The following is a 57,237-nucleotide window of genomic DNA, read 5'->3' as shown; positions in this document are numbered from 1 at the left end:
GTCCCGGATGTCACCCCCTTAGACCGTCAGCCCGCAAGCCCGCCGGATCGCGATCTGAATCGGGGAAGGTGGCAGCGCCGGATCGAACTCGCGCTTCGGCAGCAGCGGAGGCTGTGCCATGAAGCGCGGCTGTTTCCCGCGGTGGGGTTGCGCGGCATGAACCAGGAACGGGTGGCACAGATAGACGGTGCCTGGCGTGCCGGTCGCAAGTTCAACCTCGCAATCCCTGGTCGACGCCCAGTCGCCGGCAGCAAGTTGCCGGAGCGTTGCGCCCGCCTCGCCATGGGGCAGTAGCTCCCGCGCGATGGCCGCATGCGAGCCTTTCCGGATTCGCGCGGGCGCATCATCGTTTCCGACGTCCGAGAACAGGAAGAGCATCAGCAGCGCACGGCCGCTGCTCTTCACATTGGCACGCCATTGCATGAAGTCGGCATGGGCGGTGCCAAAGCTCATGTCCACATGCCAGCCGTCGTCGCCTGGCGATTGCGATGACGGGAAGCGGATCGGAAAGGTTCCGAGGCCCCTGGGCGCAAGCCAGCGCCCTTCGCCGGCGAGCTGATCATAGGCCTTGTGCAGACGCGGCGTATTCGCAGCTTCAATGAAGGGGGGCGTCGCTTTGGCGCCGACGCGGACAACGGGCTGGGTCCAATGTTCGGGCTCGTCCGGCGACAGGCCGATATCCGCCCACAGCTCGTCCCTGCATTGCTTGGCAAGGTCGGCGCTGAAGGCATTCTCGAGTTTGACGAAACCGTCGTCGATGAAGGTCTGGACCTGACTTGGCGTCAGGCCAGCCTGTTCGGTCTTGGGCATTGCACATCTCTCCGTTCGGCTACCGCAGCGCGCGAAGCCGTTTGATCTGAGTGGCGCGGGAGCGCCGGAACGACGTTCGGTCGTTCAGATCAGCGGGAAGAATGTGGAGATGAACTTCATGCGGGAACCTATAGCGCCGCGGGGCGCGGAATCAAGTCATGGACGAACGGATGAGCGAGGCTTTCACCGCAGGCCCTGCTCGTCGATCAGGATGCGGTGGATCTCGATACGCTCCGGCAGCTCGATCAGGAACTCCGCGTCGCGCGCGAGATGATGGACCTTGGTCGGCTCGCCCTTGGTGAAAGCCGTCATGGCTGCGATGTCCGCCCAATAGGAAATGGTGGTGAACCACGTCTCCTCATCGCGGTCCTCGCGCAATTGCTGCACGCCGAGCGCGGTCTTGCGCAGCGGCGGGATGCCCTCGGCCTGCAGATAGGCCTGGTAGGCGTCGGCGACGTCGCGGCGGGTACAGCCGCGCCAGATGCGGGCGATGGTCGGCTTGGTCGGCATGGCGGGACTCTCCTCGCTGCCGAACGCAGTGCGGCGCTTCTCGTTCCAGCGTCGCCATGTCACGGCCGCCGGCAGCCGCGGCTGGAACCTGGCGCCTGGTCGGCACTGGCGAATCATCGGCCGGTTCTTGACCGGCGCGGCGGCAGCGCTTCCACATCATTGATCTGAAACAATGATGGTCTTCGCCACTAATGCTAGGGCTGCTCGCAGGTCACGTGCGAGGCTCCCCAGGCCCAAGACAATCTCCGCGCGTGATGAAATCCGAGGGTTCAATGGGACGACTGCTGAATATCGTGACGCCGCTGCATACCGCGACCAGGCGCGACTACATGGGCCGCATGAACGACGACAAGATCGGCTGCTCGCTGAAAGCGCGGGAATACGAGGCCGATTACTGGGACGGCGACCGCCGTTTCGGTTATGGCGGCTACCGCTTCATCGAGGGGCGCTGGGCCCCCGTCGCCAAGGCGCTGATCGAGACCTATGGCCTGAAGGACGGGTCGAGCGTGCTCGACGTCGGCTGCGGCAAGGGTTTTCTGCTGTACGAGATGCAGAAGATCCTGCCGGGCCTGAAGGTCACCGGCTTCGACATTTCCAAGCACGGCCTTGCCAATGCGCACGAGCAGGTGAAGCCGTACCTGTTCAACTATCGCGCCCAGGACGTCTATCCCTATGGCGACGACAGCTTCGACCTCGTCATCTCGCTCGGCACCCTGCACAATCTCAGGCTCTACGAGCTCGAGGCCGCGCTCAAGGAGATCGAGCGGGTCGGCAAGAACAAATACGTCATGGTCGAGGGCTACCGGAACGTCGCCGAGCTGCACAACCTCGAATGCTGGGCGCTGACGGCGGAATCCATCCTGCACACCTCGGAATGGATCTGGCTCTACGGCAAGCTCGGCTACACCGGCGATTACGAGTTCATCTATTTCGAGTGACCGGGCGCGCGATTCATGGACATCAAGACCGCAAAGGCCGCGATCCTCGTCGAATCCGGCAGGCCGCTGATCGTCGACGAGTTCAATCTGCCCGACAGGCTCGAGCACGGTCAGGTGCTCGCCCATGTGCACACGTCGAGCATTTGCGGCGCACAGATCAACGAGATCGACGCCGTCAAAGGCGTCGACAAGTTCCTGCCGCACCTGTTGGGGCACGAGGCGCTGGCGACCATCGTCGAAACCGGACCCGGCGTCGTCTCCTGCAAGCAGGGCGACACCGTCGTCATGCATTGGCGGCCGGGCAAGGGCATCCAGTCCAACACGCCGGTCTATTCCTGGCGCGGCAAGCGCCTCAATGCGGGCTGGGTCACCACCTTCAACGAATATGCCGTGGTGTCGGAGAATCGCGTCACGCCCGTTCCTGATACGATCGACCGCACCAGTGCGCCGCTGCTCGGCTGCGCGGTGACGACCGCGCTCGGCGTTGTCAACAACGACGCGCAGATCGCGATCGGCGAAGCGGTCGTCGTGTTCGGGGTCGGCGGGGTCGGATTGAACATTGTGCAGTTCGCCGCGATGGTCGGTGCCTGGCCGGTCGTTGCGATCGACCGTCTCGACAACAAGCTGGCCATGGCGAAGGATTTCGGCGCCACCCACATCATCAATTCCGAGACGGTGAAGGATGTGGCCGCCGACGTCCGGTCCATCACGGGAGCCGACGGCCCCGACAAGGTCGTCGAGACCACCGGCGTCAAGAACCTGATCGAGCTCGCCTACGAGATCACCGCCAAGAAGGGCCGCTGCATCCTCGTCGGCGTGCCCCGCGAGAAGGCCGAGATCTATACCCTGCCGTTGCACTTCGAGAAGGTGCTGAAGGGTTCGGAAGGCGGGCAATGCCAGCCCGCGCGCGATATCCCCCGCCTGGTTCGCCTCAGCGATGCCGGCAAGGTGAGCTACCGCGGCATCGTCACCCACGAGTTCGCGCTCGACGACATCAACGCCGCGCTGGACTTGATGCGCAGCGGCACATCGGGACGGATCCTTCTGAACATCAGCTGAGCGCTGCGCTCTCCGCGCACGCGCGAACATCGAGGTGCAATCTCACTAATCGATCTCCGCCTTGGTCTTCAGTCCGGGCAACACGGTGCGGACGTGCTCGGCCAGCGTCGTCGCCAGCAGCGAGGGCCTCGCCTCCGAGAATTCGAGCGCGATGCCGATGGTCGGAAGCAGGGGCAGTCCGGCCGAGACGACGTGAAGATCGAACGGAACGGCGGTTCGCGTCAGGACGCTGATCGCATGACCGGACCGCGCGATCGCGATCAGGCCGGCGAGGCTGTTGCTCGCGTAGGCGACCCTGTAGCGCCGATTGACCGCGTCCATCGCGGCACAGGCGGCGCGGTAGTCCAGGCTCATCGGCGCCGCCAGCGCCAGCGGCAGCACATCCTGCGTCAGTATTTTCGGTTCGGCCTCGTTCGCGACCCAGACGAAGCGCTCCTCGCGGATCACCTCGCGCGCTCCGGCATCGGACAGCGAGACCAGCGCCATGTCGATCTGGCGCCGCGCCAGCATCGGGCGCAGCTCGGAGGTCGGTGCGCAAACCATGCGCAGCTCGACATTGGGATGCAGCGCGCAGAACCCCTTCAGCAGCGCCGGCAGGAAAGCGATCGAATAGTCCTCCGGGCAGCCCAGGCTCAGCGTCCCCTTGAGACTCTCGCCGCTCATGTCGGCGAGAATCTCGTCGTGCTGCGCCAGCAGCGTCTCGGCGTGGGCGAGCAGTTTCTCGCCGGCCGCGGTCAGCCTCATACCGGATCCGCTGCGGTGAAACAGCGGCTGCGTGATCGTCTGTTCCAGCCGTTGCATCTGCATGCTGAGCGCGGACTGTGTCCGGCCAATCTGCAAGGCCGCCAGGCTGATCGAGCCGGTGCGGGCCACGACGACGAAATTCCTCAGAAGGGCAAGATCCAGCATCGACATCAGGAAGATTGATATCCAGATTGAATTATATCAATTAGCCTGAAGTCAAATTCTTGACTAGAGGTCAGACGTCCACAAGCGCAGGTGGCTGTCATGACCTTGAATGCCGATCCCGATTTCTGGGCGTCCGCCAACACGCATCTGACCCGCTATGGGCCGAGTTTCGAACCCGTCATCATCGAGCGTGCGGCCGGCAGTTTCGTCTACGACGCCGACGGACGCGCCATCCTCGACTTCACCTCGGGTCAGATGAGCGCCGTGCTGGGGCACACGCATCCCGACATCGTCGCCACGGTCGCACGGCAAATGGGTGCGGTCGCTCATCTCTTCAGCGGCATGCTCTCGCGTCCGGTGGTGACGTTGGCCGAGCGTCTCGCTGCGCTTGCGCCCGGTCTCGACCGCGTGCAGCTGCTGACGACAGGCGCGGAAGCCAATGAAGCGGCGATCCGGATGGCCAAGCTCGTCACCGGCAGGCACGAAATCGTCGCCTTCGCGCAAAGCTGGCACGGCATGACCGGCGCGGCGGCGTCGGCGACCTACAGCGCGGGCCGGCGCGGTTATGGGCCGGCCGCGGTCGGATCATTCGTCATTCCCGCGCCGAACGCCTATCGGCCGCGCTTCAGGAACGTCGACGGCAGCAACGACTGGCAGTCCGAGCTGGACGATGCGTTCGCACTGATCGACAGCCAGTCGACCGGTAGTCTGGCGGCCTTCATCGCCGAGCCGATCCTCTCCAGCGGCGGCATTCTGGAATTGCCGCTCGGCTATCTCGCGGCCTTGAAGCAAAAATGCGAGCAGCGCGGCATGCTGCTGATCCTCGACGAAGCTCAGACCGGAATCGGCCGCACCGGGCACATGTTTGCCTTCGAGCGCGACGGTGTGGTGCCTGATATTCTCACGCTGTCGAAGACGCTCGGCGCCGGTCTGCCGCTCGCCGCGGTCATGACGACAAAGGCCATCGAGCAGACCGCGTTCGAGCGCGGCTTCTTGTTCTACACCACGCATGTCTCCGATCCCTTGCCCGCCGCGATCGGCGTCACGGTGCTCGACGTGGTCGCGCGCGACGGGTTAGTGGCGCAGGCAACCGCCAGGGGCAACAGGCTCCGGGATGGATTGCTGTCGCTGCAGCAAAAGTTCGAATGCGTCGGCGACGTCAGGGGCCGCGGGCTTCTGCTCGGTCTCGAAATCGTCGTCGACCGGCAGTCCAAGACGCCGGGGTTTGAACTCGGTGCGCGGATCATGGAGGAGACCATGCGTCGCGGTCTCAGCATGAACATCGTCAAGTTGCCCAGCATGGGCGGCGTATTCCGCATCGCGCCGCCGCTGACAGTGTCCGAGGCCGAAATCGATCGCGGTCTCGAGATCATGTCGGAGGCGATCCAGGCTGCGACGACGCACTGATCGGCGGAAGGCCTTCTCCGGATGCAACCCGCCAGGACATATGGGCGTCCGACGCTGTTCTCGCGGCACGGCATGGTCGCCGCCGCGCATCCGCTCGCGGCACAGGCCGGTGCACGAATCCTGATGCAGGGCGGCAATGCGTTCGATGCGGCCGTCGCCACGGCGGCCGCCCTCAACGTGGTCGAGCCGTTCATGTCGGGGCTTGCCGGGTTCGGACTGGCCACGGTCTGGGTCGCAAGCGAGCAGCGCATTCGCGTGCTCGACTTCGCTCCGCCGATGCCCGCAAGCTTCCCGGTCGGCAGATACACCAGCAGATTCGAGCTCGAGCGCGGTCCGCAGGCGGCCTCGACGCCCGGCAATCTCGCGGGCTGGTGCGAGCTGCTCTCGCGCTATGGACGCAAATCGCTTCCAGACGTCTTTGCGCCGGCGATCACGCTGGCGCAGGGCGGCTTTGCGCTCTCGGACTTCGGTGTTGATGAGATCAACGAGCAGGTGCCGCTGCTCGAACCCTGGCCGGAGCTGCACGCCGCACTGGTCAGGAACTATCTCCCGGATGGAATGCCGGTGAAGCTCGGCAGCATCGTCGCGCAGCCCGATCTTGCGCAGACTTTTGCCGAGATCGCCGAATCGGGGCCCGAGCATCTGTATGGCGGCAAGCTCGGCCGGCGGATCGTGGACTATCTCGCCACGCTCGGCGGCAGCCTGACGCTGGACGATGTCATCGCCGTCAAGCCGCATTGGTTCGATCCCCTGACCGTGTCCTATCGGGGGCTCGAGCTTCACGTCCCGGCGCAGCAATGCGGCGGCTTCCAGTTCGCCCTGACCCTCAAGATCCTTGAAGGCTTTGACCTCGGGCGTCTGCCGAAGGACGGCGCCGATCATCTCGATACGGTCTATCGCGCGATTCGTCTCGCCGCCGGCGAGCGCATCGCCCATGGCAATCTGGGACCGGATCACGCCGCTGGAGCAATGTCCGACGCGACGATCGCGCGGCTTCGCCAGCGTGTGAGCGACGGCCGGCCGATCACGGGCCCGACAGAGCAATGGATGCCGCAGGATCGTGCCGATCCCGGCCACACCACCTCGTTCTCGATCGCCGACGCCGAAGGCAATCTGGTCTGCATGACCCAAAGTCTCGGCAGCCCGTTCGGCAGCGGCGTCGTGGTGCCGGGGACCGGCGTTTGCCTCAACAATCATCTGCATTGGGCCGACGTGCAGCCGGGAAGCCCGAACCTCGCCAAGCCGGGCGACGCGTTGCCGGTGACGATGGCACCGTCGATCGCGACGCGCGGCAGCCGTCCGGTGCTGGCGCTGGGGACGCCCGGCAGCTACGGCATCCCGCAAACCCAGGCCCAGGCTTATGTGCAGCACATCGAGTTCGGCCTTCCGCTGCAGCAGGCGATCGAGGCGCCGCGTTCACGGCTGTGGGACGGCCGCTTCATTCAGGCAGAGAACCGCATCGCGCCGGAGACCATCGCCGAACTGAAGCGCCGCGGCCACGAGATCGAGATTTTGGACACCGGATGGACCATGCTCTGCGGAGGCATGCAGGCCGTCGCGCTCGATCCGGTAACCGGCGTGATGACGGGTGCCGCCGATCCCCGGCGGGACGGGTATGTCATCGCCTTGTGAGCGGTCGCACATCGCTGGCCGCGTCTCGTTAACGAATCGTTCAGCACCCAAGACCGTCCCACCCCGGCCCAGCCGTAACCGGCGGTTAACCATGGATATTTACGGTGTAGCAAGCCTCTGAGCTATGACTGTCAGTTGATTTCGAGTCCAACCCATGGCGTTCGGTAGCCGCGCATCTCCGCGAAGCATCGCCCCGACGGAGCAAGCGGCTTCGTGGGAAGCGCCGCGCGCTGCGAAGGCGAAGCCTGACGGCGCCTCGCCGGGACTGGCCAAGGGATCGCTGACCGTCTCCGGGACGCTGTCCTTTCTGCGCGAGAACGGCCGGCGCATCCTGACGCTGGCGCTGGCGCTGTTCGCCCTCGGCGTCATCGCTCTGATGGTGCTTCCGGTCCGCTATGCCGCGACGGCCCTGGTCGTGCTCGATCCGCGCGAGCTGCGCGTGACCTCGGAGCAGGACGTGCTGCCCGGCATCGGCCAGGATGCCGCGGCGCTGCAGAGCCAGATCGAGATCGCCAAATCCGACGGCTTCCTCCGCCCCCTGATCGAGCAGCTCAAGGTCGCGGACGACGAAGACGTCGCGGGCGGTTATACCGACATGACGCGCCTGCTCGAAAGATTCCGCAACCGCCTCGAGATCACCCGGCGCGGGCTGACCTACGTCATCGCGATTTCGTTCACCTCCAACCGGCCGGATCGCGCCGCCTACTACGCCAATGCCATCGCCGAGGCCTTCGTCGCCAGCCAGGGCCGCGTCCGCACCGAGGCGACGGACGAGGCGGCCGGCTGGCTCCAGGACCGGCTGAAGACGCTGAGCGAGCGCCTGCGCGCGTCGGAAGACGCCGTCGCCGCCTTCCGGCTCGAGCACAACATCGTCAATGCCGGCAAGGAATCCACCACGCAGCAATTGCGGGTGACCGACCTGACCCAGCAGGTCTCCGCCGCCCGCGCCCGCACCGAGGAGGCCAAGGCGCGCTATGAGCAGGTGCAGCGCGACGTCAAGGCCAATGTCGAAGGGCCGGTGAAGCAGGATCTCCTCAGCATGCTGCGCGCGCAGCGCTCGGCCCTGAACGACCAGATCGCGCAGAAGAAGGCGGTCTATGGCGACCGCCATCCCGACCTTGCGATCTCCTACAGCCAGCTGGCGGACATCAACCGGCAGATCGAGATCGAGCGCAAGAAGAGCATCGACACCGCCAAGTCCGAATACGAGGCTCAGCTGGAGCAGCAGAACGCGCTTGAAAAGCAGCTCAAGGCAGTCGAGACCAAGATGCTGCGCGACGGCCAGGCGCTGGTGAAGCTGCAGGAGCTGCAGCGCGACGCCGATGCCAACCGCAACATTTACGAGCAGTTCCTGTCGAGGTTCAAGACCACCAACGAGCAGCGTCAGCTGCAGGCGTCCCAGACCAAGATCGCCTCGATCGCCATTCCGCCGTTGCGCTCGACACGTCCGCCGCTCGCCTTGCTGCTTGCGGCGCTGGCGATCGGCTCGCTGCTGACGTCGACCGCCGCCGTGGCGGTGACGACCAGCCTGTCCGCCGACAAGCCCGAATCCGTTGAGGCGCCTGTCTCACGTGAAGCGGAGGAGACGCCCGACCGGCAAGTTTCCCCTCCTGCCGCCGCCGCGCGCCCAGCCGAGGCGATGCCCGGCCTTCCTGTCTGGGCCCGCATCCCCGAGCTGGCGCCAGGAGGCGGGATCAACACGGTCTGGCAAAGACCGGTCAGCGCGTCGGCCGAGCTCGATCTCGGCCCCCACTTACGGCCGCTGCTCGAACGCATTGACCGCGTGCCGGTGCGCGGCTGCAAGGTCGCGCTGGTCTTGTCGGTCGGCAAGAGCGCCGGCGGCAACACGGTGGCGCGCGCCCTCAATCGTGCCGCCGTGAACCTGGGCATGATGAGCGTGCTGATCCGGCTCCAGCCGGAATTTGCAGGCTCCCAGCCGCCGGTGACCGAATGGCAGGACGGCTCGACCACGGCGGGACTTCAGTCGATCGACGAGCTGCTCAGTGCCGGCCGGAAGCCCGATGCGCGGCCCGAGGACGATATCCGCTCGGAGTTCGACCTGATCGTCGTCCACGCCGGCAATCTCGCCTTGCAGCCCGACGCCATTGCGCTGGCTGCCCACGCGGACCTGATCGTCCTGGTGGCGCGCTCCGGTGAGCTTGGTTCGTCGGCGATGCGCAGGGTGACCGCGGCGCTGTCGAGATACGCGGCGGTGCCGACCGGCCTCGTCGTCAATCACGTGCCCGCCGGTTCAATGGCGCCTCAGCCCGACGGTGGCGCTTTGGGCCTTGCGGTGTGACGATGACAGACTTCCGCTGCCGTCTGCTGGCTGCGGCGATTCTGTTGTCGATCGCTGTCGGCCGTCCGGTGTTCGCCGAGGATTGCGTACCACTGCCGTCGACGGTTTCGCCCGGGCGGCTTGCCGCCCTCTCGCGCGGCTTCAACGCCGACGGTTGGATCAACGGTGCGCCGCCAAGCCGCGCGCTGCTGCAGCAGCTGCGCAAGGCGGGCATGAGCCATGTCCGCCTGCCGGTGCCGGCGGAACGCGTGATGCCGCGCTTTGCCGCAAAGGACGAGCGCGAGGCGACGCTGCGCGTGCTCGACGGCGCCTTGAAGCAGCTGACCTCGCTCGGCTATTCCAGCTCCGTCGACCTTCATCCGGGCGAGCGCTTCAATCGCCTGCACAAGGATGATCCGGATGCGGCGATGGGCGAGATGCAGGAGGCCTGGCGCGCGCTTGCAGGAATCATTCAATCCTATCCTGCCGATCTAGTCTTCGCCGAGCTGCTCAACGAACCCGATATCGAAGCGGACAGGTGGCAAAGAGAGGTCGAGGCGCTCGCCGCCTTCGTTCGCGGGTTGCTGCCCTCCACCACGCTCATCGTCGGCCCTGTCAACTGGCAGCGCGCGGACTCGCTGCCGCGGTTTCGTCCGCTGGCGGACCCCGACGTCGTCTACGCCATCCATTTCTACGATCCGATGGTGTTCACCCATCAGGGCCATTGGGACGCGCGCGATCCGTTGCACGACATCATGGATCTGCCTTATCCGATCAATGCCGGCGATCCCAAGGTTCAGGCGCTTCGGCAGGATTTGCAGGACAGGGGCGCGGTCAAGGCGCTCGCCATGCTCGATACGGCGATTGCCGCCGCCAAGGACAAGCCGGTGGCCGATCGCTGGCTCGCGCCCGCGCTCGCATGGCAGCAGCAATTTTCGCGGCCGATCATCGTCAATGAGTTCGGCGTGTTGAAAGCCGGCGCCCCCCGGCAGAGCCGGTTGCGCTGGCTGGCGGAGGTCACTGCCTATGCCCGCGCGCATTGCTGGGGCTGGGCGCATTGGGAATTGGCGCAAGGCTTCGGCCTGGTCGACGCCGCAACCGGCAAGCCCGATCCCGACGTGCTACGGGCTCTGCTCGGCGCACCCGGCCGGCTTGAAGGGGCTCCCGCCGCGCGCCGCGATCGTTAACGGATCCTTACACCTCGCGCGGCTATCGTGTCAGCGCGCGATGGCAAAGGACGATTGATGAGCGCCGGGTACTCACCGCAAGGCCAGAGCGTGCAGGCCGCGCCGCCGCCTCCGGCCTGGCGCGAGCTGGCCGCGACCTTCTGCGTCGCCATCGCGACGATCAGCTCTGCGCCGGTTCTGCACCTCGCCAATCCCGCGCTGGCCATCATCATCGAGGTCCTGATCGGTATCGCCATCGTGGTTGCGGTCCCGACCTGGGCCCCGGCGGTCGCCATCTTCGTCCTGTTCTTCCAGAACCTGTTCGTCTCCATCCTGTCGCCGCTGGTCCCGCTCCCCTCCGATCTCGACTTCATCAAGGGCTACAATTTCCTGGTCTGCTCCGTGATGTGGCTGGCGACGTTTGCGCTTTACGTGCTGGGCCAGCGGAATCAGTCGAGGGAGATCAATCAGATCATGCGCTGGGGCGTCGTCACCCTGGCCGTTGTCTCGCTCTATTTCGCGATCGGCTTCGTCCAGGACGGACAGCCGGCGGCGGTCTATTTGCGCAACATCGTTCTGCCGCTGTTTCTGTTTCAGCTGTCGCTCCTGACCGCGGCAACCTTTGAGGTGCGCATCACGCCGTTCCTGGTCGCGCTCGCGGTCATCCTCATGCTGTGCGGCTATGTCGAGCTCGTCTTGCGCGATGTCTGGCTGGCCGTCACCAACGGCCATACGTTCTGGGGCTTCGACGAGCTCAAGGCGACCCATTCCGGCGTCTGGGAAACCCAGATGCGGCAGACCGGCAACGTGCCCGTCACACTCAAGGATCGTTTCAGCTTCGACTTCCTGAACACGCCCTTGCTCGAAGACTTCGGCCTGTCGAAGATGCTGCGCATTCACGGCCCGAACATGCACCCGATCAGCTTCGCCTACGGGATCGGCTTTCTCGCCCTGTTCCTGTTCTCGGTCGGACGCCCGCTGCTCGCCCTGGCAGCCCTGCCGCTGCTGGTCTTCTGCAGCGTCAAGGGAGCGCTCATCACCGTCATCTTCGTGGCTGCGGGCTGGATCGGGACTCGCCTCATCGGTGCCGTAGCGACATTGTTGCTGGGGTTCGCCGGCATGATCGCCTTTGCGATCCTGGCGATCCGCATCGGCCTGCAGATCGGCGACTATCACGTCATCGGCCTGATGGGCGGCCTCGACGGATTCGTGCAGAGACCTTACGGCCGGGGCCTCGGCATCGGCGGCAATTTGTCGGACAGCTATTTTTCGATCGATTGGAGCGCTGCGCAGGCGGCCGGCACGATCGACGGCGCGGTCGAAAGCGCGATCGGCGTCCTCTTGTACCAGATGGGCATCGCGGCCTTCGTGCCGCTGGCCTTCTATTTCGCGATGGCGCTCAAGGCCTGGCGCCTCTACGCGTCGTCGGGATATCTGACGCAGGGCCTCGCCGGCTTCGGCGTCCTCGTCGTTCTGCTCAACGGATTGTTTCAGGAAGAGGCCCTGTTCGCGCCGCTCGCGCTGGGCCTGATGCTCTCGCTCGCCGGTCTCGTCATCGGCAGCCATGCGAGGGTGCAGAGCGTTGCAAACGAAGAGGCCGAGCCCGCTCGGCTCACCTTCTACCAGCCCGTCACCTAGGCTGCCGGCGCGCCGACGGCCTGCTCGAATTGGTACTTCGCCTACATCATCCAGGAACTTCCATTTTTTCCCGGCGTTGAACACGATCCGCACAAGCGGCCGACGCACGCGATGAAGAATTTTTCCAACGCTGAGTTTTCTCCCGAGGTGATCGAGATCATGACGACCGCCCTGGAAGCTGCCGTTGCGACCCTGCCTGACCGCGTGCATTCCTCGCACGTCAACGCGCTTGCCGAATCCATCCTGCGCACCGCCGGCGCTGGCGAGCGGAACGTCTCTAACCTGCAAAGGATCGCCTTGCTGGAGCTGCAACTGGCGCCGCGCAAGTGACGAGGCGGACATGAAGACATTGCTTGCCGCAATCATCGCGCTCTGTGCGACATGCTCGGTTGCCTCGGCCAACGGCTGGAGGATCTACCGCATCCCGGAATCCGGAACGTCGGTCGACATTCCCGCCTCGATTTTCACCGAGCCGGCCGGCAAGCCCGACGGATATGGGCAGCGGTTTCGCAGCTCCGACGGCAGTGCGGATCTCACCGTTCAGGCCGCCGAGAACCAGCAGGGCCTGTCGCCGGCCGAATTCCTTGCCAGCAAGAATCCGCCGACAGGGATCATCTACAGGCGGATCACCTCGAGCTTCTTCGTGGTCTCGAGCATCAAGCGCGACAAGATCTGGTACAACAGGTGTAATTTCGCGCGGGGCTATGTGCACTGCGTGTTGATCAACTATCCCGCCGCCCAGAAGCGGCGATGGGACGCCGTCGTGACCCGGATCAGCCACAGCCTGCGTGGGGGCTGAGCCAGCTCCTAAGACGGAAAAGCCGCAAACGGAAAAAGCTGCCCGAGCAAGCCGGGCAGCAGGTGGTTGAGAGCCGCGCGATTCTAGCGCGCCGTCGTCGTCGTCCTCGACATGGTCGGCTTCGAGCCCGGCACATGCGACATCGTCTTGGTGGTCGAGCCGACTTGCTCGCCGGCCTTGACCTTGGTGCGGGTGTGCGAGCGGCTGAACGTGCCGCCATCATGGGCTTGCGCGCGGGCGTTGGAGTTCATCACCGGACCGTGGCCCTTGTTCATGCTGACGCCGGTCTGCGTCTTGCCGCTGGCGGCAGCCGCGCTTCCGCCGCCGGCGATCGAGGAGCCGGTGCGGCCTGTCGCCGAGGTGGACGTGCCGCCGGTGCCGACGGTGGAGGCGGAGGTGCCGCCTGCTGCAGCCGAGCCGCCGCTGCCGCCGGTGATGCTGGTCTGCGCCAGCACGGGTGAAGTGGCGGCTAGCAGAAGCGCGACCGCCGAGGTCGTAACGAGCGTTCTCATCTGTCAATCCTCTGTTCGATGGCAATCTGTCTTAAGGCGACGAGGTCGAGATCGTGCAGCCGTTGACGGTGATGGCGCTGGCGCTGGTGGAGCCAGGCCCGCCCGCCGTCGACGAGGAGCTGGAGACGTGGCCGCCGCCCGCTTGCACATGGACCGACGATCCGCCGGCCGAGCTCGAGCTCGACAGCGAGCCGCTCGATGCGGTCGAGCCCGTCGTGCCCGAACCCGATGCGCCCGCGGCCGTGATGCTGCCGTCCGCATGCTTCTCCACCTTGACCTTGCAGGTCTCGCCCGAGCTCGTCTTGCCCGTCTTTTCGATGGTCTCTGCCGATGCGGCGCTGCCCATCAGGGCCAGCACCGTGATCGCAACGATTGACTTGTTCATTGCGTCTCCTCCTCAACATGGACAAGGGGAGCGGCACCGTGCCGCTCCCCGGATCGGACTAGTTCTTGTCCTTCTTCCACTCGTCCTTGTTGTGGCCCTTGCCCTTTTCGAGGCCCATGTCGCTGGCGTGGCTACCGGACTTGCCGTCGCCCATGCCGGGCGATTTCGACGAGCCGGACTGGCCAACGGTCGAGCCGCCCGCAGCCGAGCCGCCGGTGCCGACGCTGGATGAGCTCTTGCCATCGCCCGCCGATGAACCACCGGTGCCGAGCGTCGAGGCCGAGCCGCTGCCCGAGCCACTGCCCGCCGCCGAGCCGCCGGTGCCGACGGTCGAAGAGCTGGTGCCGCCGCCGGCCGACGAGCCGCCGGTGCCGAGCGTCGATGCAGAGCCGCCCGAGCCGCTGCCACCAGCCGACGAGCCTCCGGTGCCCACCGTCGAAGAGCTGGTGCCGCCGCCGGCCGATGAACCGCCGGTGCCGATCGTCGAGCTCGATTGCGCGACGGCGAGCGCCGTGCCGGCCAGCAGCGCGGCCGCAGCCGCAGAGAGCTTCAGGATCCTCATGTGCATTTCCTCCAGGTTTCCAAAAATCAAATCGCCAATCAGGCCCGGGATAAATTGGCAATCGCGCAAACGTTCCGCGTGTCCGACACGTTGACGCGTTGATGCGGTCGGAGCCAGTTCCGCGACGCGAAGCGCCTCGCCGTTCATTCATTCAGCGTTCATCTGCGTGCTTGCGGCCATGGAGTCGCGTTCGCTGCGATCGTAGCTCTCAAAATGCTCCGACCGTCACCAGACGCGTGGAGAGGCGAGAGGAAGCCGCGCGGCATTCCGATTTGAATGCAGACCGGCTGCTCGCGCCGTGCCGCGTCGAGATGCCGGCGTGACGTCCGGCTTTCTCGTTTCGAGCATCGCCAACGCGTTGCTTGCACCATGATCCGGCGACTCGGCGGCGAGCAGGGGAGTGGAGACCGTGGTGGCGATCCGAGTGGACGTGTCGAGGATGATTTTTTCTGGCAAGGCCCGTGCGGAGTGGATGCGAATGCTGGTTCGCGCGACGTCCGGGCCGGCAGCGCGCTCCGCGGCCTGCGGCAGAGAGCGATCCAGCAAGAAGAGCAACGCCACGGCAAAAATGCTTGCAAATACGAGGTATCGGACGATCGGCATCAGGCGCTACCGCAACGAAGCCATCGAAAGAATGCACGGGCGGGCCGCCTCGACGACCCGCCGTGCGGCGGTTTAGTCAATCTCCTGGACGACCATGCGGCTGCCGGGATCGACCAACATCACGCGGCTGCCGGAATAGACGTAGCGATACTTGGTGAGCGAGGGACCCCAGTCACTCGGCACGGCCGCGAGTTCGACGTCGCTCGGCACGGGCGAACCGACGACGATCTTTTCGCGCGTTTCGACCGGACGGATCTTGCGCTCGGTGACGTAGGACCGGATCTTGGTGCGGTACTCCGGTTCGATCTGCACGGCCGCGCCGTGCCCGGCCCCGGTCGTCGTGGTGATGGTGGTCTGCGCCATCGCGCCCGTCGACACGAGCAGAGCGGCGGCCGAAATCAACATGAGCTTCTTCATCGCGTTCTCCCTCGCCGCTGCATGCGGCGCTGCAATGAACTCGCCATCAGCTGTGCCGTTCCGGGGAAACCCGGAACGTTTGCCGTTTTTTCCCGTTCTCTCCCCGGGAGGATTCAACTGGAGGAGAGGAAAATGCCTGTGTTGATTCTTTGGGCGGTGCCCGCGCTCATCGTCCTGGGCGGCGGCATCTATCTCATCGGCTACCTGCACTGAACGTGAACGCTCGGTTTCCGGACAAAGGAAGAAACCGGGCCCGACATCCGCTCGCGAGTGTCGAGGCTAGTGCGTCGACCGCGTCGTCGCCATCGGCTTCCGATCATCGCATTGTCACACTGCGGTCATCTCCGCTGCATCGTCCGTTGCTCTTGTCCCGCGCGCCAGAGCCTGCTTCGTCCGGTGACGTCGGCACGGAGCTCTGGCTCGTCGTTTGGCGCGTTTCGCGATGCGAGCCCGACGCCGCTTCGCCCGAAACGCTCTGGGGAGAGCTGACATGCAACTGATCAGGACGTTTTCAGCGGGCCGCCGCGCAATGCTCAAGGGCCTCGCGGCAGCGGCCGTGGCGCCGCTTGGGGCGCCGGCCTTTGCCCGCGTGGGCCTTCCGCCGCAGCCGACCGGCTCAATGGCCGCCATCGCCACCGACAAGTCCTATTGGGCGGCCGTGAAGGGGCTCTACGCCGTGACGCCAGACATCCTCAATTTCGAGAACGGCTATTGGGGTATCATGGCCGAGCCCGTGCGGCGCGAGTTCATCCGCCAGTCCGACATGGTCAATTATCAGAACACCTATTACGCGCGCCTGCGTGCGGGTACGGATTTCGAGGCGGTGCGCACCAAGGTGGCGGAGGCGGTCGGCGCGCTTCCGGCGGAGATCGCGCTCACCCGCGGCGCCACCGAAGCGCTTCAGCTCCTCATCGGCGGCTACAACAGGCTGAAGCCGGGCGACGGCGTGCTCTATGCCGATCTCGATTATGATTCGATGCAATATGCGATGAACGCGCTGAAGGCGCGCCGCGGCGTCGACGTGGTCAAGTTCGACGTGCCGGAGCCTGCCACCCGCCAGGCGGTGCTCGACGCCTATGCCCGCGCCATCGAGGCGAACCCGAAGACGAGGCTTCTGCTCCTGACCCATGTCAGCCACCGCACCGGCTTCGTCATGCCGGTCGCCGAGATCGCCCGCATGGCCAAGGCCAAGGGCATCGACACCATCGTCGATGCCGCCCATTCCTGGGGACAGCTCGACTTCCGGGTGAGTGAGCTCGAGGCCGATTTCGTCGGCTTCAATCTGCACAAATGGATCGGTGCGCCGCTCGGCGTCGGCTTCCTCTACATCAGGAAGGATCGCCTCGCCGCCATCGACCGCAACATGTGCGACGAGGATTTTCCGGAAAGCGACATCCGCTCGCGGGTGCATACCGGCACGGTCAATTTCGCCACGGTGCTGACGGTGCCGGCGGCGCTGGCGCTGCATCAAGAGATCGGCGCGGCGGCGAAGCAAGCGCGCCTGCGCTACTTGCGCGATTATTGGGTGAGCCGCGTCCGCGGCTTCAAGGACATCGAGATCCTGACGCCGGATGAGGCCGGCTCATATGGCGCGATCACGTCGTTCCGCCTCGCCGGCAAGACCGGCAAGGCCGACAACGAGGCCATCGTTGCGAAGCTTCGGGACAGCTACCGGATCATGACGGTGCGCCGGGCCGGTGTCGCCAGGGGCCAGTGCATCCGTGTGACGCCGGCGCTCTTCACCGACGAGGCCGATCTCGACCGCCTCGTCGAGGCGCTGGCCGTCATCACGGGGACGAAGACGGGGTGAAGCTGGCGTAGGGCGATCGCATTTACGATGGCCCGAGGCGCGATGGTCTTCACATCGTCATGGCCGGGCCTGTCCCGGCCATCTACGCCTTGTGCGAGTGTCCGCGTTTTCGCCAGCGGAGCGCCTCAGATCATGCCTTGCCGCACGAGCTGTTGCTCTGATGCAGGCTGGCGACGTCGGCACGACCCTGGCCTTCCGTGACCTGAACCAACGTGATTGCACCGGGCGTGATGATTCCCACCTGTGGCTGGGCGGAGAGGTAGGTGGTGCTGCCGGCGCGCAGATCGAGGCTGACTTTCTCGCTTCCCTGCCCGAACAGATTGCTGCTCAGCGGAAGATTGTTGACCGCAACCTCGTGGCGGCCTGGAGGCAGGTCGCAGGCCAGGAAACCCGCAGCCTGACTGCCGCCTACGGAGCGTCCATCGACCGAATAGCTTGGCTGGATCGCGAAACCCAGCGCGGATGAGCGATAGATCACCAGCCGCGCATTATTTGCCTTGACGTTATCGGTCAGAGCTGCGCTGCCTATCGGCCCTGACGCACACCCCGCAAGCAAGAAAGCCGCAACGAAAATCCCCGGACGCAAGCCCATTTCAACCCCCTGATTCAGTCCGATAGTCCCCAGGGGATCATTGGCGGGGGTGGTGCGCGAAGTCAATCGCGACTTCTGGTCGTGTCGCGCCAGCTCATGTCACCGCCACCCCAGCGCCGGCGCGACATGCGCAAGGATGGCCTCGATCGCATGCGCGCAATAGTCGACGCCGAGCTGGTTCGGGATCGTCAGCAGCAGCGTATCGGCTTCGGCGATCGCCTCGTCCTGGCGCAGCTGGTCGATCAGCACATCCGGCTCTGCCGCATAACTCCGGCCGAAGATCGCGCGCGTGCGTGGGTCGATGAAGCCGATCTGGTCTTCGCCGCCGCGCTCGCCGCCGAAATAGGCGCGGTCGCGATCGTCCATCAGCGCGAAGATGCTGCGGCTGACGGAGACGCGGGGCTCGCGGCTGTGGCCGGCGTCCTTCCACGCCGCGCGATAGGCCCGGATCTGCGCCGCCTGCTGCACGTGAAAGGCCTCGCCGGTCTCGTCGTTCTTCAGCGTCGAGCTCTGCAGGTTCATGCCGAGCTGCGCCGCCCACACCGCGGTGGCGTTCGAGCCGGCGCCCCACCAGATCCGCTCGCGCAGGCCCTGCGCATGCGGCTCCAGGCGTAAGAGCCCCGGCGGATTGGGAAACATCGGCTGCGGGTTGGGCTCGGCGAATCCTTCGCCGCGCAGCAGGTCGAGGAAGACCTCCGCATGGCGCCGCCCCATGTCGGCATCGCTCTGGCCCTCGGCCGGCCGATAGCCGAAATAGCGCCAGCCGTCGATCACCTGCTCGGGCGAGCCACGGCTGATGCCGAGCTGCAGCCGTCCGCCGGCGATGAGATCGGCACTGCCGGCGTCCTCCACCATGTAGAGCGGGTTCTCGTAGCGCATGTCGATCACGGCCGTGCCGATCTCGATTTGGCTGGTCTTGGCGCCGACCGCCGCGAGCAGCGGAAAGGGCGAAGCCAGCTGCCGCGCGAAATGATGCACGCGGAAATAGGCGCCGTCGGCGCCTAACTGTTCGGCCGCGACCGCCAGCTCGATCGATTGCAGCAGCGTATCCGCCGCCGAGCGCGTCCGCGATTGCGGCGAGGGCGTCCAGTGCCCGAAGGAGAGGAATCCGATCTTTTTCATGCGGGCAAACATATGGCTGATCGGAAGGGTTTGCGAGACGTTCCTGGAGGCGGCTTCAGATTTCGCAGCCGGTCAGGTTCAAGGCCTTGAGCAGCCCGCCGAACGCCTTGAGTCGACAGTGCTCGGTCTCGCTGGCGGTCTTTGCGCGCTGAGCATTGGCGGCTCGTTTCACGACGATCGCCTTTGGCTTCTGCCTGGGAGGTTCGGCGGTCGCGGTCGGCTTCGGTTTGCTTCGCGGACGGACGATCGGCGCGGGCGCGAATGAACCGACATGCACGTCCCGCGGCGCGACGGAGTTCTCCACCGAAGCGCTATGCGTCAGCATCGGGCGGCTCTCGGCGGCAACCTCGAGGCGATCGGCCTTCGCCAGCGCATCGTGCGAAGCGGGGATGCCCGCGTTCTGCTCGGCAGGCGGCTGGACGGTCGCGGCGGCGCGACGCGGTGGCGCACTCAGCTCCATCGCCGACAGCATTCCCACACCCAACAGGATGAGGAGGCCCAACAACGCCATTCTCAGCATAACGCGCCTCTGACCCAGGTTAGCGCCGCTGAAAATTCTCCGCGCCAATGAGGCAACTTTGCCGGCGGCTGCCGGCCCGTCGGCAATCATTTGCCGACAGAGTTAATATCGGTGGTGCGTCCCGCCAGCGCAGACCGGCCCTGGTCAGGCAAGATGGTCTGTTCGGCCCTGGCTTGCCGACGTGGAGTGACGACTTGAATTGTCTCTCTGTCCCCAGTGCCAGGGCGAGGACGTGCGGGCTGAACTACTGCACCTCGGCCATCTTCGGTCCGGGTGACGGCATCTGCGCGTTGGTTGCCGACGGCCGGCTCGACGGCGAGGCCGGGTCTGGCGATCGGGACGCGGCATCGGGCGGCGCACCCTGCGACGGACGACGGGCCGCATTCGTCGGAAGCACGATCACCTTGGCGCCGACTTTCACCCGCTCATAGAGGTCGACGACGTCCTCGTTGGTCAGGCGAATGCAGCCGGACGACACCCGCTTGCCGATCGTCTCGGGCTTGTTGGTGCCGTGAATTCGATATTCGGTCTCGCCGAGATACATCGCCCGGGCGCCGAGCGGATTGCCGGGGCCGCCTGCCATGAACCGCGGCAGATAGGGCTGACGCGAGACCATCTCCGCGGGCGGGCGCCAATCCGGCCATTCTGCCTTACGCGCCACGGTCTGCTCACCGGACCACGCGAACCCTTCGCGGCCCACACCAATGCCGTAGCGCATCGCCTGCGTGTCGTTCAGGACGAGATAGAGGAACGTGTTCGTGGTATCGATGATCACGGTGCCCGGCGCCTGGCGACTGGCATAGTCGACCACCTGTCGGACCAAGGCTCCGGGAACGTCGGCGTCGGCTTTGGGCGGCTCGACCAGCGGCACTGGTGCCGGAACCGGAGGCGGCGCTGGTGCATGAACCGGAGGCGCCACGTAGACCGGCGTGGACGATGCCTTGGCCTGGAGCGCGGACGGCTTCCGCGCCGGCTGCACGTTTCCCGCGGGAGCCAGCAGGCCGTACCCCAATGCTGCCACGGCCACGGCGCCAATTCCGACTCTCGCAGCCATCGGCAGTGCGATCGTCTCGACCTTCCGGCGTTTGGCCCGCTTGCTCATGTTTTCTCCCAGGTCGCCACGCCTAGGACAGGTACCCCGCAAGATTTAAGAAACTTCGAAGCGATTTCGCTGGGGCCGGAACCGCCGGAGATGGTTAACGCCGGTGTGCGGAGGCATCTCGTCAGCTACACGAGCCAATCATGCACCGGATGGTGCTCAGCGCCCCTTGCGTAATCAACCGCGCCTTGCTCCGCGTGCGAATGGCCAATCAGGTCTGCATCTGGGATCAGCGACAGTTCAACATGTCCTCCGGCACGGAGCGGGACATGTTCAGCCGTGTCGGCTCCGTAGCCATTCTCGCGATGATCCTTGGCCGATGGCATATCATTCTTGAAGTGAAAGGAATCTGCGGCCCCGGGCGCGGCAGCCGCCTGTGCCGGACCGGCGTCATGCTTCGCCTGGTCGTTGCCGCCAGATTTTTGGCCCGGCTCCGCATGCAGATCTTTGGAAGGATTTGAATGCACCTGGTGCAAGTCACGCTGCGATTGGCCGGAATTGGCGTGGCTTGCCGGTCCATCCTCGCTGCCATGCTGCTCGGCAGCTGGGGAGCCGGGCTCCGAAACGCGATGCGATGACCCATGATGGGAGTCGTGTCCGGTTGAGCCCTGCTTACCGGCTGCTGCGCCCTCTTCCGAAACATGCAAATCACGCTGCGATTGTCCACGCGTAGAATCGTCCCCCACCGGGGCGAGCTCGGCGTGCTTCTTGCCGGTTGCGGCGCTGTTCTCCGAAGCGTGCGATTGCCCTTGATCTGATGCGTGGTCCGGTGGCCCCTGTTCGGCATTCGGCTTGCCTGCCGCTGCGCCGTCTTCCGAAACGTGCAAATCACGCTGCGATTGTCCATGATCGCGCGCGTCTAGTGCGGCCGCCTGTGTCGTGCCGTGTTCTTCATTCCTCGCGCCGGTTGCAGCCGCCTGTTCGAAGCCGCCATCAGCGCTCAGTGCGTCGATGGCGCCGGATCCGATATGGGGGTTGCCGTTGTCGCCGAAATCGTCCTCGCGCGCGGCCGCATCGATGATCCCCGGTTCGTCGGCTCTGGCCATGGCATCGCCTCGGGCAGCCGCGAAGGCGAATGAATCATGGTGTATGTCGGGATCGGGCAAGGGCAGGCTGTCGAAGCTCTTGAAGTCGGGCCTGCCGGGACTATTGAGGGCGGCCAGGTCGCGGGGGGCGTTCGCGTCAGCCCACGCAAAGACATCGCTCGGGCTGTCCCAAGCAGTGAACGCCTGGGCGTGACTGCTGAGGAGCGAGACTCCGACTGCCGTCATCATGAACGTGCCGGCGCTGCTCAAGCCCGCCCTTGAAGGGTTGAGTGGCGGCACTGTGATCGTGGTGCCGGCGATATCGGCTCGGGATTCGATGAGCTTGCTCGCCCGCGTCGGCATGTCTGCCAGCGAATTCTCGATCCGGACGGCTTTGGCCGTTCTGCCCGAAGCAGCATTCGCCTTTTGGGGGGAAATCTTGATGGTCACGATCGCGCCGGCGCCGTCTGCGGTCATGACCGTGAAATTGTCGGCATGCGCATGATCGAAGGCGGCCGCGTTCGCGGATTGAACGTCATCCAGCGCCGCCCAAATCAGAGCTGCCAGCGCGCCGACCCCGCCGTAGAGGCGCGCGAGGGCGAAGCTTGCGAGCTCCGTCCGGTTTTTGATGTCGAGCCGCGCGGATATGTGATCGATCCGCGCCTGAATGGTGCCTGGGGCGACCTTGAGCTCGCGCGCAATCTCCTTGTTCGACATGCCGCTGGCGACCAGACGCATGATCCTGCGCTCCTGGTCCGTCAGCGCTGCCAGGCTATTTTCGCCAGACGCGCCATTGCCTGCCTTGCGGGCCGCCGGGTGCGCGTTCGGCGCCACCAGCCGCAGCGACTGCATCAGGTTTTCGGGCTCCTCGCGCATCGGTATGGCCGTGCAGGCACCGGCTGCGACGGCGGCAGCGAGATCGCCGCGCGCGATCGATGCGGTGTAGAAGACCAGCCGTGTGGGAAGGCGTTCGGCGCTGACGGCGGCGAGCATTGCCGCGGCCGTCACGTCAGGAAATCGGTCCTCGACGAGCGCGACGTCCGGCGTCAACGTCCGGACCGCTTCGAGGCAATCGACTCCATTGATGCAGGACGCAACGATCTCGAAGTCACGCTCGGTCGCAAATAGCGTCTCAAAACCCTGCAAGACGATCGGACGGCGATCTGCGATCACGAGTCGGATACGACGCATCTGGTCTGGCTCGCCCGGCTTCCCGTCTTGATTGGCCCCAGCAAAGCGACCCGGCTTCAGCCGCGTCACCTGCAAGAGCAGCGCGGCAACGCGCGACACCGGTCTTGGTTCCGCAAGGTTCGTAAAATCAGCAGAATGCGCAGCGAACGATCGTGCTCGCTGGAGCCAGCCAGGCCCGCTGCGGAGCCTATCCCGTCTCGTCGCGCTCTAAGCCGTTGATTTTGTTGCCCGCCCGATGCGACATGGGGTTGTTTTCGACTTTTTGTTGCGGGGGTGCAAAGATATCGGTCCGAGCCCGATCTGGTCCGGCGCTCGCATTTTCATCCATTCATTTCCGGAGCCGCATCATGCAGGTTTACAACGTCGTCAAGTTCAAGGTGAAGCCGGGCCAGGAAGACGCCTTCCTCGATGCGCACCGCGACGGCAAGGCCAAATGGCCGGGGCTGGAGCACGGCGTCATCATCAGGACCGGCGATCAGACCTTCTGCCTCATCGGCACGTGGGTGAGCCAGGATGCGCTGGTCGCGGCACGCTCGGCGATGATCAAGACCCTCGACAGTTTCAGGTCGGTGCTCGAGGACCAGGGCAACGGACGCGGAGTCACGGACGCGGTGTCGGGCGAGGTCGTGCTCGCGTTGTAGCCAGCGGGCCGCGCCGCGACGTCATAACCCGCAGGCCCTTGGTCGTGAACCGCTTCCTCCTGACGCCGGGGCGGCAGGCTCGTCGGAAAATGCGCAGGGTTGAGGCGTGTCGTCGGCTATTTGCCGGCTGCCGTTGTCCGCCATTGGCCGTCAGGAGTTACTTTCCCCTGTCAAAGATGGAATGAGCGTCGATATTGGGATGGGCTCTGGCCGGTCATTGTCCGGAAGACGCGGGCAAAATGCGCGGGACTGAGAAAACCGACGCGTAGCGCCATCTGCGCGACCGAAAGCTTGCTGCTCGCCAGCAGTTGTTTTGCCATTGCGACTCGCCGCGCATGGACGAATGCCAGCGGCGTCTGCCCGGTCGCTGCCCTGAATGCGCGATGGAAATGGCCTTCCGAGAGCTGCGCAAGATCAGCGAGATCGGCAATCCGAATTGTCGCGCTTAGATGCGCGTCGATGAATTCGGTGACGCGCCGTAACCTCCACGCCGGCAACTTGATCGATGTATCCTTCACTCTTGCACCACCGTATCGGCGTGCAAGGTATACAACGAGAGCAAGGCTCATCGTGTCGCAATAGATCGCGTCGAGACCTCCCTCCAGCGCGTCAACTCGTTCGAACTCCGCGAGCATGTTCCAGACAAAGCTGTCTTCCGAGCCCGACAGGGGGCCCAGTCCTTCGATCGATGCGCCGGTGATTCCTGAAATCTTGGCAGGGTCGAGGGCGATCGCTGCCCATCGCCAACCCACATTGTGAAGCCGAAGCCGTCGTTCGCAGCCAGCCGGGAGAAATGAAACGGTCGACGGTAAATCGGGGCCGTCATAGCGATGCCCGCCATCGGCCGAGATTTCATGTCGCTCGGCGCCGCCGGACAGGGTCGCCATGATGAGGTGATTTGTCGACAGGATGCGTCCTTCGACGATGGAGGTCATCGGCCGGTACGCCGTTTCGAATGCGCCGTTCGTCCATTGGGTGCGCCGCCAGCCATCCGGCCGGGAACTCAAGCGATCGATTGTCGACGCATTCTCAATGACACGGTGCATCGCGACTTCCTGCGCAGCGACGTTGCCTGAATACACATACAAGCTTGGAACCGCAATTCCTTGCAGGCCGGAAATGGAGCATCGTCGCGTCAGGATCGGAGTGATTTGGTCAGAATCCCGCGCGACAAAGCGAGAGGTCGATCCTTTCTATTGGCAGGCGACAAGTGCCGCAGGCGAAATCACGGAGATTTGCAATGGATAAGACACCACAGGACTGGCCGACGGCGACCGACCGCCGCCAGTTCCTCGGCGCCGCCACCGCGATGGGCGCCGTCGCGGCGACAGCTGTTCACGCAACTGCGGTCGGCGTTTCAAGCGCCAGTGCGCAAGCGCCAGCCGGCACTGCATCGCGTGCGGCTGCGGCGGGGCCGGTACTCACCCGAACGATCGGCCGCACCAACGAAAGTCTGCCCGCGCTCGGACTGGGAACGTTTCTGACTTTTGACCTGCTGCCGGGCAGCAATCGTGACGCGCTGCGAGAGGTCACCAGGAAATATATAGATGCCGGCGTCCGGGTGATCGATACATCGCCGCTCTACGGGACCGGCGAGGTCAGCGTCGGTGGATTTCTCAGCGCCATGGGCGTGACGGACCAGATGTTCATCAGCAACAAGATCTGGTCGACCGGCGACTACCTGGCTGACGAAAGCCACGCCTTGGCCAGCATGGAGCAATCGAGGCTTCGGCTGTGGCGCGACAAGATCGACGTGCTCCACTGCCACAGCCTGGTCAATGTCGACGCGATCGTGCCACTGCTGCGCGTATGGAAGAGAGAGGGCAGGATTCGTTATGTCGGCGCCTCGGTCCACGAGAATGACTATCACAACATTCTCGCGGGATTGATCGACAAGGATCTGGTGGACATCATCCAGGTCAATTATTCGATTTTCAATCGTCATGCCGAGGAGCGGGTCCTTCGCGCGGCGAGCGACAAGGGTGTCGGCGTGTTGACAAATATGCCGCTGGAAAAAGGTCGCTTGCACAAGATCGTGGAAGGCCGGCCGCTGCCCGATTTTGCCCGCGACATCGCTGCAGAGAACTGGTCGCAGTTCTTCATCAAATGGGCCATGGGCCATCCGGCGGTGACGACCGTTCTTGCCGCGACGTCGAACCCGGATCACGCGGCCGAGAATGTCGGCGCGCTGCGCGGTCCTCAGCCGGATCAATCCATGCGGCAGCGGATGGCACGGCATATGGAAAGCATTCCCGGCTTCGCCAATCTCGCGTCGATGCAATGGTATCCTGACAAGCAGAGCATGTACCAGGGCGTCATTCGCCGTTCGCAGGCGGCATTGCGTCAGCGCATGAGCTGATCGGTGATGGCAGGCGCGCTGGGTCGGCGCCTGCCCCTTCTCACCTCGAGGCAATACAGGAGAAGTTCGTGCATGAAATGGCGCTCGATTGCTTTGCGATGTGGCTTGATGGCTGTTACCAGCGTTGCATTCGCCGAGCCTGGCCAACGCGAAAATCTGGGCAAGTTTGCCATCGACCGGACCGAGGTCACGATCGGCCAGTTTCGCAATTTCGCTGCTGACAGCTCTGAAGACCGCGGCCGAACAGGCAGGAGGCGGACACGAATTCGCGGACGGCTGGATCCGTCGCAGCGGCTGGACATGGGCGACTCCGTTCGGAGAACCGGGCAGCGAAGATGAGCCGGCGGTGCATGTGTCCTGGAGTGAAGCCCGTGACTACTGCTTAGCCGCGGGCGGACGCTTGCCGACCCTGGAAGAATGGGAAAGAGCCGCCTATACCGAAACGCGTGCGAATCCTACCGATGATTTCGTAAGTGGACGCACCTATCCTTATTCTGTCGGCGATAGACCTGACGGCATGAACACATCCGGTAGAGATCGCTGGCCGCGGCATGCAGCGGCAGGTACCACCAAGCGGGGTGTCAACGGTCTGTACGACATGGGTGGCAATGTCTGGGAATGGCTCGCGGATCGGCGGGGCGATGAGGCACTGACGGCCGGCGGGTCGTGGTGGTATGGTGCGGACAAGACAAAAGCGTCAGCCGTACAGTGGAAATCGGCCGACTTTCATGCGGTCTATATCGGGTTTCGTTGCGTTTACACGGCTCAATAGTCCGTTCAGGTGAGGGCCCCAACACATCCTGGGTGACGCAAAGCAAACCCTGAACGTCAACTGGAACTTCTCGCGAGAGGTCCGTAATGGGCCAAAGGCTGACGGCCGGCGAGCTGCGCTACCACGTTGGCAACCGCGCCATGAGTGGACTTGGTTGACCCAGCTGGCTCAGTTTCGCCGCGGCGACTAAAGGCACAGCTAGCGTGGCAGGGCGCTGCCGACGACCGAATTATTGGCTTGCCGCCGCCGCAGCAGTCGCAACGTATTTCCCGTAGAATTCGGCGACCCGGCCGCGCCACATGCCGACGAACGCCTCCGACGTCACGTTGTCGACCGATTTCCAGGTGCGCTTGAAGGCCGGAAGTGTATTGCCCCAGATCGCGCGTTTGCACCACCTCTCGCCCTTCTCCCTGCCTTCGCTGCTGGCGCACATGGATTTCCAGGCGAGGCGAGTGGGCTTGCTGATGTGCTCGGCGGCGCCTTCCCAGCCCTGCTGATGGATCAGGTAGAGATCGCTCATGTCCGGCTTGCGGTGGGTGATCCACTGGAACAGGACGCCTTCGGTGATGATCTTGTAGGCGGCCGCAATGGCGTTATCCCGCGGACTGCGAATCTGCCCGAAGCCGAACTTCCCGAACTCGTAATAGCTGAGCTGAAACAGCCCGATATATGACCCGGTGCGTTGATTGGGGTTGAAGCCGGATTCGATCTTGGCAACCGCCATCATGAAATTGAAATCGAGACCAAACGCGTCGGCAGCGCGCTTGATCTCCTCAGTCGGCGTTCCGACCGGGATGTCCTTGAACGCACGCAAGACGATCTCCGCCGGTTTCTCGGCGGGCGGCAGTTCGGACCAGACGTAGTAAATCAGATGACGGAAATCCTGCGTCGACGCCGCTTTCGGAGCACCGTTGGACGCATCGCGTTCCGGCGGCAGCGATTGGACGACATCCTGCCCCAACGACGCCAATTTCGGCGCGACGGGTTCATCGACGATCTCGGCTTCGGTGCGTGGCGGCGCCGAACCTGCCGACGGCACCGAGCCCGGCTCTGCTCTTTCCGCCCGAAGCGCTGCCGCGAGTCTGGCGGATGCCTCTGCGTACGCGTCAGCCGTCACCACGTTCTCGGGAGCTGCCATGCTCGCCGCAGCCGGTATGCTCGCTGCCGCTTGCGACATGACATCCGGCACCGTCGCGGCCGGTCTGTTACCGGCGGCCAGAAAAAGTCCAACGGACGCGAGAACAGCCACGATGCAGCTGGTCTGCCAGGCCTTCATTGCCCGAAGTCCATTGATGGCTTCTGTACGAAGGCTGTTCGCATGGTCCCTGCGGCCCGTGGGGTGACCACTCTTCGTAGAAACTTAAGGTTTAAATGTGGTGAACGAGGTGGGCTTTCTGCCTCGCCAGCCGATGTGTCCCCCTTTGGGTCACCAGCGGCCGCTGGCGGAGGCGCTCGTGGGGGCGGCCCTGGGATCATATGCTGCCAATGGGATCCGATCTCAGCGGTTCAGCTCTACACCCCGCAAGACCAACTCGGAGCGAAACCGATCTTCTAGCTTCGCCAGCAGCTGCGCCCTCAGCTTTCGCAGCCCCTAAGCAGCGCAGATCAATTCCAGAGCAGCTTCGAACCTGATGCTGCGCTTGCCCGCAAGCGCCGTGCCTTCAAGAATACCGCCCTTGGCATCGCACGTTCCCGAAAAACCAATTCCAATCTCGTGTCCGCCGAATACCGGGTCTTCCCCTCGCGCTGGCGTATGCTCTTGATTGACCATCTGCCCTCTCCATCGGCCATTGGAGGAGGAGTATGACCCCAGATAATAGAAAAAAGCATCGCCACCCAAGATACGGCCATTGTTCATTAGCATCACCCCAGTCAGGCCGCCGGGGACGCCGTCCAAAATTTTTAGATGGATGGAGTACAATCCGTTGGAAATGCCACCTTCACCAATCTTCCCGGGCGCCGGAAGGTCGCTTTCATCCAGCGGGGTCATGATGGATCGAAAGACGGCACCGGGCACCTGCGGGGAACTGCCCTCGAAGTGAAACGCCTTACCAACCGCCCCTCCAACGACAGAAATTGACGAGACGTCGGAACCGAGTAGAGACTGATGATCGGCGCCAAAATTGTGTCGTCGGCTGGTCACATCGACACGTATTGAGTCCCCCTCGACATGGTATTTCCCAATATGAGCAAACCCTGAATTGCCACCCAGCAACTTGCCCCGGCGCACATACGTGACGCTCCGTCCAACCGCTTGGTTGATCGAAAATTCGCTTTTGAAGAGGCCGTCGAAAGCGCTTGATAACTCGTTCATCCGGCACCACCGATTGACTCGGACTCCTCTTTTGCTCAGCGGCCAGACTCGGAAGACCGAGAGTACCGTTCGATTATTTCGACATCGGGGTCGATGACGCCCTCGCGATAGCCGAACAAGTTGACGTCTGAGTTTCGGGGCAGAGCAGACTTGCTCTGCGCTGCCCGTGGTTCACTACTAGGCGCGCCTGCGTTACCACCACTAAGCACCACCAAATCCATTCAGTCAAAACCGATAGTTGATGCCGCCCTTGGCCGTATGAAGCTGAACCTCGGTGTCCGTGAAGGACGCTCCGGGGAATGCAAGCGCATTGCCGTTCGACTTTCCGAGATTGATGTAGATGTACTCGGCCTTGAACGTCCAGCGCGGGTCGAAAGCCCATTCCAGGCCGCCACCCGCGGAGAAGCCCACCTGGACCTCCGACGAGGACGCGCTTCGCGTCAGGGCCGGGAAGAAGCCGTTGAAATTGGCGATGTTCGGCGTGGCGAGATTGGAGGTGAAGATGCTGTTCTTGACGTGGCCCCAGGCGAAGCCACCGGTACCGTAGATCAAGAGATTGTTCGCCGCGTATCCGAGACGTCCGCGGATCGTGCCGAAGACATCGATTTCCTGCTTGAGATTGAATACGCCGGTGAAGGCGCCATTGTCGCCGCCGATCGTGCCGGTGACGCTGAACGGGCGGCTCGCCGTCTCCCTGATGGCTGCGCCGCTGACATCCGCTTCCAGACCGTACACGAACGTGCCGGACTGCCAGTTATAGCCGATCTGGCCGCCGCCGAATCCGCCCTTGGGGTTCACATCCAGGGTGAACGGCCCAGTCCCGCCCGTGACGACATAGCCGGGCACGGTCCCGGTTGCGAGCGCGCCCGGATCGAAGGTCGCGGTCGGATCGCTCCAGCCATAACCGCCATGCACGCCGGCGTAAAAACCGGTCCAGCTGAATGCGACCGGCGCGGGCGGCGCCTTGGTGTAAGCCCTGCCGAGATCGGCCGCTGAGACGGCGTGAGAGAGACAGAGAGCCGAGAGCAGGAGAGTACCAGAGACAATGGATTTCATGACTTCCCTCAAATTGCGCCGAGAGGCGGCGCACCCATGGAACGATCGAGTCCCGGCTTTTGCCGACCTAATTCATGGCGGTGATCGCAACCAGCATCCGCATGCGCGTTTGCCACCGTACCCCTAGTCGCAATAGCAGAAGCCATAGACCGCACCGATCTTCGCGATGTGAATATCTGCACTGGTCTTGCGCGACGTGCTGTCCGCGTTGGACCTGAGAATGGTTGTCGCGCCCTGGATCTGCGTGCTCGAGCTGGTGCGTGTCTCGCTGCGGTCGATGTCGAAATGCGTGTAGCGATATTCGCCGCGCAGCGACCATCGTTGAGTGAGCTTGAACTCGCCGCCCGCGCCAGCCGTATAGCCCGCCACCCACTTGCCGTTGGGCCCGTCGACGCCGCCGGGGTCGGGAAAGGTGAAATGACCGAGCGCCAGGCCGCCGAGACCGTAGAGCATCAGCTTCGGGGTCACGAGATAGCCGGCCCGGCCGATCACGCCGACGTTCGAGCGCAGCTGCTCGCTGGCTTGCATCGTGCTCGGATTGACCCTTGTGGTCACGACACCGTTGAGAACTTGACGGGTGTTGCTCGTTTGCTCGCCGGTCGTCTTGAAGGCAACATCCGAGAACAGCGTGCCTTCGATCTGACCGCCGGCCACGATATTGCCGGCCCGCCAATTGTAGCCTGCGAACAGATCGACCATCGAGCCCGTCGTGTCGCCGGCGGCACTGCCACGGCTCGTCGTGTTGCTGACGGAATCCGTCGTCAGCACCGCGCCGTTGAAGTTCTGCTGGGCAGAGTCAGCAGTCGATGCGAGGATTTGCCGCGCGCGGCCTGCGCCGGCGGCGAAATAGGCGCCGAGATAGGGGCCTGCCCAGTGGTCGCTGGGGGCGCCGGGCAGCGCCGCCGTGGCCGAGGGCGGTCCTCCTTCACCGAACCGGTAGACCATACCGATCCTTCCGGTGTGGAAGTCGGCATTGATCTGACGGTTGGTGCTGTCGACGGACGAAGAGGCGCTGGAGGATCCCGTCGATTGCGCGCTCGATGAGAAGCTGCTGGTTTCGTTGCGGCTGAAGCCGTAATGCGTATAGCGATATTCGCCGCGCAGCGACCAGTTGCCCGTGAGCTTCACCTCACCGCCGGCGCCTACCGTGTAGCCGGCCACCCACTTACCGTCGACATCGCCGCGGAGAATGTTCCCGTCGGGGGCGGTGAAATGTCCCAGCGCCAGGCCACCGAGGCCGTAGAGCAGCACGTTCGGCGTCACCAGATAACCGGCGCGGCCGATCAGGCCGACATTCGAACGCAGCCGCTGCTGGATTTGGTTTCCGGCGGTTTGCGCAGATGAAGTCGTCGTGGTGACAACGCCATTCGAGGTATCAACGGAGGAGAATGTCTGAGGGCCGATGGTCTTGAACGTAACGTCGGAAAAGACCGAGCCTTCGATCTGGCCTCCGGCGACGACATTGCCGACGCGCCAATTGTAGCCCGCGAAAAGGTCGACCATCGAGCCGGTCACGTCGCCGACGGGACGGCCGGCCGCCGATTGGGTGCTGGTGGACGTCGTGGTCCCGACGCTGGTGAAACTGCTCGTGCTTTTTTCGTTGGTCGTGAAGGTTTCCGCGGCACGTCCAGCGCCGGCGCCGAAATAGGCGCCGATATAAGGTCCCGCCCAGCCGTCGTTCCAGGCCACGCCCGGCAGTGCCGCCATCGCCGACCGCGGACCTGACGCGCCGAATTGATAAACCAGACCGACCTTGCCGACGTGGAAATCAGCGTCGTAATGCCGCGCGCTGACGGTGCTGTTGGTGGACGTGCTGGTACCACCACCCGATACGGACGTCTGCGAGTTGCCTGACGGCTCGTTGCGGTCGTATCCGAAATGCATATAGCGGTATTCGCCGCGCAGCGACCAGTTGTCCGTCAGCTTGACCTCGCCGCCGGCGCCCGCGACATAGCCGGCCACCCATTTGCCGTTCTTGCCGCCGACGCGCACTTCGGAATCAGGATAACCGTCGGGATAGGTCAGATGCCCCAGCGCCAGGCCGCCGAGGCCGTAAAGCAGCACATTTGGTGTCACCAGATAACCGGCCCGGCCGACCACGCCGATGTTCGAGCGCAATTGCTGCCGGTCTTCGATGCTGTTCGTCCCTGAGTTGGTCGAGGTGACGACGCCGTTGTCGCTCGAAGCCGAGCTGTATGCCTCGATGCCGACGGTCTTCGTGGTGACGTCGCTGAACAGGGTGCCTTCGATCTGCCCGCCAACCACGACATTGCCGGTTCGCCAGTTGTAGCCCGCGAAGAGATCGACCATCGACCCCGTCATATCGCCGGAGAGATTGCCGAATCCTGATTGCGTGAACGCCGACGTCCCGCCGACAGTGCTGACACTGCCTTCGTCGTCGATTCTCGTGGAGGTCTGCCTTGCGCGCCCGGCGCCAGCGCCGAAGTAGGCACCGATATAGGGACCAGCCCAGCTATCACCCCAGGCGGTTGCGGATGGCGTCCCGCGTCCTGCCGGAGGTATCGCCGCCATTGCGGAGAGCGGTCCGCCGTCGCCGAATTGGTAGACCAGACCGATCTTGGCCAGGTGGAAATCGGCATTTGTATGTGACGAAGAGGCTTCGCCGCTGGTCGACACGAAAGTGGTTGCGCCCGTCACCGAGCTGGCCGTTGCGCTGCTGGCTGCGCTCCGATTGAAGCCGAAATTCAAGTACCGGTATTCGCCGCGCAGCGACCAATTGCCGGTCAGCTTCAACTCGCCGCCGGCGCCGACCGTGTAGCCGGCCACCCATTTGCCGTTATCGCCCCCAAAGGGATCGGCGCTGTCGGCAAAGGTAAAGTGACCGAGCTCGAGGCCGCCGAGGCCATACAGCAGCAGATCCGGACGCGCGAGAAAACCGAGCCGGCCGATCAGACCGACGCGCGAGCGCAGTTGCTGGTTGCTCTGCGCAATGGACGAGCTGGTAGTGGTCCCGGTCACCACACCGAGCAGCACATTGGTGCTGACGCTGTTGAAGGTCTGGTTGCCGAACGGCTTCAAGGCGACATCGGAAAAGACCGTGCCTTCAACCTGCCCGCCCGCCACGATATTTCCGGCCTGCCAATTATACCCCGCAAACAGATCGACCATCGAACCGGTCACATCGCCCGAGAGATTGCTCGCAGTCGTCCCAATCAGAGTCGAGCTCGACGTGACCACGCCGGCGTTTGTCGAGACCGAGCTGCTGCTGAAAGCGCCCGCCGAGGTTTCCTTCACACGTCCAGCACCGGCGCCGAAATAAGCGCCGATATAGGGCCCTGCCCAGCTATCGGTCCATGGCGGCCTCGGCGGCGCCTTCACAGTGAGGTCGGCGGCCAGAGCTCCTGCAGAAACCATGATCGAGGCGCCAGCCAATGAAGCGCCCGTCAGTGATGTCAGCTTCTTCACTCCACCCCCCAATTCCAATTCCAAAGGAGGCGCTTCAAAACTACCGGAACGCCCCCGTCACCAGGCGCAGCGCACCACGCCCTTGCCGCCTTCGTTTGATGGCCAAGTTACTGACACGTCATGGCCATCGGCTTCTTGTCCTGGCCTGCACCCGAGTTGGACGATTCCGCATCGTCTGCCCTTTTCGAACGCCGTGTTGCTCGGTGGATACATTCGCGCGTTCACTGCGTCACGGAGTTGGACAGCGGCGCGCCCGACTTGGACTCGTGCGACAGTCAATCCATTCCCGCAGAGCGTGCGGCGCTTTACCGCATTGGTAACGCTTGCGCCGCGATCAACTCTGCCGCGGTATCCCGTTACATCCACAGCTTTGCCGTGCAACGATGTCCAAGGTCGTATTCGCTTCGGATCAGCTTCCTGCCCATCTCGACGAAGGTGCGCGCCAGCGGCTATGGCTCGACCTGTTCACCGATCATTTGTGCGCGGCAGACATTTCGTTCTTTCCCGATGCGCCGTTTTACTCGCGGTCCGAATTCCTGAAACTCGGCGATATCGCGGTCACCCAGCTTGAGGCTAATATTCAGACGGCAGTGCGTACCCAGCGTCACGTCGAAGCCGATACCCGCGGCGACTACATCATCGGCACCACGTTCAACGGTGTGAGTACGCTGATCAGGCAGGAAGGCCGCGAAGCCATTCGCGGCGCGGGGGAGGCGATGCTCTATACCAACGCCGCGCCGATCGCGTCGCAACTTGATGGGCCGATCGCCTTTCGCGGCATCACGGTGCCGCGCGCGCTGCTGGCCGAGCGGCTGCCGAATTTCGAGGACCTTGCCTTGACGCCGTTGGCTGCATCGCCGGCCTTGCGTCACCTGGAGCGCTATCTCGCCATTATCATCGACTCCGATATCGATGCCGACCTCGTACTGAAGGAGAACATCAGTACGCATCTCATCGATCTGGTCGCGCTGGTCCTCGGCGCCCGCGGCGATTCAGCCGAACTTGCAACTCGCCGCGGCTTGCGTGCCGCGCGGCTGCAGGACGTGATCGCGAATCTCAGGGCGCGTTTCGCTGATGCGTCGTTTTCGCCAGGCGAACTTGCACGCAATTTAGGGCTTTCGCCGCGTTACGTCCAGGAACTGCTCCAGGAGACCGGATCGAGCTTTACCGAACGTGTCACCGAGCTGCGGCTGCAGAAGGCACGGAAGATGTTGCTCGACTCGCGCTACGACCGATCGAAGATCAGCGATATCGCCTATGCCTGCGGATTCAACGAGGTCTCCTACTTCAACCGCTGTTTCCGCCGCCGCTTCGGAACTTCGCCGAGGCATTATCGCCGCGATGTCGGCGAGCCGATGTGATCGGACGCGCAGTCCGAGCATGATCCTCGTTCCTGCGACGAGTCGAATCAGGCGCGGAGCAGTCTCGCGCTCGGTACGGCACTGGAGCTCAGGGATATCGATACGGACCGGCAGAACGGGTTCGCTCATCCACGTTCCGCGATGGTGGCATCATACGCCTGTTTTGCCCGACGAACAAGCCCTATTTCGTAAAAACGGAAATTCGTCATTCGCCGGGCGGATCAGGCCGCGATTGACGGGGCTGGGGCCGCCGGCGATCACGCCAAATCGCATCGCGCTCGTAAGCCGTTGATCTTGCTACCCCCGGCTACTGTGCATGGGGTTGTTTTCGAGCTTTGGTGTGGAGGAAGGCGCCGCACCAAACCCGCCCCGCTACTTCATCACCCGCAGGCCCTTGGTCGTGAACCGCTGCGTCTTGCCGCCGGGCCGCATGGGCCGCCTGGTGCCGGCGGCCTTGCCGGTGCCGGGCGGCTGGTGCGCAGGCACGAGCTGATGCGGCTGCGAGCCGATCAGGTCGCGGCGGCCCATCTCGATCAAGGCCTCGCGCAGCAGCGGCCAATTGTCGGGGTCGTGGTAGCGCAGGAACGCCTTGTGCAGGCGGCGCTGGCGCAGGCCCTTGATCGCCTCGACCTTGTCGCTGCCGCCGTGGCGCACGCCGCGCAAGGGGTTGACGCCGGTGTGGTACATCGCCGTGGCGGTCGCCATCGGCGAGGGCAGGAAGGTCTGCACCTGGTCGGCGCGGTAGCGGTTCTTCTTCAGCCACAGCGCGAGGTTCATCATGTCCTCGTCGGTCGTGCCCGGATGCGCCGCGATGAAATAGGGAATCAGGTAATATTTCTTGCCGGCGCGCTCGGCCGCCTCGTCGAACATGCGCTTGAACTTGTTATAGGCGCCGATGCCCGGCTTCATCATCTTGTCGAGCGGGCCGCGCTCGGTATGTTCAGGGGCGATCTTCAAGTAACCGCCGACGTGATGGGTGACGAGCTCCTTGATGTATTCGGGGCTCTCGACCGCGAGGTCGTAGCGCACGCCGGAGGCGACCATCACCTTCTTGATGCCCTTGGTCTCGCGCACCTTGCGATAGAGCCGGATCAGATCGTCATGCGAGGTGTTGAGGTTCGGGCAGATCTCGGGGAAGACGCAGGAGGGACGGCGGCATGCCGCCTCGACCTTCGGGTCCTTGCACGCCATCCGGTACATGTTGGCGGTGGGGCCGCCGATGTCGGAGATGACGCCGGTGAAGCCCGGCGTCTTGTCGCGGATGCGCTCGATCTCGCGCAGGATCGATCCTTCCGAGCGGTTCTGGATGATGCGGCCCTCGTGCTCGGTGATCGAGCAGAAGGTGCAGCCGCCGAAGCAGCCGCGCATGATCGTCACCGAGAATTTTATCATTTCCCAGGCAGGGATTCTGGCCTCGCCATAGGAGGGATGCGGCGCGCGCGCGTAAGGCAGGTCGTAGACCGCGTCCATCTCTTCCGTCGTGAGCGGGATCGGCGGCGGGTTGAGCCAGAGATCGCGGTCGCCGTGACGCTGCACCAGCGGCCGCGCATTGCCGGGATTGCTCTCCCGGTGCAGCACGCGCGAGGCGCGCGCATAGGCTTCCTTGTCCTGCTCGACCTGCTCCAGCGCCGGCAGGCGAATTACTGTGGCGCCCTTCTGGCGCGAGGCGCCCTCGTCGGCGGACTCGAGATCGTCGGCGTGCAGCTCGGTGTAATCGTCCGGCACTTTTCGGAACAGCGCCACGCCCCTGATGTCGTCGAGCTCGCGCGGCGCTTCGCCGGCCGCGAGCCGGTGCGCCACTTCGACCACGGCGCGCTCGGCGTTGCCGTAGAGCAGCAAGTCCGCCTTGGCATCGGCCAGCACCGAGCGGCGCACCTTGTCGGACCAGTAATCGTAATGCGCGATCCGGCGCAGCGAGGCCTCGATGCCGCCGAGCACGATCGGCACATCCTTGAACGCCTCGCGGCAGCGCTGGGCGTAGACGATGGTGCAGCGGTCCGGCCGCTTGCCGCCTTCGCCGCCCGCCGTATAGGCATCGTCGCTGCGGATGCGACGGTCGGCGGTGTAGCGGTTCACCATGGAATCCATGTTGCCGCCGGTGACGCCGAAGAACACCTTTGGCTTGCCGAGCGCCCTGAACGGCTCCGCCGAATGCCAGTCCGGCTGCGCGATGATGCCGACCCGGAAACCCTGCGCTTCCAGCAGCCGGCCGATGATGGCCATGCCGAAGCTGGGATGGTCGACATAGGCATCCCCCGTCACCAGGACGATGTCGCAGGCGTCCCAGCCGAGGGCGTTCATCTCGGCGCGGCTCATGGGGAGAAACGGTGCCGGCTTGCGCGGGCGCGCCTGCGCCATCAGGGGCTTTTCGGCGGTGATGATCTGGGTGTCCATGGCGCTTACGCATAGGACTCCGGGCCTGCGAATTCAACCGACGGGCGCGTGAAAGATCAGGTTCCTTACGGCTGCGCTGTTCCTCAGGGCCGCGAGGTGAACGTTTGCTCGATCGCGGCCGCGAAGGAGATCAGGCGCTCCTCGCTGTGCGGTGGGCCGACGACCTGCAAGGAGACCGGCATGCCGGCCCCATCGCGGCCGGCGGGCACCGCCAGCGCAGGGCAGCCGAGGATCGACCAGACATAGGTGATCATGATCCAGTCGATGTAGATCTTCGATGCGGTCCCCTCGATCTCGGCCGGCCACATGATCTCGACCGGAAAGGGCGCGACCTGCGCGGTCGGGCAGATCAGGATGTCGATGTCGCCGAAGAAACCCTGCATGCGCCGGTAGATGGCCGCGCGCTGCTCCATCGCGGCCGCGATGTCTGTTGCGGAGAGGCTTTCACCATGGGCGATGTCGCCTGCCACCTCGGGCGTGAAGGCCGCGCGCGATTGCGGCCAAAGTCTGCCCCAGGTGGCAAGATAGGCGAGACCACGTAGCGCGCGGATCACGCGCGGCAGCCCGGCGAGGTCAGGGGCGGTCTCGCTCATCCTGCAGCCGGCGGGTTGGAGCCGGTCGATCGCGCCGCGGAAGGCGGAACGAATGTCGTGATCGACCGGCAGCAGGCCGAGATCCTCGGACACCGCTATTCGCCCCGCCCATCCGGGTCGTGCGGCGGCGTTGCGGAACGATGCGGGATGCTCGCGCGACAACAGATCGGGCGGATGGAAGCCGGCCATCGCATCCAGCATCAAGGCAAGATCGGGAATCGTCCGCGCCATCGGTCCCTCGACGAAAACGGTGTCGAACGGATCGGAGAGCGGCTTTCTCGGCACGAGGCCCGGTGTGGGCCTCAGCCCCGCAACACCGCAAAATGCGGCCGGCGTGCGCAGGCTGCCGCCGACATCGTTGCCATGGGCGAGAAAGACCTGATGCGCGGCCAGCGCCGCTGCCGATCCGCCGGAGGAGCCGCCCGCGGTCAGCGCGGGAAAGAACGGATTGCGCGTCGCGCCGAACAGCGCGTTGGTGGTGTTGGCGCCGCCGAGCTCCGACAGATTGCTCTTGCCCACGACGATGGCGCCATTGCGCTGGAGACGATCGATTGCGGGATTCGATATCTCGGGGGCGCCGCGGGCCGTCAGCGCGCTGCCGCCGCTGGTCGGCACGCCTGCGACATCGGTGTTGTCCTTGACCGCGAGCGGAAGCCCGCAGAGCAGGGGCCAGTCCTCGCCGGCCGCCTTTTTCTCCATAAGCCGCTGTGCTTCACCCCGTGCGGCCTCGAAGCAGCGAACCGGAATCGCGTTGATCCCCGCATCCGTCGCTTCGATCCTGTCGATCGCGGCATCGACCACGTCGAGCGGCGACAGATGGCCTTTGCGAATCTCGGCAATGGCGTCGACGGCGGACAGCGCAAGAATGCCGGTGGAAGGCGCAAGGCCGGGCGCATCACTCATCTCTATGTCCGGACCGCGGCGGTGGACCCGCGCACCACCAGCGCCGGCTGAAGCTGGATCGATCTCGCCTCTCCCTCGACGCCGGAACGTCCCTCCGAAACTCGCGACAGCAGGGTCGAGACCGTGGTTTGGGCAATCGCCTCGGATGGCTGCGTCACGATGGTCATGCCCGGCCGCACCAAGCCGGCCCACGGAGGCTCGTCGACCGCGATGACGGAGAGGTCGTCGGGAATGGTGAGCCCGCTCTCGGCAATGGCACGAAGCAGTCCGAGCGAAAGATGATTGTTGGTGGCGAAGATCGCGGTCGGTCGCTGCGCATGCCGCAGGAGCCGCATTGCGGCGGCATGGCCGGCGGCCTCGGAGAAATTGTCCTTCTCGATCAGCCGTTCGTCGAGGGTGATGCCGCGCGAGGCCAGGCCGCTTCTGAGGCCATCGAGGCGGTGGCGCGCGATCTGATGCTCGGGCGATCCCATGATCACGGCGATGCGGCGATGGCCGAGATCGTCGAGATGTTCGGCCGCGAGCCGTCCCAGCGCGACATTGTCGGTCGTGACCGAATCGAGGTCCAGCCCCTCGATGCGTCGGTCCACCAGAATGCCCGGCATCGGCAAGTCCGCCAGCGCGGCCTGGCGTCCGCTCCAGCCGCGCCGGGTCGGGATGACGATGACGCCGTCGGCGCGCTGCGACAGCAGCATGGCAAGATGCCGCTCCTCGCGCCCGGGGTCTTCGGCACTGTTGCAGAGAATGACCGAATAGCCTGCCGCGCTCGACAGCCACTCGATGCTTTCGACCAGCTTCAGGAAGTAGGGATTGGCGAGGTCTGCCACGAGCAGCCCGAGGATGCGCGTGGCGCCGCTGCGCAGGCTGCGGGCGCTGGCATGCGGTGCATAGCCGAGCTTGCGTGCTGCCGCATTGACGCGCGCCTGGAGGAGCTCGCTGACCTTGCCCGACCGGTTGAGCGTCTTCGACACGGTGGCCACGGAGACACCGGCGAGCCGGGCGACCTCGTGGATAGTGGGCAACGGCCCTGCCGACATCAATTCTTCTCCTGTTAAACGTTTTTGTATTGTTTGGATTGACTGGAGGCAAGCCAAAAGACGCATGAAAAATGTACATTACCGTTGCGATAGACCAGCTTCCGTGCTTCATTAGAAAAACGTTTAACTAAGACCAGGGAGGCGATGGTGCGTGGGCTGGATGGCGTCCGGCGATCGCCGGTCCGCATTTGCGGGCGCTCGGCATGACCGGCTATGTGGTCGGTCGGCTGTTCGCGGCTATCCCCGTGCTGCTCGCCGTCGCGGTATTCGTCTTTCTGCTGCTCAGCCTCGTGCCGGGTGATCCCGCCGTGCTGATCGCCGGTGACTTCGCCTCGCCGCCACAGGTGGAGGCGGTGCGCCAGGCGCTCGGACTCAATCTGCCGCTGCTGCCGCGTTTCCTCGCATGGGCCGGCCGCATCCTGAGCGGCGATTTCGGCCTGTCGCTGTTCAGCCGCATCCCGGTCTCGCAGCTCGTCGCGCAGCGGATCGAGCCGACGCTGCTTCTCTCTCTCATGACGATCACGATCGCGGTCGTCGTAGCCGTGCCGCTCGGCCTCGTCGCCGCCTATCGTCCGAGGGGGCTCGTCGCGCGCCTGACCATGGCGGGGGCGGTGCTCGGCTTCTCATTGCCGGTCTTCGTCGTCGCTTTCGCGCTTGTCTATACGCTCGCACTCGGCCTGCACTGGTTTCCGGTGCAGGGCTATAAGCCGCTGTCGCAGGGCATGCTGGCCTGTCTGCATTCGCTCGTGCTGCCCGCGATCTCGCTGAGCTTCCTCTATATCGCCTTGATTGCGAGGGTGACGCGCGCTGCGGTGCTGGAGGTGCTGCGCGAAGATTATGTCCGCACCGCCCATGCCAAGGGGCTCGCGGCCCGCAAAATCATCGCACGGCACGTGCTCAGCAATGCCGCAGTCCCGATCATCACGGTCGTCGGCATCGGATTTGCCGCGCTGCTCGGCGGCGTCGTCGTTACCGAGACCGTGTTTTCCATTCCCGGCCTCGGCCGGCTGACCGCAGACTCCATTCTCCGGCGCGACTATCCGGTGGTGCAAGCCCTGATCCTGCTGTTCGCCTTCGTCTATGTCGTCGTCAATCTCGTGGTCGACATTCTCTACGCTGTCGTCGATCCACGGATCCGGTACTGATGCAGGACGAGCCGATGGCGATGACCCACGCAGCAGAAGGGCTCGATGCCCCGGACATCGGTGTCAACCGGTTTGCGCAGATCGCGAGCCTGCCGGTTCGCCAGCCCATACTGGCTCTGAGTTGCGCTCTGCTGCTCGCCTTTGGCGTGACGGCCGTCGTGAGCCCGTGGATCACCGCGGATCCCGCCGCGCTGGACCCGCTGAACCGGCTTCAACCGCCGTCGCTGGCGGAGCCCTTCGGCACCGATCAAGTCGGACGTTCCGTGTTTGCCCGCGCGCTGGTGGGAACGCGGGTTTCGCTGTCGGTCGGCATTGCCGTTGCTGTTCTCACCACGCTGATCGGCGTGTGCACCGGTGTCATCGCCGGTTATTTCCGCAGCGTCGACAAGATCGTGATGCGCGCGATGGATGCTGTGATGGCGATCCCCGCGATCCTGCTCGCGATCGCACTCGTGGCGCTGATTGGCGCTTCCCCCATCGTGATCGTCACGGCGATCAGCCTCCCGGAAATTCCCCGCATGGCGCGCGTGGTGCGCGCCAGCGTTCTCAGTTTGCGCGAACGCGTCTATGTCGAGGCCGCTATCACTTGTGGCGGGCGTACCGTGACCATCCTGCATCGTCACATCCTGCCCGGCGCTGCCGGGCCGATCATGGTGCAGTCGACCTACGTCTTTGCCTCCGCGATGATCCTGGAATCGATCCTGTCGTTTCTCGGTGCGGGCACGCCGCCCGACGTGCCGAGCTGGGGCAACATGATGTCGGAGGGACGGCAGTTCCTGCAGATCGCGCCGTGGATTCTCGGCTTCCCAGCCTTGATGCTGGCGATGACGGTGCTCGCCGCCAATCTGCTCGGCGATGTGCTTCGCGACCTGCTCGATCCGAGCTTTGCGGGGGGCGAGATGCGATGAGTACGCCGCTGCTCTCCGTCGAGAACCTCTCCATTACGCTCAACACCCGAGGCACCCCGGTGCCGCTCGTCCGCAACGTCTCGTTTGCGATCGATCCGGGTGAAACGCTGTGCCTCGTCGGCGAGAGCGGCTGCGGCAAGAGCCTGACCGCGCTCTCCATCATCGGCCTGCTCAACCGAAGCGTCATGCAGGTCGCTTCCGGCCGCATCCTCTTCGAGGGGCGCGATCTCGTCACGCTCGGGGCCGAGGAACTGCGCAAGCTCCGGGGCGACCGTCTCGCGATGGTGTTTCAGGAGCCGATGACGTCGCTCAATCCGCTGCTGCGGGTCGGCCAGCAGATCGCCGAGGTGATCGTCGAGCATCGTGGCGTGTCCGAGGCGGACGCGCGGCGGCAGGCGGTCGGATTGCTCGATCTCGTCCGCATTCCGCATGCGCGGCGGCGGGCCTCCGAATTTCCGCACCAGCTTTCCGGTGGCATGCGGCAGCGCGTGATGATCGCGATGGCGCTCGCCCTGCGCCCTGCATTGTTGATCGCCGACGAGCCGACCACCGCGCTCGACGTCACCATCCAGGCCCAGGTCTTGACCCTGATCGACGATCTGCGTCGCGAGTTCGGCACGTCCGTGCTCCTGATCACGCACGATCTCGGGGTCGTCGCGGAAATGGCCGACCGGGTCGTCGTGCTCTACGCCGGCAGCATCGTCGAGCAGGCCGGCGTCAACGGCATCTTCGATGCCGCGGCCCATCCCTATACGCGCGGCCTGCTTGGGGCGATCGGCCAGCTCAACAGCGGCACCCGCGATCGTCTCGCCGAGATTCCCGGCAGCGTGCCGAGCCCGGTCTCGCTCGGCACGGGCTGCGCCTTTCGCCAGCGCTGCGGCGCGGCGATGCCGGTGTGTCACTCGGAGTCGCCGTTGTTGTCGGGCGCTGACGAGCACTTGACGGCATGCTGGCTGGGCAGGGCCGGCGCGATGGTGCCGGCATGAGCGCCGTCCTCGAAGTCTCAGGTCTGACCCAGATCTTCACCTCACGGCAGGGGCCGTTCGGATTGTTCGGCCGGCGCGATCTTCGCGCCGTCGACGACGTCAGCTTCGTCGTCGCGCGCGGACGTACCTTCTGCCTCGTTGGTGAAAGCGGCTGCGGCAAGACCACGATCGGCCGCATGGTCGTGCGCCTGTTGCGGCCGACGGCCGGCTCCGTCCACATCAATGGCGAGGACTTCGGCAATCTCTCGGGCGAGACGCTGCGCAGGAAGCGCCAGCAGGTGCAGATGGTGTTCCAGGATCCCTTCGCCTGCCTCAACTCGCGCATGACCGCGTCGGAGATCGTCGAAGAGCCCTTGCAGAATTTCGGCATCGGCGATGCGGTGTCGCGACGGCGGAAGGTCGCGCGTCTGTTCGACCAGGTCGGCCTGCCCCAGCATTTTCGCGCACGTCTGCCGCATCATCTGTCGGGCGGACAGCGGCAGCGCCTCGGCATCGCACGGGCGCTCGCCGCGGATCCCGCGCTGATCGTCGCGGACGAGGCGGTCGCGGCGCTGGACGTGTCGATCCGCTCCCAGATCCTGAATCTCCTGAAGGATGTGCAGCGCGAGATCGGGATCTCCTATCTGTTCATCTCGCATGATCTCGCCGTGGTGCGCTATCTCGCGGACGACGTGGCGGTGATGTATCTCGGCGCCATCGTCGAGCAGGGGCCGGCGAAAGCCGTGTTCGCTGCACCGGCGCATCCCTATACGCGCGCGTTGATCGATTCCGTCCCCGCAATCCACCCGCGCAACCGACGCCGCCGCCCGGCTCTCGAAGGCGAGGTGCCGAGTGCCGCTTCGCTGCCGTCCGGATGCCGCTTTCGCACGCGCTGTCCGTTCGCGACGGACATTTGCGCGCAAGAGGCGCCGGCGATGACTGAAGTCACGCCCGGCCATGCCGTCGCCTGTCATCACGCAGGATCGCTGCCACGCTTCGACGCGCCGGGTCCGAGCCGGGCAGTAGCCACCGACGCAGTCGCCTAGAAACAGAAAACGGGAGGAGTACCAAATGAGATCGCCGAACGGAATATTTGCGGTCATGATGGCGGCAGGTTGGCTGGGTGCAATATCGCCTGCCGTTGCGGAGACGGTGCTCAAGATCCGCCCCTTCGGCGATCTCAAGCAGATCGATCCCGTGATCACGTCCGACTATATGGTTCGTAACCACGGCTATATGGTGTACGACACGCTGTTCTCGCTGGACGAGAAGCTCGTCGCGCAACCGCAAATGCTCGAGTCCTTCGCGGTCAGCGGCGATCAACTCACCTATTCCTTCACGCTGCGCGGCGGCCTGACTTTCAGCAACGGTCAGCCAGTCACCGCGGAAGACGCGGTCGTTTCGCTGAAGCGCTGGTGGCAGCGTGACGGCCTTGGGCAACAGCTTGCCTCCGTCAGCGACAGCCTGACCGTTAAGGACGAAAAAACCTTCGAGCTGAAGCTCAAACGTCCTTGGGGACTGGTGATCGAGGCGCTCTCCAAGCCGAGCTCCAATGTGCCCTTCATCATGCCGAAGGGGATCGCAGCGACGCCGGCGGACACCGCCATCACGGATGCGACCGGCTCGGGTCCCTTCATCATGAAGAAGGACGAGTGGGTTCCGGGCTCCAAGGTCGTTTACGTCAAGAGCCCGTCCTACAAGTCGCGCGCGGAGCCGGCGAGTGGGCTTGCCGGCGGTAAGCTCGCCAAGGTCGACCGGGTCGAATGGCATTACATCCCGGATGCGCAGACCGCGCTCAATGCACTCCAGGCCGGCGAGATCGACATTTTCGAGGAGGTGCCGCCGGACTTCCTGCCGACGCTTGCCGGCAATCCCGACATCAAGACGATGCCGCAGGACACGCTCGGCATGCAGATGGTGTTCCGCATGAACATTTCGGTCCCGCCGTTCAACAATCCAAAGGTCCGGCAGGCGATCAGCTACATGATCGACCAGGACAAGTTCGCGCGAGCCTATGTCAGCGACCCCAAGCTCTACAAGAGCTGCCCGAGCTTCTACATGTGCTCGTCGCCCTATTTCACGGCTGCCGGCTGGACCAAGCCCGATATCGAAAAGGCCAAGAAGCTGATCGCCGACAGCGGTTATGACGGTACGCCGGTCGTGGTGCTGCACGCGACCGAGAGCGGACCGACGAATACGTTCAGCCTCGTCGCCGAGCAGATGATGCGCCAGATCGGCCTCAAGGTCGAGCCGCAGGCGATGGACTGGGGCACGCTGGTCGGACGCCGCGCGTCCAAGGAAACCGTCGACAAGGGCGGCTGGTCGCTGTTCATGTCGGGACCGACGGGCGCCGATATGTTCGAGCCGGTCGGCCACCTTGGGCTGCGCGCAAATTGCGACAAGGCCTGGTTCGGCTGGCCTTGCGACGAGCAGATCGAAAAGCTGCGCAACGAATTCGCGTTGGCGACAGATCCCGAGCAGAAAAAGAAGATCGCAGCCGACCTCCAGCTCCGCGCCGTCGACTATGTGCCGTATTGGCCTGCTGCACAGCTCTATCTGGTGCGGGCGGTACGCAGCAACGTCGACGGCCTCGTAAAGGGGGCGGTCCCGGTCTACTGGAATATCACCAAGAAGTAGTGCGATCCGGCACGGCGCCGGTGGAACCAATCGCTCCCAGCAACATTCAGATGGAGGGTTCGACGCGGGCCCGGGTTGCGCGCGCCTCCATCGATTCGGCGCCCGTGACGTCGCCTCTGGCGATGGGGGAATCGTGGGTACGGTCATAGAGAACTTGCTGATGCGGAAGCAGAAGCTGGTGGAGCAGCTCGAAGCGGCGCCATCGGTGGAGGATCGCGACCGAATCGAGCACCAGCTCGAGCAGATCAACACCGCGCTGGATTTTCTGGACAGGCCGGGATCGAAGGAGGAGCGGTAGACGCGCTCAATCCACCTTCAGCGCCGTGGCATAGACCATTCCCGAATTCGTGATGTGCGTCGTCATCAGGCCTTCGAAGGCGGCGAACTCGCCGCGCGCGAACAGATCGAGCAGCTTGCGGTGCTCGTCGAAGGACGTGCGGGTGCGCACGTCGATCGGCGAGGTCAGATTGGTGCGGAGCGCGGCGACGCGGCCGGAGACGAGCTGATAGGATTCGGCGAGATAGCGGTTGCCGCAATGGGCGAACAGTGCCTCGTGAAACGCGGTGTCGGCGCGGCCATAGGCGATGTTGTCCTTGGCCGCGACGGCCGGCTCCATCGCCGCGATCGCGGCGCTCATGGACGCAATCGCGCCGTCGCGGTCATTGCGGAAGGCGAGCTCGGCGGCCTTGGGCTCGAGCGCAATGCGGAAAGTGCAGAGCGCATGGATGTCGTCCGCGCTCGGCGTGAAGACGAAGCTGCCGACCTGGGGTCGGATCACCACCAGTCCCTGCGCCTGCAGCTGGCCCATGGCCTCGCGCACCGGCGTGCGGCTGACGCCGAAGGAATTGGCGACCATCTCCTCGGAGATGGCAGCGCCCAACGCGAACTCGCCGTCGATGATGGCCTGGCGCAGCCGCAGCATCACCCGCTGCGACAGCGATTTCGGCATATCGAGCTTGAGCGATCGCATGATGCGTTCAGATCACCTTGCCGGGATTGAGCAGGTGATCGGGGTCGAGCGCCGCCTTGAGCGTGCGCATCAGCGCGATCTCGGCCTCGCCCCTCGCATGGCCCAGCCATTGCTTCTTCAAGGTGCCGATGCCGTGCTCGGCGGAGACGCTGCCGCCGAGCTCGCGGACCAGACCGTAGATGATCGCGTCCATCTCCTCCTTCGGCTGCTGCGCGACGGAAAGGCCGGTGACCCAGGAGACGAGATGCAGATTGCCGTCGCCGATATGGCCGTAATAGACGCTCTCGCAACCCTTGATGCCTGAAGCGAGCGCGGCCTTGCAGCGTGTGACGAACTCGTCCATCCGTGCCACCGCAAGGCCGATGTCGTAGGAGATGTGCGGCCCCAGCACCTGGCCGAACTCGGCGCAGATGTCGCGCACGCGCCAGAAGCTCTGCGTCTGCGCCAGCGATTGCGCCACCGCGGCATCCGCCAGCAGCCCGCGCTCCATCAGCTCCTCGAGCCAGCTCTGGAAGCGCGGCGCATCCACGCTCTCGTCGGTGCCCTGCGCTTCCACCAGCACGTAGAGACCGTGGCCTGGGGCGACCGGCGGCTTCACGCCGGCGCGCGTCGTGATCACATCCCAATAATCCGGCCACATCACCTCGAAGGCGGACAGCAGCGGGCCGAGCCCTGAGCGCGCCGCGTCGAGCAGCGCGATCACCGCGGCATAATCCTTCAACGCACACAGCGCGGCCATGGTCGAGCGCGGCTTCGGAAACAGTTTTAGCACCACGCGGGTGATGATGCCGAGGGTGCCTTCCGAGCCGATGAACAGATGCTTCAGGTCATAGCCGGCATTGTTCTTCATCAGCTTGTTGAGGCTGGTGATGATGGTGCCGTCCGGCAGCACCACTTCGAGACCAAGCACCAGCTCGCGCGTCATGCCGTAGCGGATCACGCGGTTGCCGCCGGCATTGGTCGAGAGATTGCCGCCGATCGCGCAGGAGCCGCGCGAGCCGAGATCGAGCGGAAAGAAGAAGCCGGCTTCGTCCGCCGCCTTCTGGATCGTCTCCAGCGGCGTGCCGGCCTTCACCGTCATCGTGGCGGACGCGCGATCGATCTCTTCGATGCCCGTCATGCGCTCCAGCGAGATTGCGACCCAGCCAGCTTCCGGCGAAGCACCGCGGCACAGGCCGGTGAGTCCGCCCTGCGGCACGAACGGCAGATGCGCCTGCCGGCAGGTCGTAATCGCGTCGGCAACGCCCTGCGCATCGACGGGGCGGATCACCGCGCGCGGCGTCTGCGGCAGGCTCGCGCTCCAGTCGTTGCAATTGCGCGCCGGCACATCGGTGCCAACAAGCACTGCCAGCGCGCCGAGCCTGTCGCGCAACGCGCCGAGCAATTGGTCGGGGCGTCCGGTGGGGGTCACCATGTCCATGCGAGACCTCCTCAAGATCTGACTGCGCCCACGGCGCAGAGGATTTGCATCAATGTTGTATGTAAGGTACAAGAACAAAAGTAAAGTGAAAACGTGGCCTCGGCAAGCGCGAAAGATCGTTGAAGATCAGCGGCTTGGCCGGGTGCAGCAGCAAAGGGTGGTGTGATGACCGAGGCGATTCGCGGGTTCTGGGTGGCGTCGGCGACGCCGCTGGCAACGGACGGCAGTGTGGACGCAGCCAAGCTCGCCTCTCACGCCAAGCACCTCTTCGGCAAGGGCGTCGACGGCGTCGTGCTGTTCGGCACCACCGGCGAGGGGACCTCATTCAACGCCGCCGAACGGATTGCGACGATCGAGGCGATGCTCAGGGCGGGAATCGCGCCGGAGCGCATCGGAATCGGCGGCGGCTTTCCCGCCATCACGGACAGCATTGCGCTGACGCGCGCCGTGCTCGGCCTCGGCCTGCGCCACGTGTTGCTGCTGCCGCCCTATTTCGATCGAAGTGTCACGTCTGAAGGCATCGAGGACGCCTTTGCCGCCATCATCGACGGTGTTGCCGACGATCGCCTGCGCGCCTCGCTCTACCACATTCCGCAAGTCTCGGGCGTTGCGATCCCGACGACAGTCGCCGCAAGCCTGCGCAAGCGCTACGGCCAGGTGGTTGCCGGTCTGAAGGACTCCAGCGGCGACTTCAAGCAGTTCCTGGCATTCCGTGCCGCCGCGCCCGAGCTCGCTATCACCGTCGGCAACGAAGCCGATATCACTCGCGCGATCGCCGCCGGCGGCGCCGGCACCATCTGCGGCATGGCCAACATTGCGCCGGAGCTGGTCAAGGCGATGGTTGACGGCAAGAACGTCGAGGCGCGCATGCAGGCGGCGATCGACGTCGTGCTGAAGACGCCCTCCCTGGTGGCAACGCTGAAGGCGATCCTCGCGACGCAGACCGGCGATGCAGGTTGGTTGCGCGTGCGTCCGCCGCTCCGCGCTTTGTCGGACGGCAGTGCGTTCAAGCGGAAGCTCGACGAGCTGGTCGCTCCTGCGATCGCGTGATCGTGAAATATCCGGACACGCTGTCGCAATTTCGCCTGCAGCGTGTCATGCACGGTGCACCGGCAATTCACGATTGCCGTTCGGCGTCGGCTTCTTCTTAGAATGACTCAACACTAGAGCGATTCAAGCCCGGCGACAGTTCTCCTCGATCCCGACGGCTGTTACACGCGCACGCTTCAACGTTCTTGACTTGAAGTGGAATCAAAGTGCGTGCCTTCGTGGATGGCTGCGTCAGCGGCCATCGAACTCGTGCCGGCAAGAGCCGTGCAGGTCTTCTCATGGGAGCAGCGGTGCTGCTCATCGAATATCCCTCCATCACGACGAGCGCACAGGCCCAATCGGCTCTGCCGCCGGTGACGGTGGAAGCTCCGGCGCCACGACCGAAGCCGGCCCGCGCATCGGATCAGTCTTCACGCCGCAACCAAGCCGTTGCCCGCCGCCAGCCTAGTCGCAATCCCGCACCCGCGGCGCCGACGCTGTCGGAGCGCGCCGCCGCAGAAGCCGCTGCGCAACAGGCCGCCAAGCTCGGCTATCGTGCGATGCCGAGCTCGACCACGTTGCGCAGCGGCGCCTCGCCCCTCGACACCTCGCAGGCCGTCAACGTCGTCCCCGCGCAGGTGCTGAAGGATCAGCTCCCGCGCAACATCGACGACGCGCTGATCAACGTCTCCGGCGTCACCCAGACCAACACGCTTGCCGGCAGCCAGGACGCGGTGATCCGCCGTGGCTTCGGCGACAACCGCGACGGCTCGATCATGCGCAACGGCATGCCGCTCGTGCAGGGCCGCAGCCTTAATCCGGCGGTCGAAAGCGTCGAGGTGCTGAAGGGCCCGGCCTCGCTGCTCTACGGCATCATGGACCCCGGCGGCATCGTCAACACCATCAGCAAGCGGCCCGAGCTCTATCAACATGGCTCGGTCACGCTGCTCGGCTCGGCCTTCAGTGCCTCCAAGACCGGGGCCGACGGCCTGCTCGACGTCACCGGTCCGATCGGCGACCAGGGGCTCGCCTATCGTTTCATCGGCTACGGCGTCAGCGAGGATCATTGGCGCAATTTCGGTCGTCACCGCGAGATGCTGGTAGCGCCCTCGCTCGCGTGGTACGGCCAGGACACCACGGTGCAGCTGAACTACGAGCACCGCGAGTTCATCTATCCGTTCGACCGCGGCACCGCGTTCATCAATGGCGCTCCGCTGGCGATTCCGGCCACGCGCCGGCTCGACGAGCCCTACAATAACGTCTGGGGGACGTCCGACCTGATCCAGGCCTCGGTCGAGCATCGCCTCAACCAGGACTGGAAGCTGTTTGCCGGGTACAGCTACAACACGGAGACCTTCAGTGCCAACCAGCTCCGGATCACCGGCGTCAACGCGACAACCGGTGTCGAGACGCGCAGCAATGACGGCACGCAGGGCTCGCTGAGCAATTCGAGCTATGGGACGTCCTACATCTCGGGCAGCTTCTGGCTTGGCAACATGCGCAACGAGGTGCTGTTCGGCGGCGACGGACAGTATCGCACGATTTACCGCGACAACCTGATCCGGCAGGCGGCTCCCTCCTTCAATGTCTACAACCCGGTCTACGGCCTGATAGGGCCCGGCACCACGGTGTCAAATACCGACAGCGCCCAGACCGACAAGCTCGGCCAGTGGTCGCTGTTCTTCCAGGACACGCTGCATCTGACCGAGCGGTTCGCGCTGGTCGGCGGTGTGCGCTACATGGACTACGATCAGATCGCCGGACGCGGGAAGCCGTTCGTCACCAACACCAACGTGTCGGCGGACGCCGTGCTCCCGCTCGGTGGCGCCATCTTCAAGCTCACCGACCAGATTTCGCTCTATGCGAGCTACACCCAGTCGGTGAAGCCGAACTCGACCATCGCTCCGCTGAGCAATAGCGGCGGCGTCGTGCTCGGATCGAACATCGCACCCGAGGAGGGCACGCAGTACGAGGCCGGGCTCAAGTTCGATCTCGACAAGCGCCTCTCAGGCACGCTCGCGGTTTACGATATCGAGAAGCAGAACGTGCTGGTCAGCCAGCTCAACACTGCAACTGGCCTCAACGTTTACACCGCGGCCGGAAAGGTTCGCTCGCGCGGACTGGAGATCGACGTCACCGGCCGGCTCTCCGACAATTGGAGCATGATCGGAAGCTATGGCTACACCGATGCCCGTGTGACCGAGGATCCGACATATGCCGGCAAGCAGCTCCAGAACGTTGCGATGAATACGGCATCGCTCTACCTGGTCTATGATTTTGGGACCGTTCTTCCCGGCCAGCTCAGGTTCGGCGGCGGCGCGCGCTATGTCGGCGACCGGCCAGGCGATGCGTTGAATACGTTCGTGCTGCCGTCCTATGTGGTCGCGGATATCTTCGCGAGCTATGAGACGAAGCATCAGACGCTGCCCGTCATCTACCAGCTCAACGTCAAGAACCTGTTCGACACGGTCTACTATACTTCTGCGCAGAACAATCTGGGTGTCGCCATCGGCGACGCGCGCCGGGTGTCTCTCTCGGCGACGGTGAAGTTCTAGCCATGGCCGCGCGACCCGGGCACATGATCAAAACTGTCCTGCTCCAGGTCCATTCCATCGCGGGCCTGGTGCTCGCGCTGCTGCTCGCTTTGATCGCGCTGACCGGCGCGATCATGAGTTTCGAGGACGAGATCGTCGATCATCTCAACGCCGGCATCATGCACGTCGTGCCGCGCGAGATGCCGGCGCTGATGCCGGACGAGCTGGTCGCGCGGCTGAGAGCGTGGCAAAATCTCGGTCAGGTCTCGGCCGTCATGTTGTCGAGCGATCCGACTGCGGCCGTGCGGGTCCGCTTCGCGCGCGACGAGCAGGGCGAGCGGCCGAATTCGCTCTATGTCGACCCCTATGATGCGCGCGTGCTGGGTGCGCCGCGCGGCGAGGCGTTCTTCGCGACGGTTCGGAAGCTGCATCGCTGGCTGCTGATCCCTGGCGATGCAAAGGGCTGGGGCCGCCAGATCACCGGTGTGGCCGCGCTCGGCCTCGTCGTCTTGCTGGTCTCGGGCCTCGTGCTGCGCTGGCCCCGCCGCGTGCGCAGCGTCAAGATGTGGCTGAAGCCCAATCTCGATCTCAGCGGGCGCGGGCTGCATCGCTCGCTGCATGCGGTGATCGGCACCTGGGTTCTTCCGGTCTATCTTGTGATGACGCTCACGGGCCTGTGGTATTCGTTCGACTGGTACAAGGACGGCGTCGTCTGGCTGCTGGCGCGCCCCGAGGTCAGTGCCGCGAAGATGCAGCCAAAAATGTCCGCGAAGGCGCCGCATGCGGCGGCCCGTTCCGAGCCGGCCCAGCCGATCGGGTTCGATCTGGCATGGACGACGTTCCGGCGTGAGGAGGGCGACCGCTTTGCCAGGGCTCTGCTGACGTTGCCGCCGAGCCCGGGCACCGCAATACGGATCCGGTCGTGGGGCAAGGATTCGACGCTCGACACCACGCGCGATGAATTCCGCATCGATGCCGTCACCGGTCAGCTCGCCGCCGCCGAACGTTACGCCGACAAGACGTTGGGCGAGAAGATCATCGCCAATGTGCTCGACATCCATCGCGGCGCGATCCTGGGCTGGCCCGGCAAGCTCGCCTTCATGATTGCCGCCGCCCTGATGCCGCTGTTCTCGGTCACCGGAATCCTGCTCTATCTGTCACGCCGCAAGCTGCGGCGCCCGGCGCAGGCCCCGCTGGGGCGACTAGTTCCGGGCGAGTGAGCGCTGGGAGGCCCCTCAATGTCCATCGCACACGAAGCGCATAGGAGGCAGCATACAAGAATCACTTGTCTGCGGTTGCACCAAATGGTTCGATCTCCCAGATGCACGCAGAAGTCGTGAGACGATCTTGATGGCGCTATCCGAACGAGACGAGCTCGAAGAAACGGCGCGGCCTGCTGTTCTTGTCAGACGCAGTGATCTGCCCGTACCGCTCACGCACCCGGCGCGGAGCTTTTTCGGTGGACTCCCCAGATTGCCCCCGCAGCTTGAGTGGCCGACGGCGGAAGTCAGGGCGAACAAGACGTTAGAAACGGTTGCGCTCACTTTCGTGGCTCAAATTGACCTGGCCGACGTGCCTGGGTCAGGCTGGTCGCCTTTACCAAAGCGGGGCACGCTCTATTTCTTCTGCAGCTCGGTGTTCGTTGGCGAAGGACATCCACCTTGCCGCGTTCTCTATAGTCCTACCGGCGGCGGTGCGTATCCCGACCGCGAGCCGCCGCCAAATCTCATGCCGCTGGGAGGGACTGACGGTGAAAGCCAGGTCAGGTGGCTCGATCCGGTCCTCGACTTTCATTCCAAGGTCGAATTCAAGTATCCGCTTTCGTTCCTGCCGTTCCTCGACTTCTACTTTCTCGAGGATGCGGTTGGAGGTGAGCTCATGATCGAGGAGTTATGCAGGACGCTGGGGACGGGCGTGCAGCACGAAAGCGATCTGCTTCAATTCCGAACCGCCGCCGAATACGAGAAAGATGAGGATTGGCCCTTCAACTGGCTCCTTATCAGTCTCGTGGTTCGGTCGGTGTTGGCGCACGTCTCGCGCGATCTGACGCGTGGTTACTATGGCAAGCCGCCCACCGACGAGGCAGCCGCGGAATTGAAGCGCCTTCGCGCTGGTGCAATCGGATGGCTCGAGCGCTGCCGGGGGCTGACACCGATGGACGACGTTGATCCGGAAATGAAAGCGAGCTTCAGATCCTGGTGGTTCAACATGACGAAAACCTACGGGAAGCTGACGAGCAGGTGAGGGTATATGTGAGTACAATCGCGAGCGATCTCGGTAACACCATCAATCATACGATCCGCTGCATGGCGACCCAGGACGTCGATATCTCCGGCCACGCGCCCTCGAGCTACGTTAGGAATCTGACGCGGCAGAATTACTGGAAGACCCCAAGCGTGAGCAACGGCCAGTACCGCCACTTCCAAACAGCGCTTCATCAGATGCTGGGATATGGCAGCGGTCCGCAGGATGCGACTGAAGAGCATTTGGAAGACACGCTCTTACTTCAAATACAAGGCGAACTTGCGTTTCTTGATTGGCACTCCAATATCGGATGCATGCTCCATTTCTGGATCCACCGGGATCGTCTTGCGCAACTCGACTTTTCGCAGGTCGTCGCTACGCTTCAATGTGATTAAGGTAATGGCTGCGTCGTCAACCTAAGACCGGCGCTGGTGACCAGTATGGCTAGCCAACGCCGCAGCAATGGTTCAAAAGCTTCTGGCTTTCTTCTCAAAGGTCTGCGCCATGAAGCTTCTGACCGTCACCCCCGCCGATATCCGCCGTGCCCTGCTTCTGCGCGAAGAAATCGCGCTGCTCGATATCCGATACGAGGCCGCCTTTGCCACCGGCCATCCGCTGTTCGCGGCCAACATGGCCGCGGACCGGATTGCAGTGGAGGCCGAGGTGCGGCTGCCGCGCAAGGACGTGGCGATCGTGCTCTATGATGACGGCGAGGGGCTCATCGCGTCCGGCGCCGAATATCTGGCCACACTCGGCTACACCAATGTCAGCGCACTCGACGGCGGGCTGCAGGCCTGGCGCGATGCAGGCTTTGAGGTTTCCGAGGACGTAAACTCCTATTCCAAGGCTTTCGGCGAGCTGGTCGAGTCGCGTCGCCACACGCCCTCGCTGAGTGCCGACGAGGTGGCAAAGCTGATCGCCGACAAGGCCAACATCGCCATCCTCGACGTCCGCCGCTTCGACGAATATGCGACCATGAACATCCCGGGCTCGGTCAGCGTGCCCGGCGCGGAGCTGGTGCTGCGGGCGGGCCAGGCCGCGCCCGATCCCGACACCACCATCATCGTCAATTGCGCCGGCCGCACCCGCTCCATCATCGGCACGCAATCGCTGATCAATGCCGGCGTGCCCAACAAGGTGCGGGCGCTGCGCAACGGCACCATCGGCTGGACGCTGGCGCGGCACGGGCTCAATCACGGCGCCGACAAGCGCGGCGCGATCGGCCCGTTCGAGGGCGGTCCGGCCAATGCCCGCGACGTCGCCTATCGCGCCGGTGTCCGTCACATTGGCGCGAACGAGATGGCGGCGCTGGTCGCAGAGACCCATCGCACGCTGTATCGCTTCGACGTGCGCGACGCCGATGAATATGCAGCCGGGCATCTCCCCGGCTTCCGCCATTATCCTGGCGGCCAGCTCGTGCAGGAAACCGACATGGCCGCGCCGGTGCGCGGCGCGCGCATCGTCCTGACCGACGACAAAAGCGTGCGCGCCGACATGACGGCGTCCTGGCTGGCGCAGATGGGTTGGGAAGTCTATGTGCTCGAGGGCGGCTATGATTGCGCGCTGGAAATCGGTCCACCGCAGGTCTTGCCGAAGCCCAACCCGGCCCACCGCTATCGCCGGCCCTATGAAGGCACCGATGTGGCCGAATCCGCGATGCAGGCCTATCTCGATTGGGAATACGGCCTCGTCGAGCAGCTCCGCCGCGACGGCACGCACGGGTTCTATGTGATTTGATCGAGCTCTGGGATGCCAAGCGCATCCTCGCTTCGGCCGTCTTCTCCCCGTATCCGTGCCCTATTGTGCTGCGCATCGCCCGCGGTCTATGTGCTCAGGCAAAGCGGCAACTTACGGAGAGTCCATGTCCGCCCCAGGCCAAAGCCCTGAGCGAAGCGCCAAGGCGCTGCTGCTCGAAGGCGTCAATGATAGCGCTGTCGACCTTTTCAAGGGCGCGGGCTTCACCAATGTCGAGCGGCTCACCAAGGCGCTGGACGGTGCGGATCTGCGGCGCGCGCTCGAGGGCGTCTCGCTGCTCGGCATCCGTTCGCGCACTGAGATCACCGATGAGGTGCTGGGGGCGGCCGACGGACTGCTCGCGGTCGGCTGCTTCAGCGTCGGCACCAACCAGGTCGATCTATTGGCGGCGCGCAAGCGCGGTATTCCCGTCTTTAATGCCCCGTTCTCCAACACCCGCAGCGTCGCCGAGCTCGTGATTGGCGAGATCGTGATGCTGCTGCGGCGAATCTTTCCGCGTTCGGTGTCGGCCCATGCCGGGGGCTGGGACAAGTCTGCGGCCGGCAGCCGCGAGGTGCGCGGCCGCACGCTCGGCATCGTCGGCTACGGCAATATCGGCTCGCAGCTCTCCACCTTGGCCGAAGGCATGGGCATGCGCGTGATCTATTTCGACCGCACCGACAAGCTTCGCCACGGCAATACCGAGCCGGTCGAGAAGCTCGAAGAGCTGCTGGCGCAGAGCGATGTCGTCAGCCTGCACGTGCCGGAGACCCCGGAGACTGCGGGCATGATCGGCGAGAAGGAGCTGCGGACGATGAAATCAGGCTCGTTCCTGATCAACAACAGCCGCGGCACCGTGGTCGATCTCGATGCGCTGGCGCGCGCCTTGCGCGATGGCCATCTCGCCGGCGCGGCCGTCGACGTCTTTCCCGTCGAGCCTTCATCGAATGCCGATCGTTTCAACAGTCCCATTCAGGGCATTGAGAATGTCATCCTCACCCCCCATATCGGCGGCTCGACCGAGGAGGCGCAGGAGCGGATCGGCGGCGAGGTCGCGCGCAAGCTGGTCGACTATTTCATCACCGGCTCCACCATGGGCGCGGTCAACTTCCCGGAGGTGCAGCTGCATCTTCGTCCCTCCGGTGCACGCTTCAGCCACGTCCATCGCAACGTGCCGGGCATGCTGCGGCGGCTGAACGAGGTCTTCCTCCAACGCGACATCAACATCGCCGCGCAATATCTGGAGACCGCCGGCGACCTCGGCTACGTCGTGCTCGACGCCGATCTCGGCGGCCAGGATTCCGGCGAGCTGCTGCAGCAGATCCGCGGCCTCGAGGGAACGGTCGGCGCCCGGCTGGTGTTCGAGCATTAAAGCGTCTTCGAGCGACGTGGATACAAAGAAGACGCGTCAACCCGAATCTAGAGCCATTTCCGTTCCGATCGCATCAGAACGGAAATAGCTCCAGACCCGCCCACGTTCCGGTTGCAACTTGCAGCAACTGCTCCCACACTGTCGTCGAATCCGGCCCGGTCAAAAATCGCGTCGAATTTGAGCTTCAGTTGCGTGAGTGTCCGCCATGGAACGGGACGCCGTACTGATTGATCTCGCGCTTCAGGGCGGCGGTTCGCACGGCGCCTTCTCCTGGGGTGTGCTCGACCGTCTTCTGGAAGAGAAATGGCTGGAGATCGCCGCGATCTCCGGAACCTCCGCAGGCGCGATGAATGCGGCGATTCTGGCGGACGGCTGGACAGCCGGCGGCGCCGAGGGCGCGCGAGAGGCGCTCGACCGATACTGGCGCCGTGTCTCGAAG

At 64.4% G+C, this 57,237-nt stretch carries 51 protein-coding genes (1 of these 51 running past the window's edge); 28 read left to right on the top strand and 23 right to left on the bottom strand.

Features of this window, described 5'->3' with window-relative positions; all coding sequences use genetic code 11:
• Positions 1-18: 18 nt before the first annotated feature.
• Both P0R31_RS25010 and P0R31_RS25005 read right to left on the bottom strand, forming a co-directional pair.
• Positions 19-810: a phytanoyl-CoA dioxygenase family protein gene (locus tag P0R31_RS25010; RefSeq protein WP_275516924.1), complete on the bottom strand. Its 792-nt coding sequence runs from the start codon at positions 808-810 to the stop codon at positions 19-21.
• Between the two features lie 183 nt (positions 811-993).
• Positions 994-1,320, bottom strand: coding sequence for a hypothetical protein (locus P0R31_RS25005; RefSeq protein WP_275516952.1), 327 nt, complete (start codon positions 1,318-1,320; stop codon positions 994-996).
• A gap of 251 nt (positions 1,321-1,571) precedes the next feature.
• On the opposite strand from P0R31_RS25005, the gene P0R31_RS25000 reads away from it, so the two are divergent.
• The gene (locus P0R31_RS25000) at positions 1,572-2,258 is read left to right on the top strand and encodes a class I SAM-dependent methyltransferase (RefSeq protein ID WP_275516923.1); all 687 of its coding nucleotides are present in this window, start codon (positions 1,572-1,574) and stop codon (positions 2,256-2,258) included.
• 15 nt (positions 2,259-2,273) lie between these two features.
• Positions 2,274-3,317, top strand: a complete 1,044-nt coding sequence (locus P0R31_RS24995) for a zinc-binding dehydrogenase (RefSeq protein ID WP_275516922.1) — start codon at positions 2,274-2,276, stop codon at positions 3,315-3,317.
• Between the two features lie 45 nt (positions 3,318-3,362).
• Here the strand turns inward: P0R31_RS24995 and P0R31_RS24990 are convergent, their stop codons facing one another.
• Positions 3,363-4,226: a LysR family transcriptional regulator gene (locus P0R31_RS24990; protein ID WP_275516951.1), complete on the bottom strand. Its 864-nt coding sequence runs from the start codon at positions 4,224-4,226 to the stop codon at positions 3,363-3,365.
• 99 nt (positions 4,227-4,325) lie between these two features.
• Here P0R31_RS24990 and P0R31_RS24985 point away from each other — a divergent pair, with 99 nt between their 5' ends.
• From P0R31_RS24985 to P0R31_RS24955, 7 genes are all read left to right on the top strand, one after another.
• Positions 4,326-5,633 carry an aspartate aminotransferase family protein gene (locus P0R31_RS24985; protein WP_275516920.1) on the top strand — a complete coding sequence of 436 codons (1,308 nt, stop codon included), beginning with the start codon at positions 4,326-4,328 and terminating at the stop codon, positions 5,631-5,633.
• Positions 5,634-5,654: 21 nt separating this feature from the next.
• Positions 5,655-7,265, top strand: coding sequence for a gamma-glutamyltransferase family protein (locus P0R31_RS24980; RefSeq protein WP_275516918.1), 1,611 nt, complete (start codon positions 5,655-5,657; stop codon positions 7,263-7,265).
• 154 nt (positions 7,266-7,419) lie between these two features.
• Positions 7,420-9,564, top strand: coding sequence for a GumC family protein (locus P0R31_RS24975; RefSeq protein WP_275516916.1), 2,145 nt, complete (start codon positions 7,420-7,422; stop codon positions 9,562-9,564).
• Positions 9,565-9,566: 2 nt separating this feature from the next.
• On the top strand, positions 9,567-10,730 hold the full coding sequence (locus P0R31_RS24970) for a glycoside hydrolase family 5 protein (protein WP_275516914.1): 1,164 nt from the start codon (positions 9,567-9,569) through the stop codon (positions 10,728-10,730).
• A 57-nt stretch (positions 10,731-10,787) separates the two neighbouring features.
• Complete coding sequence (locus tag P0R31_RS24965; protein WP_275516912.1) at positions 10,788-12,347, top strand: hypothetical protein; 1,560 nt, start codon at positions 10,788-10,790, stop codon at positions 12,345-12,347.
• Positions 12,348-12,458: 111 nt separating this feature from the next.
• A complete protein-coding gene (locus P0R31_RS24960; protein ID WP_275516910.1) occupies positions 12,459-12,677 on the top strand; it encodes a hypothetical protein in 219 nt (72 codons plus the stop codon).
• A gap of 10 nt (positions 12,678-12,687) precedes the next feature.
• A complete protein-coding gene (locus P0R31_RS24955) occupies positions 12,688-13,146 on the top strand; it encodes a hypothetical protein (RefSeq protein ID WP_275516908.1) in 459 nt (152 codons plus the stop codon).
• An 83-nt stretch (positions 13,147-13,229) separates the two neighbouring features.
• Here the strand turns inward: P0R31_RS24955 and P0R31_RS24950 are convergent, their stop codons facing one another.
• From P0R31_RS24950 to P0R31_RS24930, 5 genes are all read right to left on the bottom strand, one after another.
• Complete coding sequence (locus P0R31_RS24950; RefSeq protein WP_275516907.1) at positions 13,230-13,658, bottom strand: hypothetical protein; 429 nt, start codon at positions 13,656-13,658, stop codon at positions 13,230-13,232.
• A 31-nt stretch (positions 13,659-13,689) separates the two neighbouring features.
• A complete protein-coding gene (locus P0R31_RS24945) occupies positions 13,690-14,043 on the bottom strand; it encodes a hypothetical protein (RefSeq protein ID WP_275516905.1) in 354 nt (117 codons plus the stop codon).
• 58 nt (positions 14,044-14,101) lie between these two features.
• Positions 14,102-14,605, bottom strand: a complete 504-nt coding sequence (locus P0R31_RS24940) for a hypothetical protein (RefSeq protein WP_275516904.1) — start codon at positions 14,603-14,605, stop codon at positions 14,102-14,104.
• Positions 14,606-14,830: 225 nt separating this feature from the next.
• Positions 14,831-15,208, bottom strand: a complete 378-nt coding sequence (locus P0R31_RS24935) for a hypothetical protein (protein ID WP_275516903.1) — start codon at positions 15,206-15,208, stop codon at positions 14,831-14,833.
• A 72-nt stretch (positions 15,209-15,280) separates the two neighbouring features.
• Positions 15,281-15,625: a DUF1236 domain-containing protein gene (locus tag P0R31_RS24930; protein ID WP_275516902.1), complete on the bottom strand. Its 345-nt coding sequence runs from the start codon at positions 15,623-15,625 to the stop codon at positions 15,281-15,283.
• A 490-nt stretch (positions 15,626-16,115) separates the two neighbouring features.
• On the opposite strand from P0R31_RS24930, the gene P0R31_RS24925 reads away from it, so the two are divergent.
• Positions 16,116-17,435: an aminotransferase class V-fold PLP-dependent enzyme gene (locus tag P0R31_RS24925; protein WP_275516901.1), complete on the top strand. Its 1,320-nt coding sequence runs from the start codon at positions 16,116-16,118 to the stop codon at positions 17,433-17,435.
• A 130-nt stretch (positions 17,436-17,565) separates the two neighbouring features.
• Here the strand turns inward: P0R31_RS24925 and P0R31_RS24920 are convergent, their stop codons facing one another.
• From P0R31_RS24920 to P0R31_RS24900, 5 genes are all read right to left on the bottom strand, one after another.
• Positions 17,566-18,093 carry a DUF2846 domain-containing protein gene (locus tag P0R31_RS24920; RefSeq protein ID WP_275516899.1) on the bottom strand — a complete coding sequence of 176 codons (528 nt, stop codon included), beginning with the start codon at positions 18,091-18,093 and terminating at the stop codon, positions 17,566-17,568.
• Between the two features lie 33 nt (positions 18,094-18,126).
• Positions 18,127-19,149, bottom strand: a complete 1,023-nt coding sequence (locus P0R31_RS24915; RefSeq protein ID WP_275516897.1) for an LLM class flavin-dependent oxidoreductase — start codon at positions 19,147-19,149, stop codon at positions 18,127-18,129.
• 55 nt (positions 19,150-19,204) lie between these two features.
• On the bottom strand, positions 19,205-19,759 hold the full coding sequence (locus P0R31_RS24910) for a hypothetical protein (protein WP_275516896.1): 555 nt from the start codon (positions 19,757-19,759) through the stop codon (positions 19,205-19,207).
• Between the two features lie 154 nt (positions 19,760-19,913).
• Positions 19,914-20,771 carry a L,D-transpeptidase gene (locus tag P0R31_RS24905; RefSeq protein WP_275516895.1) on the bottom strand — a complete coding sequence of 286 codons (858 nt, stop codon included), beginning with the start codon at positions 20,769-20,771 and terminating at the stop codon, positions 19,914-19,916.
• Positions 20,772-20,896: 125 nt separating this feature from the next.
• The gene (locus P0R31_RS24900; RefSeq protein WP_275516894.1) at positions 20,897-23,083 is read right to left on the bottom strand and encodes a response regulator transcription factor; all 2,187 of its coding nucleotides are present in this window, start codon (positions 23,081-23,083) and stop codon (positions 20,897-20,899) included.
• 248 nt (positions 23,084-23,331) lie between these two features.
• Here P0R31_RS24900 and P0R31_RS24895 point away from each other — a divergent pair, with 248 nt between their 5' ends.
• Complete coding sequence (locus tag P0R31_RS24895) at positions 23,332-23,625, top strand: putative quinol monooxygenase (RefSeq protein WP_275516893.1); 294 nt, start codon at positions 23,332-23,334, stop codon at positions 23,623-23,625.
• A 170-nt stretch (positions 23,626-23,795) separates the two neighbouring features.
• Here P0R31_RS24895 and P0R31_RS24890 read toward each other — a convergent pair whose 3' ends face one another.
• Positions 23,796-24,671: an AraC family transcriptional regulator gene (locus P0R31_RS24890; RefSeq protein ID WP_275516892.1), complete on the bottom strand. Its 876-nt coding sequence runs from the start codon at positions 24,669-24,671 to the stop codon at positions 23,796-23,798.
• 164 nt (positions 24,672-24,835) lie between these two features.
• On the opposite strand from P0R31_RS24890, the gene P0R31_RS24885 reads away from it, so the two are divergent.
• Positions 24,836-25,984 (top strand): aldo/keto reductase, encoded by a 1,149-nt coding sequence (locus tag P0R31_RS24885; RefSeq protein WP_275516891.1) that lies wholly within the window; start codon positions 24,836-24,838, stop codon positions 25,982-25,984.
• A 124-nt stretch (positions 25,985-26,108) separates the two neighbouring features.
• Positions 26,109-26,756, top strand: a complete 648-nt coding sequence (locus tag P0R31_RS24880; RefSeq protein ID WP_275516890.1) for a formylglycine-generating enzyme family protein — start codon at positions 26,109-26,111, stop codon at positions 26,754-26,756.
• Between the two features lie 229 nt (positions 26,757-26,985).
• Here the strand turns inward: P0R31_RS24880 and P0R31_RS24875 are convergent, their stop codons facing one another.
• The 4 genes from P0R31_RS24875 to P0R31_RS24860 all read right to left on the bottom strand — a co-directional run bounded on the left by P0R31_RS24875 (position 26,986) and on the right by P0R31_RS24860 (position 33,552).
• Positions 26,986-27,873: a transglycosylase gene (locus P0R31_RS24875; protein WP_275516889.1), complete on the bottom strand. Its 888-nt coding sequence runs from the start codon at positions 27,871-27,873 to the stop codon at positions 26,986-26,988.
• Between the two features lie 474 nt (positions 27,874-28,347).
• On the bottom strand, positions 28,348-29,070 hold the full coding sequence (locus tag P0R31_RS24870; protein WP_275516888.1) for a GrlR family regulatory protein: 723 nt from the start codon (positions 29,068-29,070) through the stop codon (positions 28,348-28,350).
• 225 nt (positions 29,071-29,295) lie between these two features.
• On the bottom strand, positions 29,296-30,126 hold the full coding sequence (locus P0R31_RS24865) for an outer membrane protein (protein ID WP_275516887.1): 831 nt from the start codon (positions 30,124-30,126) through the stop codon (positions 29,296-29,298).
• 123 nt (positions 30,127-30,249) lie between these two features.
• Positions 30,250-33,552, bottom strand: coding sequence for an outer membrane protein (locus P0R31_RS24860; protein WP_275516886.1), 3,303 nt, complete (start codon positions 33,550-33,552; stop codon positions 30,250-30,252).
• 323 nt (positions 33,553-33,875) lie between these two features.
• Between P0R31_RS24860 and P0R31_RS24855 the strand changes: the two genes are divergently transcribed.
• On the top strand, positions 33,876-34,913 hold the full coding sequence (locus P0R31_RS24855; protein WP_275516885.1) for an AraC family transcriptional regulator: 1,038 nt from the start codon (positions 33,876-33,878) through the stop codon (positions 34,911-34,913).
• A gap of 372 nt (positions 34,914-35,285) precedes the next feature.
• Here P0R31_RS24855 and P0R31_RS24850 read toward each other — a convergent pair whose 3' ends face one another.
• From P0R31_RS24850 to P0R31_RS24840, 3 genes are all read right to left on the bottom strand, one after another.
• The gene (locus P0R31_RS24850) at positions 35,286-37,307 is read right to left on the bottom strand and encodes a YgiQ family radical SAM protein (RefSeq protein WP_275516884.1); all 2,022 of its coding nucleotides are present in this window, start codon (positions 37,305-37,307) and stop codon (positions 35,286-35,288) included.
• Positions 37,308-37,390: 83 nt separating this feature from the next.
• Complete coding sequence (locus P0R31_RS24845; protein WP_275516883.1) at positions 37,391-38,803, bottom strand: amidase; 1,413 nt, start codon at positions 38,801-38,803, stop codon at positions 37,391-37,393.
• 2 nt (positions 38,804-38,805) lie between these two features.
• Positions 38,806-39,840, bottom strand: a complete 1,035-nt coding sequence (locus P0R31_RS24840; RefSeq protein ID WP_275516882.1) for a LacI family DNA-binding transcriptional regulator — start codon at positions 39,838-39,840, stop codon at positions 38,806-38,808.
• Between the two features lie 203 nt (positions 39,841-40,043).
• Between P0R31_RS24840 and P0R31_RS24835 the strand changes: the two genes are divergently transcribed.
• The 6 genes from P0R31_RS24835 (at position 40,044) to P0R31_RS24810 (ending at position 45,793) form a co-directional block, all read left to right on the top strand.
• Positions 40,044-40,985: an ABC transporter permease gene (locus P0R31_RS24835; protein ID WP_275516881.1), complete on the top strand. Its 942-nt coding sequence runs from the start codon at positions 40,044-40,046 to the stop codon at positions 40,983-40,985.
• Complete coding sequence (locus P0R31_RS24830; protein WP_275516880.1) at positions 40,985-41,893, top strand: ABC transporter permease; 909 nt, start codon at positions 40,985-40,987, stop codon at positions 41,891-41,893. The genes P0R31_RS24835 and P0R31_RS24830 overlap by 1 nt, the downstream gene beginning before the upstream one ends.
• The gene (locus P0R31_RS24825) at positions 41,890-42,879 is read left to right on the top strand and encodes an ABC transporter ATP-binding protein (protein WP_275516878.1); all 990 of its coding nucleotides are present in this window, start codon (positions 41,890-41,892) and stop codon (positions 42,877-42,879) included. Before P0R31_RS24830 ends, P0R31_RS24825 begins: the two co-directional genes overlap by 4 nt.
• Positions 42,876-43,904, top strand: a complete 1,029-nt coding sequence (locus P0R31_RS24820) for an ABC transporter ATP-binding protein (protein WP_275516876.1) — start codon at positions 42,876-42,878, stop codon at positions 43,902-43,904. Before P0R31_RS24825 ends, P0R31_RS24820 begins: the two co-directional genes overlap by 4 nt.
• Before the next feature lie 25 nt (positions 43,905-43,929).
• The gene (locus tag P0R31_RS24815) at positions 43,930-45,495 is read left to right on the top strand and encodes an ABC transporter substrate-binding protein (protein WP_275516875.1); all 1,566 of its coding nucleotides are present in this window, start codon (positions 43,930-43,932) and stop codon (positions 45,493-45,495) included.
• Between the two features lie 160 nt (positions 45,496-45,655).
• On the top strand, positions 45,656-45,793 hold the full coding sequence (locus P0R31_RS24810; protein ID WP_172784656.1) for a hypothetical protein: 138 nt from the start codon (positions 45,656-45,658) through the stop codon (positions 45,791-45,793).
• A 6-nt stretch (positions 45,794-45,799) separates the two neighbouring features.
• On the opposite strand, the gene P0R31_RS24805 is transcribed toward P0R31_RS24810, so the two are convergent.
• Entirely contained in the window at positions 45,800-46,465 is a 666-nt protein-coding gene (locus tag P0R31_RS24805) for a GntR family transcriptional regulator (protein ID WP_275516871.1), read from the bottom strand.
• Between the two features lie 7 nt (positions 46,466-46,472).
• On the bottom strand, positions 46,473-47,885 hold the full coding sequence (locus P0R31_RS24800) for an FAD-binding oxidoreductase (protein ID WP_275516869.1): 1,413 nt from the start codon (positions 47,883-47,885) through the stop codon (positions 46,473-46,475).
• Positions 47,886-48,050: 165 nt separating this feature from the next.
• Between P0R31_RS24800 and P0R31_RS24795 the strand changes: the two genes are divergently transcribed.
• The 8 genes from P0R31_RS24795 to P0R31_RS24760 form a co-directional block, all read left to right on the top strand.
• Positions 48,051-48,935 (top strand): dihydrodipicolinate synthase family protein, encoded by an 885-nt coding sequence (locus P0R31_RS24795; protein WP_275516868.1) that lies wholly within the window; start codon positions 48,051-48,053, stop codon positions 48,933-48,935.
• Between the two features lie 278 nt (positions 48,936-49,213).
• The gene (locus P0R31_RS24790) at positions 49,214-51,469 is read left to right on the top strand and encodes a TonB-dependent siderophore receptor (RefSeq protein WP_430516858.1); all 2,256 of its coding nucleotides are present in this window, start codon (positions 49,214-49,216) and stop codon (positions 51,467-51,469) included.
• A gap of 2 nt (positions 51,470-51,471) precedes the next feature.
• Positions 51,472-52,668: a PepSY-associated TM helix domain-containing protein gene (locus tag P0R31_RS24785; RefSeq protein ID WP_275516866.1), complete on the top strand. Its 1,197-nt coding sequence runs from the start codon at positions 51,472-51,474 to the stop codon at positions 52,666-52,668.
• 130 nt (positions 52,669-52,798) lie between these two features.
• On the top strand, positions 52,799-53,692 hold the full coding sequence (locus P0R31_RS24780; RefSeq protein ID WP_275516950.1) for a DUF1963 domain-containing protein: 894 nt from the start codon (positions 52,799-52,801) through the stop codon (positions 53,690-53,692).
• Positions 53,693-53,754: 62 nt separating this feature from the next.
• Positions 53,755-54,087: a DUF1963 domain-containing protein gene (locus P0R31_RS24775; RefSeq protein ID WP_275516865.1), complete on the top strand. Its 333-nt coding sequence runs from the start codon at positions 53,755-53,757 to the stop codon at positions 54,085-54,087.
• 109 nt (positions 54,088-54,196) lie between these two features.
• Entirely contained in the window at positions 54,197-55,429 is a 1,233-nt protein-coding gene (locus tag P0R31_RS24770; protein ID WP_275516863.1) for a rhodanese-like domain-containing protein, read from the top strand.
• 124 nt (positions 55,430-55,553) lie between these two features.
• A complete protein-coding gene (gene serA / locus P0R31_RS24765) occupies positions 55,554-56,798 on the top strand; it encodes a phosphoglycerate dehydrogenase (RefSeq protein WP_275516862.1) in 1,245 nt (414 codons plus the stop codon).
• Positions 56,799-57,003: 205 nt separating this feature from the next.
• Positions 57,004-57,237, top strand: the 5' portion of a protein-coding gene (locus P0R31_RS24760) for a patatin-like phospholipase family protein (protein ID WP_275516861.1). It continues 786 nt past the right edge of the window; only the first 234 of its 1,020 coding nucleotides appear in the window; it begins with the start codon at positions 57,004-57,006; the stop codon falls past the right edge of the window.

It is taken from the genome of Bradyrhizobium yuanmingense, from assembly GCF_029167105.1.
GTDB classification, from domain to species: Bacteria; Pseudomonadota; Alphaproteobacteria; order Rhizobiales; family Xanthobacteraceae; genus Bradyrhizobium; species Bradyrhizobium yuanmingense_A.
Note: the sequence above shows the minus strand (reverse complement) of the source record. Positions and strands in the feature narration are given on the sequence as shown.

Excerpts from the sequence above, each read along its gene's own strand:
- serA (WP_275516862.1), top strand. The coding sequence starts at position 55,554 with ATGTCCGCCCCAGGCCAAAGCCCTGAGCGAAGCGCCAAGGCGCTGCTG.
- P0R31_RS24985 (WP_275516920.1), top strand. The coding sequence starts at position 4,326 with ATGACCTTGAATGCCGATCCCGATTTCTGGGCGTCCGCCAACACGCAT.
- P0R31_RS24805 (WP_275516871.1), bottom strand. The coding sequence starts at position 46,465 with ATGCGATCGCTCAAGCTCGATATGCCGAAATCGCTGTCGCAGCGGGTG.
- P0R31_RS24800 (WP_275516869.1), bottom strand. The coding sequence starts at position 47,885 with ATGGACATGGTGACCCCCACCGGACGCCCCGACCAATTGCTCGGCGCG.
- P0R31_RS24850 (WP_275516884.1), bottom strand. The coding sequence starts at position 37,307 with ATGGACACCCAGATCATCACCGCCGAAAAGCCCCTGATGGCGCAGGCG.
- P0R31_RS24785 (WP_275516866.1), top strand. The coding sequence starts at position 51,472 with ATGGCCGCGCGACCCGGGCACATGATCAAAACTGTCCTGCTCCAGGTC.
- P0R31_RS24915 (WP_275516897.1), bottom strand. The coding sequence starts at position 19,149 with ATGAAAAAGATCGGATTCCTCTCCTTCGGGCACTGGACGCCCTCGCCG.
- P0R31_RS24910 (WP_275516896.1), bottom strand. The coding sequence starts at position 19,759 with ATGATTGCCGACGGGCCGGCAGCCGCCGGCAAAGTTGCCTCATTGGCG.
- P0R31_RS24825 (WP_275516878.1), top strand. The coding sequence starts at position 41,890 with ATGAGTACGCCGCTGCTCTCCGTCGAGAACCTCTCCATTACGCTCAAC.
- P0R31_RS24780 (WP_275516950.1), top strand. The coding sequence starts at position 52,799 with ATGGCGCTATCCGAACGAGACGAGCTCGAAGAAACGGCGCGGCCTGCT.
- P0R31_RS24820 (WP_275516876.1), top strand. The coding sequence starts at position 42,876 with ATGAGCGCCGTCCTCGAAGTCTCAGGTCTGACCCAGATCTTCACCTCA.
- P0R31_RS24770 (WP_275516863.1), top strand. The coding sequence starts at position 54,197 with ATGAAGCTTCTGACCGTCACCCCCGCCGATATCCGCCGTGCCCTGCTT.
- P0R31_RS24955 (WP_275516908.1), top strand. The coding sequence starts at position 12,688 with ATGAAGACATTGCTTGCCGCAATCATCGCGCTCTGTGCGACATGCTCG.
- P0R31_RS24950 (WP_275516907.1), bottom strand. The coding sequence starts at position 13,658 with ATGAGAACGCTCGTTACGACCTCGGCGGTCGCGCTTCTGCTAGCCGCC.
- P0R31_RS24775 (WP_275516865.1), top strand. The coding sequence starts at position 53,755 with ATGGCGACCCAGGACGTCGATATCTCCGGCCACGCGCCCTCGAGCTAC.
- P0R31_RS25005 (WP_275516952.1), bottom strand. The coding sequence starts at position 1,320 with ATGCCGACCAAGCCGACCATCGCCCGCATCTGGCGCGGCTGTACCCGC.
- P0R31_RS24810 (WP_172784656.1), top strand. The coding sequence starts at position 45,656 with ATGCGGAAGCAGAAGCTGGTGGAGCAGCTCGAAGCGGCGCCATCGGTG.
- P0R31_RS24895 (WP_275516893.1), top strand. The coding sequence starts at position 23,332 with ATGCAGGTTTACAACGTCGTCAAGTTCAAGGTGAAGCCGGGCCAGGAA.
- P0R31_RS24990 (WP_275516951.1), bottom strand. The coding sequence starts at position 4,226 with ATGCTGGATCTTGCCCTTCTGAGGAATTTCGTCGTCGTGGCCCGCACC.
- P0R31_RS24925 (WP_275516901.1), top strand. The coding sequence starts at position 16,116 with ATGCAACTGATCAGGACGTTTTCAGCGGGCCGCCGCGCAATGCTCAAG.
- P0R31_RS24930 (WP_275516902.1), bottom strand. The coding sequence starts at position 15,625 with ATGAAGAAGCTCATGTTGATTTCGGCCGCCGCTCTGCTCGTGTCGACG.
- P0R31_RS24905 (WP_275516895.1), bottom strand. The coding sequence starts at position 20,771 with ATGAGCAAGCGGGCCAAACGCCGGAAGGTCGAGACGATCGCACTGCCG.
- P0R31_RS24790 (WP_430516858.1), top strand. The coding sequence starts at position 49,214 with ATGGGAGCAGCGGTGCTGCTCATCGAATATCCCTCCATCACGACGAGC.
- P0R31_RS24835 (WP_275516881.1), top strand. The coding sequence starts at position 40,044 with ATGACCGGCTATGTGGTCGGTCGGCTGTTCGCGGCTATCCCCGTGCTG.
- P0R31_RS24890 (WP_275516892.1), bottom strand. The coding sequence starts at position 24,671 with ATGCACCGTGTCATTGAGAATGCGTCGACAATCGATCGCTTGAGTTCC.
- P0R31_RS24960 (WP_275516910.1), top strand. The coding sequence starts at position 12,459 with ATGAAGAATTTTTCCAACGCTGAGTTTTCTCCCGAGGTGATCGAGATC.
- P0R31_RS24865 (WP_275516887.1), bottom strand. The coding sequence starts at position 30,126 with ATGAAATCCATTGTCTCTGGTACTCTCCTGCTCTCGGCTCTCTGTCTC.
- P0R31_RS24965 (WP_275516912.1), top strand. The coding sequence starts at position 10,788 with ATGAGCGCCGGGTACTCACCGCAAGGCCAGAGCGTGCAGGCCGCGCCG.
- P0R31_RS24940 (WP_275516904.1), bottom strand. The coding sequence starts at position 14,605 with ATGAGGATCCTGAAGCTCTCTGCGGCTGCGGCCGCGCTGCTGGCCGGC.
- P0R31_RS24970 (WP_275516914.1), top strand. The coding sequence starts at position 9,567 with ATGACAGACTTCCGCTGCCGTCTGCTGGCTGCGGCGATTCTGTTGTCG.
- P0R31_RS24995 (WP_275516922.1), top strand. The coding sequence starts at position 2,274 with ATGGACATCAAGACCGCAAAGGCCGCGATCCTCGTCGAATCCGGCAGG.
- P0R31_RS24830 (WP_275516880.1), top strand. The coding sequence starts at position 40,985 with ATGCAGGACGAGCCGATGGCGATGACCCACGCAGCAGAAGGGCTCGAT.
- P0R31_RS24975 (WP_275516916.1), top strand. The coding sequence starts at position 7,420 with ATGGCGTTCGGTAGCCGCGCATCTCCGCGAAGCATCGCCCCGACGGAG.
- P0R31_RS24840 (WP_275516882.1), bottom strand. The coding sequence starts at position 39,840 with ATGTCGGCAGGGCCGTTGCCCACTATCCACGAGGTCGCCCGGCTCGCC.
- P0R31_RS24945 (WP_275516905.1), bottom strand. The coding sequence starts at position 14,043 with ATGAACAAGTCAATCGTTGCGATCACGGTGCTGGCCCTGATGGGCAGC.
- P0R31_RS25010 (WP_275516924.1), bottom strand. The coding sequence starts at position 810 with ATGCCCAAGACCGAACAGGCTGGCCTGACGCCAAGTCAGGTCCAGACC.
- P0R31_RS24980 (WP_275516918.1), top strand. The coding sequence starts at position 5,655 with ATGCAACCCGCCAGGACATATGGGCGTCCGACGCTGTTCTCGCGGCAC.
- P0R31_RS24795 (WP_275516868.1), top strand. The coding sequence starts at position 48,051 with ATGACCGAGGCGATTCGCGGGTTCTGGGTGGCGTCGGCGACGCCGCTG.
- P0R31_RS24845 (WP_275516883.1), bottom strand. The coding sequence starts at position 38,803 with ATGAGTGATGCGCCCGGCCTTGCGCCTTCCACCGGCATTCTTGCGCTG.
- P0R31_RS24870 (WP_275516888.1), bottom strand. The coding sequence starts at position 29,070 with ATGAACGAGTTATCAAGCGCTTTCGACGGCCTCTTCAAAAGCGAATTT.
- P0R31_RS24935 (WP_275516903.1), bottom strand. The coding sequence starts at position 15,208 with ATGCCGATCGTCCGATACCTCGTATTTGCAAGCATTTTTGCCGTGGCG.
- P0R31_RS24815 (WP_275516875.1), top strand. The coding sequence starts at position 43,930 with ATGAGATCGCCGAACGGAATATTTGCGGTCATGATGGCGGCAGGTTGG.